The following is a 55,172-nucleotide window of genomic DNA, read 5'->3' on the forward strand; positions in this document are numbered from 1 at the left end:
GGAAGAACACCTGGGGCGGCACAATGCAGAGCGGCGTCTCCACCAGTATCACCAGACGCGACTACATACCCTATGCGCTGGCCGACTGCGCATCCTCCAAGAGCCTGTTCCTGTCGGCATCGTCGTCGACAGAGATCACGGCAGGCCTGTCGACGCTCTTCACGCAATATCTCTCTTCCGTGCGGCTGACCCAATGAAGCGCGGGAAACGGTTCGCACCGCTGCGCCGCCTGATCGGCGACCGGAAGGGGGCTGCTGCGATCGAATTTGCGATCCTGGCCCTGCCGCTCTTCATCATATTGTTCGGCATTATCGAAGTGTCGCTGATGTTTTTCGTCAACTCGGCGTTGGACGCTTCGGTGCACAAGGTCTCGCGGATGATCCGCACCGGCGAGGTGGCGTCCTCCAAGATCACATTGGCCGGTTTCAAGGCCAAGATATGCGAAGACATGCTTCTGTCGTTCGGCTGCTCCAGCGGTCTCGTCGTCAAGGTGAACGTGCTTTCCGACATGTCGTCCGCAGCCCACACCGATCCGATCGACAGCAGCGGCAAACTCGCCGTCACCGAGACTTATGATATCGGCAAGGGCAGCGACTACATCCTGGTTCAGGCGTTCATGCCATGGACGGCCGTTGTCAGTTTCTTCAACCTGTCGAGCGCCAAGCTTTCCGACGGCCGCTATCTCCTCGGATCTTCCGCTCTGTTTCGCAACGAGCCTTTCTGACATGAGCATGAAACGGAGCCTGTCCCTTTTCCGCTTCGCGCAGTCCGGCATCCGTCGTCTCGTGCGCGATCGGTCGGCTGCTTCGGGCGTGGAATTCGCGCTCGTGCTGCCGATCCTGCTAATGCTGCTGTTCGGCACGGCCGATCTCGGCCATGCGCTGACGGTCAGCCGCAAGATCGACGAGATCGCCTCATCCACGGGCGACATGATTGCCCAGCAGAGCGCCTGGACGAAGTCCGACGTCGCCAAGCTTCTTTCCGGCGCCAGCTTCATCCTGCAGCCCTACGAGACCACCGAACTGACGATCACGGTCGCGGTCAACGACGTCAATACGAGCGGCAGCGCGACCGTCAACTGGTCTGCCGCGCTCAACACCTCGGCGGTGAATTCCGGCACGGCGAGCGCCGTCGCAATCCCCTCCAAAATCCAGGAAAAAGGCGTGCAGGTGGTGCTGACCCGGGTGCAATACACATTGACGACACCGGTCTCGGCGTTCTTCTCAAATTTCACCGGCCAGAACGGCTACAGTTTCGACCGCTATTTCTTCAACCGCCCGCGCGTGAGTGACACGATCACTTACAAGTAAGCCGAACGCCCGCCCGCCGGATCGTCAAACCAACGCCCCATACGCTCGGGCCGGTTGTCGCCGGACCGACAAAGATTCATTGCTGCGGCCGATGATAGTGAAGGATCAGGAAATGACAGCAAGAAGGGTTCGCGGCGGCATGGGACGGCTGCCGGTCATGGCGGCGATCGTTCTGGCGGCCGCGCTCTATTCGGATGGCCCAGCCGGTGCCGCGCCGGGGGAACGGCAATGGTCGCAGGATCCGGGCAGCCACTGCAAATTCGTCACGCCGGCCTCCCTGACCAGCGGCCCCACTTTCTGGATCGGCGGCTGCGTCGATGGGATGGCGTCGGGGGAAGGCATGCTGCGCCGCCGGGACGGCGATCGGGTCGGCCCAGCCTTCTTCGGCCGGATGAAGGAAGGGGTCCCGGAAATCGGCGTCGTCGATCTGACAGACGGATTCAGGGCCGGCCGTTTCAGCGGCGGCGACATCGGCGGGCAAGCCGAGGCCGACCCACAGGACAGGCTTGACTCCTTTCGAATCGCGGCTGAAGCAGCGCGGGCGGTCCGCGCCAAATATGCCGCCGAGAAGAATGCGGGATCGGCCCTCCACTATAAAGAGCTTGCCGACACATTGGAGCAACAGACGGATTGAAGCGGCTTTCAATGCCCCTGGGGCAGGGAATCCCGCGAAAGCCTCGGCGCGAGGTTGGCCCTCTCAGCCACCGAGCCTGACGATGCCGTAAGGATTGAACTTGAACTCGCCCACTTCATAAGTGGAATTGAAGGAGAGACTTGCCCGCCGATCCTTCAGCGTCGGCTCCAGTCCCCGCTCGGCGATCTCGTCGGCAACCGCATCCATGATGGCGACGATCTGCCTCTCGCTGCCGGCCGTGTCAGGCACATAGACATCCGGCAGTCCGACGAGATGAAAGCCAACGCTTTCGAGATATCCCCGTGCCGAAAGCGGCCGCTTCGCAAAGGCCAGCCGGCCAATCCGCTGCTGGGCCAGCATATCGGCGGCCTTCTGTGCCTCGGCGCCCTGCCGGATCAGCTCTCGCCAGCGATCGAGGCCGTGGGCGATACCGGCGCTTTCACCCTTCACTGCAACCGCTCCCGCGCCGATCAAATGTTCGACAAGGCGGAGCGCCAGCATCGAAACCTTCACCGTCTCCGCCTGCGCCATGCTCGGTCCGAGGATGTAAAGGACCGACTGATGATCGGCGACGGCTTTCTCGTCTGCCTGATCCCACACATCCGGTTCAACCCGATCCCAGCAGACATCGAAGGACCGGCTCATACGATCATCCGGCTCGGCCTGCGAATAATCCTCGTCGATGCTGAATCCGGCGGCGAAGTCGGTAATCGCCTGCAATGCCGCCTCGGACAGATGGCTCAGGTCGCGATCCCGCCCCAGAAAACAGAGGACATGCCTTGGAGTCACCGACGATGCCTCGGCCTCGGTCTGCATCTTTTCTTCACCGGAAGCCGGACCGGGTTCCTTGGCAGAAGACGGCCCCCATCCAAGGATGGCCCATAGGGTCCCCAACAGCGCGCGACGCATGAGATTCACGATCGATGCCTTTCGTCCCGTCGAATGTTTTGAGCTCCCTCAGCTTGTAAACATCCGAAATCCGAAACGAAAGACATCGTCATCGCCAAAGGCGATGCTCAGGCCCAGATGTCACCTGGGGTGAAACCTTCGGTGAAGGGATCGTCATTGTCGAGGACCAGGGTATTCAGGCCTGAGATCCAGCTGGTGCCGGTCAGCGTCGGGACAACGGCGGATTGGTCGCCGATCCTGGCTTCCTCGACCAGCCTGCCGGTATAGATATTGCCGAGAATCCCCTGATGCCGGAAGTCCTGATGGAGCGGTAATTCGCCCTTCGCATGCAGAACGGCCATCTTCGCGCAGGTGCCGGTGCCGCAGGGGCAGCGATCGAGCGCACCCGTCCAGGTGGCTGGCTCGTCCCAGGAAAGATCGCCTGTCGCCATCGTCACCGTGTTCTTCCAATCGGCGTTCGGATCGTCCGTCGGTCCCGACAGCTGTGAGATCGTGATGCCGACGCCCGGATAATGCGGATGGGCAACCGGCAATTGTTCGATGGCGGCCTGGCGGATCATCGCGGAAACGCGCGCGATCTCCCGCCCGTGTGCCGGGATTAGTTGAAGGCCTTTGAACTGCCTGACATCGGCAATGACATAGAACATCCCGCCCCATCCGACATCGACTTTCACCTTTCCAAGATGCGGCACATCGATGACGGCATCGAGATGGGCGGCAAATGCCGGGACGTTCTTGAAGGTCACGTTCTTGACCTTGCCGTTGCTGCATTCCGCCTTGACGCGGATCAGGCCGGCAGGCGCCTCGAGCACCAGCTCGGTGACCGGCTCTTTCATCGGAAGCATGCCCATTTCCAAAAGCACCGTCACCACCGAAATGGTATTGCCGCCGGACATCATCGGATATTCGACCTGCTCGAGGATGATATAGCCGGCATCGGCTTCCGGGTGACAGGGCGGCACGATGATGTTGCAGCAATAGGCGGGATAGCCGCGCGGCTCGCGCAGCATCAGCTTGCGCAGCTGGTCGTCGTTGCTCTCCAGCCATTTCATCTTCTCATAGACGGAATTGCCGGGAATATGCGGAATGCCACCCGTGACCACGCGCATCGGGGTGCCCGCATGGGTGTCGACTGCGTGAATCGTTCTTTTGAATCCCATAGTTTCTCCTCCACTGTGCCGTTTGCGAAACTGCCGTCTCCGTCGGACCACAGCCCACATGTCGGCCCTTGCTTTGTAATATCGTATACGATCTCTTTTATTCAAAGTCACAGCGCTGTCAATCACCAAAGTCATGTTTATTGACACAGATGTACATTTTCCCTTTCGGCGTCTCGGCGCTGTTGCTAAGGAATTCCATGGGCCGGAAGTTATCGGCCGAGAAACGGGCCGTGTCGGATGCTTCAAAGCATCGGCAGTCGAGGAAACACAGGGACGGAGATTTCAGATGTCGGATGAGGTCGTGCTCAATCAGGCGGAAGCCGAGGCCCTGGCAATGCGGGCCTGCCTGGCAGCCGGCGCAACGGAAGCCACCGCCCGATCCCTCGTGGACGCCACCTTGTCCGCCGCGCTCTACGGACCTTCGACACTCGGCTTTCCGCATATGGTCGATTACCTCGACAGCTTTCGCGAGGGCCGCATCAACTGCAATCCCTCGCCGGCATGCGAGCGTCCCTATCCCGCCTTCTTCGTCGCGGATGCCGATCGGGGCATCGCCCAGCTCGGTCTCGATCGCGTCTTCGACGATCTCGTCGCGGCCACGCGCAATTTCGGGGTCGCCGTCTTTACGCAGAGGAACAGCTATACGGCGGGGGAACTGGGCTATTATGTGCGCAGGCTTGCCGGCGAAGGAATCGTCGGCATCGCCGCGACCAACGCCAATGCCATGGTGGTTGCGAAGGCCGGCGGCCCAGCCGTTTACAGCACGAACCCGATGGCCTTCGGCTTTCCGCTGGGAGAAGGATCGCTGCCTCTCATCATCGACCAGGCTTCCAGCGCCACCGCTTATGTCAATATCGTCGCAGCCGCAGCCGAGGGGCGCGCCATCCCGGCCGGATGGGCCGTCGACGAAGCGGGTAACGACACCCAGGATGCGGCAAGAGCGCTTGGCGGAGCGCTGCTTCCTTTCGGCGGACGCAAGGGCGCCAATGTGGCGCTGATGGTGGAAATGCTGTCGGCGGGCCTCTCCGGCGGCCCGTGGTCACTGGACACGCCGTCTTTCAGAGAAGGGAACGACAGCCCTGCCGTGGGATTGACCGTCGTGGCGATGATGCCGGGGCGCAGCGGTGATAGTCTTGTTGAACGCGCACGACGGCAGGCTGACCGCCTTCAGGAACACGGCGTATTCGTGCCCGGTGTCGACGGCATCGAATATCCCCGATCGCCGTCGCAAGGATTGAAACTGCCGCGCGCAGTCTTCGAGGCCATCGTGAAGATCGCGGGCGCCTGACAGCCCGGCATCGATTGGGGAAGGCCGCTCATCCAGGCTTTTTTGCCGGAAGATGTTCGAGGAGCGATCGGCAGGCGCTCATGATGTGCGCATAGACGAGGCTTGCCGCTTTTTCCTCATCCCGCTTCCGGCACGCTTCGATGATTTGCCGATGCTCGCGATCGGCCGTCTCCTGGCCATGCGACAGCGTCAGTTGCACCCGGAGATATCGCTCCAGCCGGTCGTTCACCGAACGGATCGTGTTGACGAGGAATGGCCGCTCAGCGTCCTCGTAAAGACAGCTATGGAAGCGCCAGTTCAATTCCGACCAGCGCGCCACATCCGTTTCCTTGGCGAAGGCGTCGCAATAGGCCAGAGCCGTTTCAAAGGTCTTTTCGGTCATGTGCGGGATCGAGAGCTTGATGGCGTTCGATTCCAGAATCGCCCTAACCTCGAAGATCTGGGCGATCTCCGGCTCCGAGACGCTGGTGACGGTCGCGCCCTTGTTCCGGTGGAATTCCACCAGGCCTTCGGCCTCCAGACGTTTCAGCGCCTCCCGGACAGGGATCTTGCTGACATTGAACAGCCGCGCCACATCGTCCTGCCGGATCGGCTCGCCTTCATCAAGCGAGCCGTCCGCGATCGAATCCCGGATGAATTTCAAGATCACGTCCGAGGCCGTGGGCGCCTTTCCGAGATTGGTCACCTGAGCGGTGTTGAAAGGCATTCCCGGAGCTCCTCGTTTCGCACCCGACGCATATCCCCATTGGGATATCGTAGACGATCCCGATGCTCAAGGCCGATCGGCGCTTTCACGCCACGGCCTGCGCTCCAGTGATTTCCACCAGCGAGCCGCACATGAAAGCCGCTTCATCAGATGCCAGGAAGGCAACGAGCGCCGCCACCTCCTCCGGCCTGCCGATCCGGCCATAGGGAACGAGTTTGTCGAGATCGGCGATCGTCCGACCGACGTCGGCTTCGAACATCGGGACGTTCCTCTTTTTCTGTGCGCGAAGCGTGCGATCCCACTCGTCGCCTCTAGCCGATTCTACTGTTTTCTTGTTGGCTGCGTGTCGACAAAATCAAGCGGAAAAATTACATTGCTGGCACGCTACGCGAGAACTACACGACGCGCTGGGACCGCTGCGGGCTGCGGAGTAACAGTGATGATCAACAGCATTGGATTCGTCGGCACCGGCGCGATCACCGAAGCGATGGTTCGCGGGCTTCTGGCCGCACCGGCCTATGCCTCCGAGATCCACGTTTCGCCGCGGAGCGCGCACATTGCCGCCACGCTGGCAGCCGAATTCGCCTCCGTCAGGATTGCCGGGGACAACCAAACTGTCGTCGATCGCAGCGATATGGTCTTCCTGGCGATAAGGCCGCAGATCGCCGAGGAAGTCGTGCGCACGCTGTCGTTCAGGACCGGCCAGACGGTGGTCAGCCTTGTCGCGGCCACGGAGCGCCAGGCCCTGCTCGATTGGATTGGCGCCGATATCGATCTCGTCCAGGCCATTCCCCTGCCCTTCGTCGCACAGCGGCAAGGCGTCACTGCCATCTATCCCGCCAATGCCACCATCGCGGCGCTGTTCGACACGCTTGGAACGGCCGTCCAGTGTCAGTCGAGGAAGGAATACGATCTCCTCGCAGCCGCAAGCGCTGTCATGTCGACTTATTTCGGCGTCATGGAGTCGATCACCGGCTGGCTGGAAAAAAGCGGCCTTGAAAGGGCAAAGGGCCAAGCCTACATCGCCCCGCTTTTTGCAAGCCTGGCGCAGAAAGCCAACAGCCCCGGCACCGAGCCGTTCAGCGCGCTGAGCCGCGAATTCGCCACCAAGGGCGGACTGAACGAGCAGGTCCTTTCGGAATTCGACAAGCAAGGCGGTCTTGACGCACTCAACGGCGCCCTCGATGGCGTGCTTGCCCGCATCGAGGGCCGCAGGAGCTGAGGCGCATGGCATCGGCACGGATGCGAACAGCTCTCGGCGCCGTCCTTGCAGCCGCCTCGGCCCTTCTCGGCGGAAGCGTCTTGGCACATGCCGAGGCGGCAAAACCACCGGCCGCTTCCACCGTCATTCTCTCGCTCTCACCACGGACCGTTCGTTGGGCCACCGTCTACAAGGTTCCCGACCCCGCCGGTCATGATCCCTATTACCATGTCGAGGTGATCGAGAAGGAGCGGCATACGCCGCCGTGGCAGTTCAAACGGCTTGCCGCACATATCGTCGTCACGTCAGAGGCTTTGGAGAGGAGCCTTCTCGAACAGAAAGCAAAGACCTATTTTTACAAGGACATCGAGTTCCGGATCGCCTACCAGGCCTGGCGTGAACTATCTCAGGCGCAAAGGGACGCCGTGGTTTGCCGCACGGCAATTCTCGAATGCATCGGCAAATCGGATTCGATGTGACGTGCTTTAGAAGGTCGGCGGCGTGCAGGCGCTGATGACTTCGCAAGGCACCGGTCCGACGCAGCGGAACCGGTGCGGTCGCCGGCTTTCGAAATAATAGGCATCCCCCGGCCCGAGGATACGCCGCTCGTCATCGACGGTCACCTCAAGCCTTCCCGACAGCACGATCCCGCCCTCCTCCCCCTCGTGAACGAGCGGAATCTTTCCGGTGTCGGCGCCCGGCTGGTAACATTCCTTCAGTATTTGCAGGCTGCGCCCGAACAGGTTTTCCCCGACCTGCCTGTAGGAGATGGCGCCCTTGCCGATCTCCACCAACTCCTCCGCCGCATAGAAGGCTTTCCGCGGACGCTCGGGTTCAAAGGCGAAGAACTCCGCCAGACCGATCGGGATACCGTCCAGAATCCGCTTCAGGGCCCCGACCGAGGGGTTGGAGGCGTTCGATTCGATCAGCGAAATCGTCGAGTTGGGCACACCGGTGCGCTTGGCGAGTTCGCGCTGGGAAAGCTTATGGGCGATGCGTAGATGGCGAAGGCGGCTGCCGATATCGACTGACATGATGCGGTCCGTTTGTGTTGTTCAGAATATCGAAAAACATATCGGCTCATCCATTCAGTTTCAATGACTTGCACCGCAGAAGAAAAAGACTTGTTTGACAGGGAGAAATTGCCATTCTCGCCGCCAACCATAGGAGGCCAGCATGGACCAGATCAGCAAACCGAACGCGCCCGTACTCGAAAATTTCTGGATGCCGTTCACCGCCAACCGGCAGTTCAAGGCCACGCCGCGCCTCCTGGCCGCCGCGGAGGGCATGTATTACACCGATGTCGACGGAAACCGGGTGCTTGACGGCACCGCCGGGCTCTGGTGCTGCAATGCCGGCCATGGCCGCAGGAGGATCGCCCAGGCGGTCGAGCGGCAGCTTTCGACCTTGGATTATGCCCCGACCTTCCAGATGGGCCATCCGATCGCCTTCGACTTCGCCGCGAAGCTGGCCGCGAACGCGCCGGGCGGGCCCGACGCCAAGCTCGACCGGGTCTTCTTCACCGGGTCGGGCTCGGAATCGGTCGATACGGCGCTGAAGATCGCCATCGCCTATCAGCGTGCGATCGGCCAGGGCACCCGCACGCGCATCATCGGCCGTGAAAAGGGTTATCACGGCGTCGGCTTCGGCGGCATTTCCGTCGGCGGCCTTGTCAACAACCGGCGGGTCTTCCCTCAGATACCGGCCGATCACATGCGCCATACGCTCGACGTCGAGCGCAATGCCTTTTCGAAGGGCCTTCCCGCCCACGGCGTGGAACTGGCCGACGACCTGGAACGCCTCGTACAGCTGCATGGCGCCGAAACCATTGCCGCCGTCATCGTCGAACCGATGTCGGGGTCGGCGGGCGTGGTCCTGCCGCCGAAGGGCTATCTGGAAAAACTGCGCGCCACCGCCGACAAGCACGGCATCCTGCTGATCTTCGACGAGGTCATCACCGGCTTCGGCCGCCTCGGCACGCCTTTCGCAGTCGATTATTTCGGCGTCGTGCCCGATCTCGTCACCACGGCAAAGGGGCTGACCAACGGCGCGATCCCCATGGGCGCGGTCTTTGCCAGCCGCAAGGTCTATGACGGCCTGATGGTCGGCCCGGAAAATGCGATCGAACTCTTCCACGGCTATACCTATTCCGGCCATCCGGTCGCCTGCGCCGCCGGGCTCGCCACCCTCGAAATCTACGAGGAGGAAGGGCTGCTGACCCGCGCAGCCGAGCTGGCCGACCACTGGCAGCAGGCCCTGCATTCGCTGAAAGACCTGCCCAATGTCGTCGACATCCGCAACCTCGGCCTGGTCGGCGCGGTGGAACTGGCGCCCCGTAATGGCGCACCGGGAACCCGCGCCTACGACGTCTTCGTCGACTGCTTCAACAAGGGCCTGCTGATCCGCGTGACCGGCGACATCATCGCGCTCTCGCCGCCGCTCATTGTCGAGAAGGGCCAGATCGACACGATCGTCTCGATGATCGCCGACGCGCTGAAGCGCGCCGCATAGACCTGTCGACGGGAAGTATCGACGCGACGACCTCGGGCGGCGGCACACGCCCGAGGGACGGAAGACTGGATCATGCCAGGCACTCAAGGTCGAACGTAAAGATTTATTAACCCCGAGACCCCAGAGTCGGGGTTAATCGTTAACCAGCCGCGATTCGGGGGACCGATGGGGTGCGCCTCAATTGAAAGCCTTTGCCATTTCAGGGATCTTTCCGAGGTTCCCGCTCACCGGCAATTGCGCAACAGCGATCTGCTGGAACAATTGAGGAAGGCCGTCGATTTCCGTTATATCGCCGTCGGCGGACTGGATCTCGAAGGATATCGGATAGGGCGGGGCCGCTCCATCGACACCGATATGCCTCCCGCCTATATCGACACCTATTTCGGAGAAAAGCTCGGCCTGTCCGATCCGCTTGTCGTTCAGTCGCTCGAACGGTCGACGCCGCTGACGGAAGAAGAAGCCTTCGATATCCTGGCGCCGACCCAACGCCTCCGATATTTGCTGCGATCCTATGAGATCGGGCGGCGAATACAGATTCCGCTATCGAGGAACGGCATTATCTACGGAGGGGTCTGCTTCACGCGAGAAAAGCCGTTCACCGCAAGCGAACAGGAACTGCTTGTCTTCTTTGCCGAGCCGTTGCATCGGGCGATCACCAAGCCGCTGATGGACCGTTTTGCCGCCGGCGTCCTTCGCCTGACCAGCGGCGAACTCCGCTGCCTCGAACTCGCGGGTAAGGGGCTCACCAGCGAGGAAATTTCCGGTGCGTCGGACTATCAAACGGAAACCATCAACAGCTATCTGAAGAGCGCGACGAAGAAGCTGGGGGCGGCCAATCGCGCCCATGCGATTGCCGAAGCGATCCGCCGGCAACTCATTAGCTGACTTTTCGGACGTCCGAATTATGACACGGCTCCGAAAACGGGCCGTTTTTTGCCGTTCGAGTGCAGGTGAAAATCAGATTGCTCGAAATTCCATCGTGCAAAAAGCGCAAAAAGTATCCAGATAACGAAGCTATTTGACGAAATGCATTTCCTGGCTCGGCTTGGTTAACCGCAATTAAACCAACTATCCCAAATTTGGGGTCATCAATCAGGCGGGTGGACGCCGGTTCCGACATGATGGCGGGTTTCGATGTGATTGAGGCACGTGCCCAATTACGGTTTCAGCCAGTCTTCGTCGAGGTCGGGAATGTCGAGTCAATTTCATAAGCATGCCAGCAGCAATTCGGTCCAGGCTCACAACGGCGGCGCCGGCGTTGATCACGCGAAGAGCAAAAGCCAGAGTGTCGAACGCCGCCTCGACTTCATGCAGCTCGACCAACAGGGCCGTGCCGGCATCCGATCTTTAAAGACGCTGATCGAACGCGAACTGCCGCATGGACTCGATAAGTTCTACGCGCAGCTTCGCAAGAGCCCGGAGGTCAGCCGCTTCTTCTCGACGGAGGAAAATATCGCCCGCGCCAAGGGTGCGCAGGTGGGCCATTGGGCCAATATCGCAGACGGCAATTTCAACGAGGAATATGTCGGCAAGGTCAAAACGATCGGAACCGTCCATGCCCGCATCGGCCTGGAGCCGCAATGGTATATCGGCGGCTACGCGATCATTGTCGATCATCTGATCAACCGCGCCGTCGAGGAAATGGTCCCGAAGGGCGGTGTATTCTCGAAAAAAACGATGAAGCCGGCGGAGTTCGGCAAGGCGTTGGCAAGCCTCGTCAAGGCTGTGATGCTGGATATGGATCTCGCCATCTCGGTCTATATCGACGAGGCCGAGATCGCCAAGCAGAAGGCCCAGGCCGATGCGATCGAGGCGGAGCGCCAGCTCGTCGGCTCCACTTTCGGCAAGGCCATGTCGGCGATTGCCGCCAAGGATGTCAGCTACCGGATCAGCGATGATCTGCCGGAAGCCTATCACGCCCTGCGCGACGACTTCAACAATGCGCTGGAACAGCTGTCGACGACGATCGAGCAGATCAGCGGCTCTGCCACGCAGATCAATGCGGGGTCCCAGGAGATCCGGTCCGCCGCGGACGATCTTGCCAAGCGAACCGAGCAGCAGGCCGCCTCCATCGAGGAAACGGCAGCCGCGCTCGAGGAGATCACCACCACGGTGAAGGACTCCAGCCGGCGCGCGGAAGAGGCGGGGCAACTGGTTGCAAAGGCCCGCATCGGCGCCGAGAAATCGGGCCAGATCGTCCAGCAGGCCGTCGCCGCGATGGGGGCGATCGACAGTTCGTCGCGGGAAATCTCCAACATCATCGGCGTCATCGATGAAATCGCCTTCCAGACCAACCTTCTGGCGCTGAATGCCGGCGTCGAAGCGGCGCGCGCGGGAGAGGCCGGCAAGGGCTTCGCCGTCGTCGCCCAGGAGGTTCGCGAACTGGCGCAGCGTTCCGCCAAGGCCGCAAAAGAGATCAAGGGATTGATCAACAACTCGGGCGAACAGGTAAGGGCGGGCGTGTCCCTGGTCGGCCAAACCGGCGAGACGCTGACGGTGATCGTCGACGAAGTCCAGGAAATCGACCGGCACATCGGCGCCATCGTCAGGGCGTCGAGCGAGCAAGCAACGGCGCTGCACGAGATCAACACGGCCGTCAACGCGATGGATCAGGGCACTCAGCAAAACGCCGCCATGGTCGAGCAGTCGACCGCGGCAAGCCACGCCCTGGTCCAACAGGTCGGCCATATCACTCAGATGCTCAGCGAATTCCACATTGGCAAATCAGCGGCATCCCAGATGCGACCGGCCCGGCAAGCAAACGCCCCCTCGACAGCTGCTTCGCCGGCGCGCGCGTTGCGGGCAAAACTCGGCGCGGCTTATCCGAACCATGGCAACGCCGCCATTGCAAGCAATGAGTGGGAAGAGTTCTGACGCCGCCGGCCGGTCTCGACCCGGCTAAAGATCATCGCCGCCCGACAGACACGGAGCCCAGATCCTGCTCATGCCCATCCGCAGAAGATGCGGCCGGTCATGAGCAGCCCTGTCACGATCAGGCCTTCAAAGTCTGCGACGGCAGTCGACCGAAACGCTTCCGGTACTCGGCTGAAAATCGCCCGAGATGGGTAAACCCCCATCTGAGCGCAATGTCGGCGACGGCCGGCCGCGTGCCGGATTCGAGCAGATCGCGATGGGCGGCAAGCATCCGCAGTTCATGCAGGTAAGCCATCGGCGTGGTATTCCTGAACTGCCGGAAACCCTGTTGCAAGGTGCGGATGCTGACCTTGGCCGCAGTGGCGATGTCGCTCAGCGAAATCGGCTCGGCCATATGCTCCCGCATGAAGTCGATCGCCCATTTCACATGGCGAGGAGCCGGGGGCGGAGCAGGCAGCGCAAGCGCCTCCGAATAGCGATGGGGACAGGTCTCCAGAAGCAGGTAGATCATCGCGTCGCAGAGCGCACTCAGCGCCAGCGGCGACTGCTGCAGCGGCCCGTCGCCGCTAAGCCCGCGGTAGAGGCTCACGGCGAGCTGCTGCAGGACGAGCCCCGAACCGGTCGTCAGATCGATGGTCGGATGGAAATCGGTGTCACCGATAATCGTCCGCTCGAACATATGCGTGAGCTGCCTGTTGATCCTCGCCTGCTCGACGAACAGGCCGAGATGACGGCGCGGGCCGACCAGGCAGGAACCCGAGGCGCGGCCCGCCCCGAGAATGGCGCCGCGACCGGGAATCGAATGGATCTGCTCCTTCCCGGCATCGAAGACGGCATTCCCCTCCATCGGCAGGAATATGATTACCTTGCCGTTGGGTGCCTCGCGCCTAACCGAGATCGTGCCCTCGTAGGCGCAGTCGGCGATGGTCAGCTCTTCCGTCGAGACGAAATTGCAGCGATAGGCGATGGGCGCGCCGGCTTGCGCCGCAGCCTTGATCGGCGAGTTCGGCGTCGACAATATTTCCGAGAGTGCGTCCGGGTCCGTGCCGCTGAAGGCCGTCTCCCAAAGCGACGGGCTCTGCCTCGCCGGATCGTGGAGGGAGCTGCTATGGGCGGGCATATTAGAAATATGGGACATGCGCGACCTCGAAAGACAATGATCGCGAGTGATAGTTGATTTCCGCAATCATATGTTTTCTTTTTTCGTTCCCCGGCATATTTCAGTGATACCGGTTAATTGCCAGATCCTTCGCGTCGATTTCCGGATTGGCGCCGCCGACCAGATCGCTGATCAGCCGCGCCGAACCGGTGCTCATCGTCCAGCCGAGCGTGCCGTGGCCGGTATTGAGGAAGAGGCCGATGATCTTTGTCGGACCGATGACCGGTGTACCATCCGGCGTCATCGGGCGCAGGCCGGACCAAAAGGACGCCTGGGAAACGTCGCCGCCGGGGAACAGATCGGTAACCGAATGTTCCAGCGTGCTGCGTCGGGCGAATCCGAGATCGTTGGTATAGCCCGAAATTTCAGCCATGCCGCCGACGCGGATGCGGTCGCCGAGCCGGGTGATTGCGATCTTGTAGGTTTCGTCCATGACGGTCGATTCCGGTGCGCGCGACGCATCGATGATCGGGATGGTGAGCGAATAGCCCTTCACAGGATAGACCGGCAATCTGATGCCGAAGGGCTTGAGCAGCAGCGGCGAATAACTGCCGAGCGCAACCACCACCGCATCCGCACTCATCCGCTCGCGCTCGCGATCGGGATCGCCATCGCGATGGCGAGTGGTGATGACGCCGCGCACGCGGCCCGCCTCGACATCCAGCGCCTTGATCGTCGTGCCATAGGCAAAGCGCACGCCGAGCGCCTCGGCTTTGGCGGCCAGCGCATTGGTGAATTTGAAGCAGTCGCCGGTTTCGTCCTTCGGCGTCAGCAGGCCGCCGACGATCTTGTCGCGCACGTGCTTCAATGCCGGTTCGAAGCGGATGCAGCCGTCCCGGTCCAGCACCTCATAGGGAATGCCGTCGGCCGCCAGCGCCTTGACGTCCTTTGCCGAGGCGTCGAGCTGCTGCTGCGTGCGGAACAGCTGCAGGGTTCCCTGCATGCGTTCGTCATAGGCGATGCCAGTCTCGGCGCGAAGGTCGGCCAGCGCGATGCGGCTGTAATCGGCAAGCCGCAGCATGCGGCTCTTGTTGATCGCGTAGCGCTCGGAGGTGCAGTTCGACAGCATCCGCGCCATCCAGGAGAGCATGGCCATGTCGAGCTTCGGGCGCAGGATGAGGGGCGCATGTTTCATGAACAGCCACTTCATCGCTTTCGCCGGAATGCCGGGCGCTGCCCATGGCGAGCAATAGCCGAAGGAGACTTCGCCGGCATTGGCAAAGCTCGTTTCCAGCGCCGGGCCTTTCTGCCGGTCGACGACCGTGACCTCATGACCTGATTTCGCCAACTGATAAGCGGATGTGACGCCGACGATACCGGCACCCAGAACAATGACTTTCATGATCTTCCCAATAATGGAGCCGCCGGGCTCTCAGCGATATTGCCTGTCGTAACGATCGCCCAGACCGGTTAGGATTTCGTAAGATATCGTGCCGGCATCGCCGGCAATGTCCTCGAGCGTCTGGTTCGGGCCGAGCACTTCGACCAGACTGCCCAGTGTCAGGGTGCCTTCGGGCAGTACCGAGACGTCGACGGTCACGCTGTCCATCGAGACGCGGCCGACGATCGGCAGGCGGATGCCGTTGACATAGACGGCGCCGCGGTCGCCGAGCGACCTGGGCAGACCATCGGCATAACCGGCGGCGATGGTGGCGAGACGCATTTCCCGCTCAGCGACATGCGCGCCGCCATAGCCGATCTTGGTGCCTGCCGGCACGGTGCGGGTCTGCACGACGGCGACGTCGAGGCTGACGACCGGCTCCATCGGGTTCGTCGCGCCGGAGTTGGGCGCGCCGCCGTAAAGCGCGATGCCGGGGCGGGCGAGCACGCCGTGATAGGCATCGCCGAGGAAGACCCCGCCGGAATTGGCGAAGGACATGTCGAAGCCGGGAAATTCGTCGGCAATGCGGGACATCTCGGCCCATTGCTCGCCGTTCTGATCGCTCTCCATATCATCGGCCGAAGCCAGATGGCTCATGATGAACAGGATTTCGACATTGCTGCCGTCGCGAAGCGCGGCCGCCAGTTCGGCTCGTTCTTGCCGGGGAAAGCCGAGCCGCGACATTCCGGTGTCGAATTGCAGCACGGCAGGCAGGCAGCGTTTCAGCATGCGCGCTGTCTCCGACCATTGCCGCCACTGGGCGAGAGAGTTGAGAACCGGGACGATGCCCATCTCGGCGCAGGCGATCTCGTTGCCCGGCTGCAAGCCGTTCAGCACGAAAATCTGGGCGTTGCGCGCAAGCGTCGGCCGCAGCCTCACCGCCTCGACGAACTGAGCGACGAAGAAATGCCGGCAGCCTGCGCCGTAGAGCGCTCTCGCGACCCGCTCGGCGCCAAGGCCGTAGGCGTCGGCCTTGACGACGGCTCCGGCGCGGACCGGCGCCAGCATCGATACCAGCTTGCGGTAGTTGCGGCCGAGCGCGGCAAGATCGATCGTCAGATAACCCGTGGCTCCCTGTGCGGTCGTCGTGCTGCGTGTGCGGGAAACCAAAATATCGCTATCCATGTCCATCCCTCCCCATCTCAGGCAAGCTTATGAAACAATGCGCGAAATTGCCTGGCATTCAGCAGTCGATTACGGCATGATTTGCCTATTATCCGCATAATAGACGAAATTTTGGAACAATCCATCATGTCCGCCCTCGACTCGATCGATCGCAATATCCTGAGACTGCTGCGCCTCGATGCGCGCATGAGTAATGCCAAGCTCGCCGCCGAGATCGGCCTGTCGCCATCGGCCTGCCTCAGGCGCATCAAGATCATGGAAAAATCAGGGGTGATCCGCGGCTATACGGCGCTGGTGGACACCGGCAATGCCGACGAGATGATCGCCGTGATCATCAACATCACGCTCGAGCGGCAGACCGAGGACCATCTCGACCGTTTCGAGGCGGCGGTCCGCCGGCATCCCGAGATCCGCGAATGTTTTCTGATGACGGGCGGTTCCGATTATCTGCTGCGCGTCGAGGTCGCCAGCCCGGGCGAGTTCGAGCGCATCCACAAGGAGATCCTGTCGACCCTGCCGGGCGTTCTCAGGATTCATTCCAGCTTCTCGATCCGCAATGTCCTTGCGACGCGCACCAGAGGCAGGCGGTGAAGCGCGATCGCCAGATTTATATCAACTCCAGCGCCGTCGCCTTGGCGACCGCTTCGCTCGTCGTGGCAACGGTCAGCTTTCGGCGCGCCGAGGCGAGATAGAGCTGCACCGCGCTCACCGAAATGCACAACCGGGCGCAAATCTGCTTTGCCAGAAGGCCGTTGGCGGTCATCTGCAAACATTGCAGCTCGCGGCGCGACAATTGAGGAAAATCCGCGGTTTTTCTCATCCCCGACAGAACCATGGCTCTGTCGTGAAGATGGTGAGCGAGAAACTGCAGGTCGCGCATACTGTCCATGCGGAACTGTCGCCAGTAGGAATCGGCGTGAGTGGATGTGACCGTAAACAGCGCACGCTCGCCTTGCGGTCCCCGCACCGGCAGAGTGACGCCCTGCCGGCCGATGCCGAAGGCCATCGCCTCCTTGAAGAAACCGCAGGCGCGGCCTGAATCCCATTTCGATGCGGACCACTCCACCGGCAGAAAGCCGCGTCGGCCGAGACGCACGACGGGATCGATGCTGAAATAATCCCGGGCAATATATTGTTTCACCCACTCCGGCGGGTAGGTCAGCATCAGCAGGGGATTGTCGGCTGCCGTCGCCGAACGGGTCACATGCAGAACCATATGCGATATCGCATAGATGTGGCGGACTTCATCCAGCGTTGTTTCCAGATCCTGCAATGTCGGTGAGGCGGAGATCCGGTCCAGGCAGTCGAAAAAACGAGAACTGCTCAGCATGAGTTGGACTCGTGGTTGTGCGATTCATTTTCTACTCGCATCGGTATCATTTAGCGACTGCTGATAATAGCCTGTTTCCGGCATGACGTGAAAAATGCGTTAAGGCGCGGCGCGGCATATCCCGCGGCCGAGGGCCCCCCGCATCCGTCCTCAGACCGCCGGGGCAGCGATCGGGCTGGCGCTGCGTTCACCGCATGCCGCCGCGTCCTTCGCCGATTACCGTTGCCGCGGGAGAGAGGGAACCCGTCTCCAGAAGTCGGGACAGATTGGCTTGAAGTGTCCTGCTATTGTCTGCGGTCACGTCCCATAAACCGACATACAGGTTGCCGATCTCGGGCCTCGACCGGGCAAGCGGCGTCGGCCTCCAGCCGATCCGGCGATAGACGCCGATCATCGCGGCATCGTAAACGCCGACGATGCTTTCGATGCCGGTGTCGAGCGCGAGATCGCAAAGCCCCGAGAGCAGTTCGGTCGCCACCGTGCGCGACGAATTCTGATCGGCGTCGCCGGCCAGCGGATGAACGCAAAAGCGGGTGCATTCCCAGCATGTCGGGCTATCGACATCAATGGGCTGATCAAAGAAATCCCGGAACTCGCTTGTGAGCATCGTCGCCCCCGTGGTCGGCAGCAGGCGCAGCGAACCCGTCAGTGTGCCAGAAGGCCATTGCGTCACGAGATAAACGGGATCCTCCGCCGCGTCGTATCGGTCCCTTTCCCATTGGTCCTTGACGTCGACCTGCCATCCCAACCGGTCGCGAAAGACGGCGGCGCGCGCCCGAAACATTTCATCGAAAGCACGCCGTTCGGCCTCGAACATGTCCTTGGTGAGTATCCGCAACATATCCGTCCCTCCTGATGCGCTGATGTTTCACAACAGGCGGCCGATCCCCGGCAATCTGGATATTTCATCAGATTGACCGGCGCTTCGATTTGCCCTTCATTTTCATAAGAAGCTGCTGATATGCGACCGAGCCAAAGCTCTCCGCGACTGCCGATTTCGACATATGAGGGGAGGATTCTGATGACGCATGACCTGGCACGCGGCAAACGCATTCGCGAGGCGATATCCCGCGGAAAAATTCGGAAAGTTCACGCGCTCGCCGCCGAACTGAACGTCTCCGTCGCAGCCGTCTCGCGCTGGCAGAATGGCGGCCACACCTCGCTCGAAAGCGCCTGTGCCCTCGCCCATCTCCTGGATGTCTCGCTCGATTGGCTGCTGCTCGGGCGGGGCACCATGGACTGGCATCGGAACAGCCCGATCTCGACCAACGAGTTGCAATTGGTTCTGGCACTGCGCGACCGGCCCGCGGCAACCCGGTCCAATCTCTTAGGGCTGGTCGAATCCATCCCCCCGGAGCACCCGTAACGCCAGGCGCAATTTGCGCAGTTTTTTCAAGCAGCGCTCAACACGTTTAGGTTGCTATTACGCCGGCCATCGAAGATCTTTCTCGTTAGGGTTTTGTCAACGGCATCAGCGGCACGGCTCATCCGCCTGCCTTCGCCGCCCCGGAAACCCTTGTTTCACTCTCAACCGAGAAGGGTCGTGACCATGTCTACTCTGCTGACCATCAACGTGAAAAACTACGAGCCCCAGGCGCAGGGCTTCTACTTCTTCCAGCAGCCCGCTGTTTATACCGGCGGCGGCCAAGTCTATTCGAACAGCCTTTTCTCGCAATCGCTGGCCAACTACGACGCCGGGGGCTCAATCCTGACTTTCCAGGTCAACCTGCAATATTACGCCGGTATCCAGCAGGCAAATACGCCGCCGTCGATCGGCTCCGCTTCAGGCTACGCATCGGCGAGCCGCGCCATCGATCTCGCTCCAAGCGCAGGCGGCAGCGGTAAGCCGAACGACTGGACGACGGCGGCCGTCAGCCCGCTCGCCCTTACCGCACCGGTCTACGGGGAAGGCGTGCAGCCTGGCGCCTTCCGCATCACCACGCCGAGCTTTACCTCACCGCCCTATTTCAACGTCGGCTCGGCGGTCGACGTCAATGGCGGCATCGTGCTTTCCAACTTCGTGCAGGCAAACCCGCTCAGCAATACCGATTGCCAGCCGATTCTGAAATATTATGTCCAGACCGGCTCCTTTACACCGGGCAGTGTCATGGACTTCACACAGTCGAGCGTGAATGCGGCGATCGCCGACTTCACCGGCGGCTACACCGTCTGCAACGTCACCCTCAACGCCAACGGCACCTGGAGCGTGCAGCGCCAGTAAGTCTCGGCAGGCATGCGGGTGAAGACCGTCCCCTCTTCACCCGCATGCGCACCATCCGCGCGATTGACACCGTCCGCTGAAGCGACGGGTAGGCTGGGTATCAGACGGGAGTCTCGCACGCCATGGCCAGTTCGTCCTACCAGATCATCGTTCGGAACCTGTCTTCGGTCACGCAATACTTTTATCTCTTCCAGAAACAGGCCAGCTTTCCGTCTTTGGTCAGCCCTTCGGTTCTCGCGAGCAGCCTCGGCTGCCAAAGCGTCGGCAACTACACGAGCTCAGGAGCCCAGATCAATTTCGGTCTGGACAGTCAGATCTACGCAGGTGCGCTTAGCACTATGGCAGCGGTGCCGCCTTCGCAGTTGATCTCACTGATTTCTCTCGATGCCACGCGATCGATCATCGCCAGCACCACCGCGCACCGCGCCATCACGCTCACCACGTCAGACGGTTCGCCGAACAATTCCACAAGCTTGACGCTCGATCCGCTGGGGCTTTCCGCGCCCGCTTATCAATCAGGCGTTCCGGTAGGAGCCTTCGCCATGAACGTGCCCAGCTATACGCCGTCACCAGTGCCGGAGCTTTATTGCGGCGTCGCCGCGCTCAACAACGATCAGGCGATCATCCTGTCGAGCTTTATCGCCCCCGCACCCAACGCGGTCATGAGTTGCATACCGGAGCAGGTCTTTTTCGTAAAGACGGGCTACCAGCCGCTCGGAAGCGCCGTGTCCTATGACGAGACCAACACGGCCCGCTGCGATTTTACGACGGGCTATGCAAGCTTCACCGTGACCTACAACGCCAACGGAACCTTTTCGGCGACGGGAGGGCCATAGATCCAGAAATCCTTCCGAACCGACGCCACAGCAAGCCATCAACCCCTCGAACGAAAGGAATATAGCAATGTTGCGCACCACGTTGAATTTCGCCGGCCAAACAGCACGCGGTAAGATCGCCGGCGGGCTTGTCGTCACCACCCTCTCTCTCCTCGCAACCGCGCTGCCTGCCGCCGCACAGCTCGCCTTTTCGCCCGATTGCCGGAACCATCAGCCGATCGCCGTCGCACCGCCGCAGGATGCGATCCTGTTCACCAAGCAGCCGGCGCCCCATTCGAATGGGACGGCCTCCATCTTCGCGATCAACGGACTGGACACCTACGTCATACCGCAAGGGGCCAATTCCTGCGTCGTCGCAGCGCCTCATGCGAATGACGAGTATTGCTTCATTGCCCGCAACGACAACACGATCGACGGCGTCGGTTTTGCCGCCATTCGAAATCCGGGCGGCCTGACCGCCTGCCAATAAGGGCTGAGTTCCGGCCCAGAACATTTCCCTCTCCGCCTTGTCTAAAGGTGTAAGGCGGGGAGCGTCTGATCAGCGCGGCCGCGCGCCGCCGACAAGGCCTCTATCGATTTTCAGCGCCGCAGCCTTGCGCACCGCCCGTCAACGGCGGATTGTGGGCTGCGGTCCCGACCAGAGCCCGATCCTCTGCGGAACAATCGGCAGCGTTCAGCGGTTTGGTAGAGCCGGTTAACCGGGGAGGCTTTCATGCGTGCTGCTCTGATTGCTGCTATGTTCTCGCTGTCCTGCCTGCCTCACACAGCAAAGGCGTCGGAGGCGGGATTTTTGCGATCCTTGGCGGGCGATTGGCGCGGGACCGGGATGGTACTCACCAGGATCGGCGGCACAAACTTCAATGTTTCCTGCACCCTCAAATCAGACGCGAGTGAATCCGCGGTCTCGATGAACGGGAAATGTCGCGGCCTTGCGGTCTTCACAAGAGCTTTCTCGGCCAATGTCAAAGCATTGGGACAACGCTACACCGGCAACTACATCGGACCATCGGGACAGCCATCCAAACTGGTCGGCAGCAGACAGGGCGAGGCGCTCAATCTTCGCGTGACCTGGGCGCGCGTGGTCAATGGCGATCGCAACGCGACGTTGATGATCGAGAAATTGGGGCAGGACAGGCTTCGGCTTCAGACGGTCGATCAGGACCCGGCCTCAGGCAAATCCGTGGTGACGAGCCGCATCGATCTGCAGCGTCCGCCTGCCGGGAAATAGACAGGTCCATCCGCTAGGGGAGTGCCGGTACAATGCCTCTATTCGGCCTTCGCTGCGGGGTCTCCGGTCAGGAAGACAACTTCGAAGACGAGCCCTTCGGGCCTGTAGTCCGACCTGGAGCGCGCCTGCGCCCTGGAGGAAAAGGCCCGCTCGATCAGGACCGAGCCGAAGCCTCTTTTCGTCGGCGTCGACACCGGCGGCCCGCCGGCCTCCGTCCAGACGAGCAGGACGCGCCCGTCCTCGTGCTGCCACTCGATGGCGACGGTTCCATGCTCGCTTCCAAGACTTCCGTACTTCGTCGCGTTGGTCGCCAGTTCGTGAAGCACGAGGGAAAGCGGCAGGGCGATATCGGCGGGAAGAACCACGTCGGGGCCATCGAGACGAATGCGTTCCTCCGAGGCGATATGCGCCCGCAAGGCGGCGGAGATGATCTCCCGGATGGGCGCGGCCGACCCCTCCCGCGACAGAATGAGATCATATGTGCCGGCAAGTGCGGCGAGCCTTTCGGCAAAGGCGCTGTAGCTTTCCGGATTGGCGCGCGAGAAGGTCTGCCGGGCGATCGCCTGAACGAGGGCGAAGCCGTTCTTGACCCGGTGCGCCATTTCACGGACGAGCAGGGTCCGCTCTTCCTCTGCCTGCTCGTTTCGGCGTCTGCGCTCGTCGAGTTCATCGAGCAGCCGATCGAAGGTGGCGCCGACGACCTCCAGTTCGTCCGCTCCCGTCATGCCGGTACGCGCCGTCGTCTGGCCGCTGCGCCACTTCTCCATCACTTCGGCGATCCGGGAGATCGGCACGAGGATGAAGCGGTTGCCGATGAAGATCGCGGCAAGAAAGGCGAAAAGCGCACCGCCGGTGATGGCGAGCGTATTCATCAGCGTCGCCCGGTTGATCGGCGCGAAGGCTTCCAGCTTCGAGAAGCCGGCGCTGACATAGAGCGGGCTGGCAGGCAGCGCGATCGGCCGATAGCCGAGAACGCTCGTTGTTCCATCCTTGCCTGCGATCTCGACAACGTCGGGCTGCTCGGCATGGACCAGGCGCTGGTATTCCTCGGATAGGACAGTGCCGACGAAGCGCTCCGGAAGGGGAACGTGCGCGACGACGGTTCCCTTGCCGTCGGCTATCGTCACCTCATTGCCGGGCGCGACGCCACGCTCGGTGATGCGGTTCTGCAGCCAATCCACCCGGATTCCGCTGACGATGACGGCCTTGACGGCGTCGCCCTCCATCAGGGGCATGGCGAGCGGCAGGACGGGTCTGTCGACGAGGCGGCTCTGCGTATAGGTGCCGACGGCGAACCCCTTGGTGTCGAGGACCTGCTGAAAATAGTCTCGATCGGAGAAGATCACGCCATCGGGAAAAGCCATGCTGCCGCAGACCGGCTGTCCGTCGAGCCCGACGACGAAGATGGTGCGGATGTTCGGAACGTTTTCCGCGACCGATTTGAGGGCTTCATTGCAGCCTTGGACCTCAAGGTGCCGCACGGATGGCATGGCGGAGACGGACACGAGAAGAGCGTGCAGCCCCTCCACGATCCGTTCGACTTCCGACGACGCTTGTCTGGCCGCCTGCGCCGCGGATGCGCGTACCTCCTCGTTGCGCTGGTGGCGGAGCGCGACTTCGTTGTATGCGAGCATCGCGACCACCGGCGCCAGCGCCGCGACCGCAACTGCAACCAGCTTGAGTCTCATCCTGTTCCCTCTCGGACGAGGGTTCGTAGCATGATCGGGACGATCTGGCCCAGATCACGCAGGCAATCTTGTTTACAAAATATCAACATAGGAATCAGGACATCCAGGCGCAAACCTTGCCGAGCGTGCGATCGCGGCTAGATAATCCAAGGATGAATGATGCCAAAAGCACCTCCTCCGAAGGTTCTGCCGCCGGGTCTTTCTCGCCGCGGCCACTAAATGGCGCCATGGCGGATGAGGTCGAACGTCTATTATCGGGCCGTACCCGCGACATCCGCCTGACGGGGGATCTGCGCCGCAGATATGATGAGAGGTCATGGCGGCAGACGGCGAAGGTCATCCGGTCCTGGATGATATGGGTGGCATTTGTCGATATCCTGACGCTGGCGCTGAACGCTATCCTGCTTCCCCACCAAATCGTCCTGCCGATGGTCGCTCCCGCCTGCCTTTTGCCGCCGGCGGCAATTTTCACAGCGGTCGTCTGGAGCAAGCCGCGCCCGGCGGCGGTTCAGCGCGCATCGCTGGTCGGGGGAATGTTCATCATTCTGCTGTCGGTCGCACTCGTCGGCGTCTTTGCCGGAGGGGAGTTTTACGAGCGGCATCTGACCATCATGCTGTTCGTCGCAACGAGCGCAATCACCATCTTCAGCGCCCCGCTGGCGTGGACGATCGCCATCGCCTGTTATGCACTCTGCCTCTATTTCATCCTGCAGTGGTACAACCCGCTTGCGGAAACCGGCAGCGTCATTGCCGGGACCCTGTTCTTCTCCTGCGGTATCATCGCAACCGTCGTTGCCCGGCGGACGATGAACATCCTGGCGCAGAAGACCTTTCTCCTGGACTGCAGGGATCAGCGCCGGGTGGCGGAACTGGCCGATGCGAACGCCCGGCTGGAGCGGCTGGCCAGAACCGATCCGCTGACGGGGATCGCCAACCGCCGTTGGATGATGGAAACGCTCGAGGGCCTGTGGCGCAATGGCGGTGAGACAGGCGTCGTCACAGCCATGCTCATGTGCGATATCGATCACTTCAAGGCGCTGAACGACAAGCTCGGTCATGGCGAGGGCGACCGCTGCCTCGTCAAGGTTGCCGGCATCATCCAGAGCTGCGTGCGGGCCGATCGCGACCTCGTCTCGCGCCATGGCGGCGAGGAATTCCTGATCGTGCTTCCAGATGTCGACGAAGACGAGGCCGTCGCGGTGGCAAAACGAATACGCGAAAGCGTGGAAGCCGCAGCCCTGCCGAACCCTTCCTCCGGTGTCGGCCCTTCCGTCACTCTGAGCGTCGGAGTAGCCTTGAAATCGGCGCTCGACTCCGACATCTCACTGGCCAATCTCCAGCACGAGGCCGACATGGCTCTCTACCGTGCCAAGGAAGCTGGCCGCAACCAGGTCTGCGTCTTCCGTCGTCCGCACCAGGCTGCACCCTCCGCCGCGGAACATATCGCCGCCCGGCGCTAGAACGGGGACATTCCGATCTGCCACCCGCCTGATCGACGTCAGCGGATCACCAGGATCGCAACCATGGCGACTGCCGAGACGAGGCCGCCGGCGTTGAGCCCGAAGATCAGATATTCTGCCGCCTTTTGCCGGGAATGACCGAGCTCCACATTTCCAAAGACGGCCGTCAGCCCGCCTGCGATCCAGCTCGCCAGCGTCAGAGCGCCGAGAAGAAGAGCCCATTGCGTTGCTGTATCCATGTCCTGCTCCAATACGGATGCACGCCCGGCCGAGAAAATTCCCGTGCGGGTTTACCGGTAACAAGCCAAGCCCGCTTTTGTTTCCACGTCGATAGCGCACTTTGAGGTGAGCAGTCTGTCGGCGGACGTGAGGCGGCGGGGCAGCCTTCTGCTGTGGCTCACCATCGGGAAATCACTGAAGCCTTGACGTCCGCGTTATGTCTACATAATGTCTTCAAAAGAAATTATTTAGACGAGCTGCAATATGAATAGCGAAATTGCCACGCCCGATCGCAAGTCCAGCCTCGAACTCGCACTACGCAGGCGCATCCTGACGATGGAACTGCCTCCAGGTGCGGTGCTCGATGAAGTGGCTTTGAGCGAAGAATTCGGGCTTTCACGACCGCCGGTGCGCGAGCTGATGCGGCAGATGGCTGGCGAGGGTTATATCGAGCTCGAGACGAACCGCGCCGCTCGCGTCAGCTCCATGAGCTACAACTCGCTGCGCGACTTCTTCCTGCTCGCGCCGATGATCTACATTACCGCCAACAAGCTCGCCGCCGAGAACCGGACGAAAGCGGAACTCGAGGTTCTCAAGCAGATCCAGCGCGCCTTCCGCAAGGCGGTCGATGATTGCGACGTCGAGGGCCGGGTCTTCTACAACGACCAATTCCACCGCCAGATCGGCGACATGGCTCATAATGTCTACGTCGTTCCAAGCCTGCGCCGCCTGCAGATCGACCATGCGAGGATCGGCAAGATCTTCTACCAGCACCCGAACACGCCGCGCATGCAGGAAGAACTCGAGCTGGCATCGGATCAGCACGACGAGATGATCGAGGTCATCGAGCGGCGTGACGCCGATGCCTCCGGCGAGCTGGCGCGGCTGCATATTGAACTCTCCCGGCGGAACATGGCGATGTACGCCGCCCCAGAGGGACTACAGACGCCGACCCTCTAGGTCAGGCAATCATAGACGCAGCTCAAGACATCCGGCTCGACCTTCGGCCTAACGCAACGGGATTTCCATCGATGACCGCCTTTCCCTTTCCAGGACTCAATCTCGCAATCACCACCCCGTTCGATGATGCCGGCCGCATCGATTACGGACGGCTTGAAGTCAACGTCGAACGCTATCTCGCCGCAGGCGTCCGCAGCTTCCTGTTCAGCTCGGGAACCGGCATGCACGTCTATCTCTCCAAGCAGGAGTCCGAGGAACTGGTCCGCAGGGGCGCGAAGATCGTCAATGGCCGTGCCAAGGTGATTGCCCAGGCCTCGGCCTTGCTGGTGGAAGACGTGGTGGAGCGGACCGCTCGCGCCCGCGACGCCGGCGCCGAAGGCGTGATGGTGCTTCCGCCCTTCTTCGAAGGGCCGACCGACGACGAGGGCATTCTCGATTTCTACGCCGAGGTCGCCAGATCTGGCCTTCCCGTCATCGGCTATAACGTGCCCCAGGCGGTCGGTGTCGCCATTACGCCGGAGCTCCTCGACAGACTGAACGACATTTCGGGCTTTTGTGCCGTCAAGGACAGCAGCGGGGATTTGGGAAAACAGGCAGCCCTCATCCGCAGCGGCCGTTTCGTCATGAACGGCGCCGACCCTCTCGTTCCCTATGCGCTCTATGCCGGGTGCGACGGCCTGATCTGGGGTGGCGCAAACTTCGCGCCGAAAACCTCTGTCGCCCTCGTCGAGGCGGCGGCTCAGCGCAAATGGGACGAGGTCCGCGAACTCTGGAAAATCCTGGAGCCGGCGATGGGTCTGATCTGGGAAGGTGACTACGTGCAGTCCGTCTATGCAGCCGCCGAGCTGATCGGTTACGGCGCCGGCGCCCCGAGAAAGCCGCTGCGCGCTCTTGCCCCGGAAAAGCTTCCCGCTCTGCGGCGCGCGCTCGAACCGCTCATCGAGCGGGAAGCGATTTGACCATGACCCGGGCGGCACAGAACGTCTTCGTCGCATCCAGGCTTCCCAAACGCGCCGGTGTGTCGGGCTGGGTGGCGACGCTTGCGCCGCGCATGCCGCGCCCGGCCCTGAATGAAGCGATCTGCGTCGACGTCGCGATCATCGGCGGCGGCTTTGCCGGCCTGTCGGCGGCCCACCGGATTTCGCGGCTCGATCCGACCGTCCGGGTCGCCGTTCTCGAAGCCGGCATCGTCGCTGAAGGCCCGGCCGGGGCCAACTCCGGCTTCATCATCGATTTGCCGCACGAGGTTTCCTCGGACGATTTCAGCGGCGAGTCGGAAGCCAGGTTCCGCGACTCCGTGCTCCTGCAGCGTTCGGCGATTGCGCTGGCGAGCGAACTCGCCGCTGAGAACGGCTGGGGAAAAGATCTGTTTGATGCCTGCGGCCGCTACAGCGTCGCAATGAGTGCTGAAGGCGACAAGCATCTCGAGGCCTATTCGCAGCAGCTTTCGAAGATGGGCGAAGCGCACCGCCTGCTCAAAGGCCCGGAAGTCGAGGCGGTGACCGGATCGAAGGCCTTCACTTCGGGGCTTTTCTCACCCGGCACGATCATCATTCAGCCGGCCGCCTATATCCGCGGCGTGGCCGACTGCCTGAAGCAGCCGGTGCGGCTGTTCGAGCAGACGCCGGCCCTCTCCTTCGAGCGCTCCGGCGACGGCTGGCTGGTGAAGACGCCGAAGGGATCGGTGCAGGCGGGCAAGATCATCCTCGCCAATAACGGCCATGCGGAGAGCTTCGGTTTCTTTCGCGGGCGTCTCCTGCATGTCTTTACCTATGCCTCCCTGACGGAGGCCTTCGATCCGGCAAGGCTCGGCGGCGAAAGGAAGTGGGCGGCGACCCCGGCGCTGCCGATGGGAACGACGGTGCGGCGCATCAACACCGGCGGCGGCGACCGCATCCTGGTGCGATCGCGCTACAGCTACAATCCGGGCATCGAGATCAGCGATGCCGCCATTCGCAGCGCCGGCCGTCTGCATGACGGCAAATTCACCCATCGTTTCCCTGGTCTCGCCGGTGTCGGCATGCAGTATCGCTGGGGAGGCGCGATGGCGTTGACGCGCAACCATGTGCCGGCCTTCGGAGAAATCGAACGCGGGGTCTTCGCCGCCTGCGGCTGCAACGGCCTCGGCGCATCGAACTCCACCGCCGCCGGCATCGCCGCGGCCGAACGCGTGCTCGGGCACGATTCCGAACTCGGCCGCATCTACGACCGCCTGGCGGCGCCGGTTCTGCTGCCGCCGCAGCCGCTGACGACGATCGGGGCGAAAATCCATCTTGCCTATCGCGAATGGCGTGCCGGGACGGAGTGAGACGGCGCCGAGCGCGCCGCCCTAGAACGTAAGCTGCACCTTACAGGCGGCAGTGCGGTCGCCGGCAAGGGTGAAAGCGGCGGTCGCTTGTTCGAGCGGCAGGCTGTGGCTGATGATCGGCCGCACGTCGATCTGACGACTGGAGATCAACGCGACGGCGGTGGCGAATTCCTCGTGGAAGCGCTGCGTTCCGTGGATGTGAAGCTCCTTGCCGACGATTGCGTTGAGAGCGATCGGGATCTCTCCGGTGACGCCGACCTGCACGATCGTGCCGCGCGGCCGGATGGCGGCGATCGCGCTGCGGATCGCGGGTGCGGCGGCCGAGCATTCGAAGACGAGATCGAAATAGCCCTTCCCCGCCTCGAATTCGCCAAGCGCTGCCGCATCCCGGGCAACATTGATCGTGCGGCTGGCGCCCATCGCCTTGGCCCTCTCCAGCGCCGCATCCGCCAGATCGGTCACCACGATCTCGGCCGCACCGTGATAAGCGGCAACCGCAACCATCAGCGCGCCGATCGGCCCGGCGCCGGTGATGAGGACACGTTTGCCGGTGATAGCGCCGGCCCGTGATGCGGCGTGCAGGCAGACCGACAATGGCTCGCTGCAGGCCGCTTCGGCAGGCGTTGTCGCAGCCCCGACTTCGAAGCACTGCCTGGCCGGCACCACCAGCCATTCCCGGAACATGCCCTGTTCGTGCGGCAGGCGCATGGCGCTGCCCATGAAGCGCATCTCCAGGCAATGGATCGGCATGCCTTTCTCACAATATTCGCAATGTCCGCAGGGCTGGCTCGGATTGACCGCTACCAGCGCGCCGGCTTTGAGATCGGCGCCCTCGCCCGCCTGGCTCACGCTTCCCGCGGCTTCGTGGCCCGGGATGATCGGCTCGCGAACCCTGACCGGGCCGAAGCCGCCATCCTGATAATAATGCAGATCTGAGCCGCAGATGCCCGCGGCCGCCATTTTGAGCAGCACCTCGCCTGGGCCGAGAGCCGGAACGGTGTCGGTTTCGACCCTGAGATCGCCCTTCTGGTAGAGCCGTGCCAGACGTGTCCGCATCATGGCCATCCTATCTCAACAATCCGAGCTGCTGCGGCAGCCAGAGCGAGACGGCGGGCACGAAAGTGATCAGGATCAGCGCCAGGAACAGCGGCACAAGCCATGGCAGGATCGCCATGGTGGTGCGCTCGACCGAGAGTTTCGCGACCCTCGACAGCACGAAAAGCACCATGCCGAGCGGCGGATGCAGCAGGCCGATCATCAGGTTCAGCGTCATGATCAGTCCGAACTGAACCGGATCGATGCCGAACTTGGCGACGATCGGCAGCAGGATCGGCACGAGGATGGTGATCGCCGCGATCGTATCCAGGAAGCAGCCGACAAAAAGCATCAGGAGGTTCACCAGGATCAGGAACACCCATTTATTGTCGGTGATCGACAGGATCGCATCCGAAAGCAGCTGCGCCGCCTGACTGACCGTCAGCAGCCAGGCGAAGACCGAGGCCGCGGTGACGATGAAGAGAACCGATGCCGTCGTCTCGATCGTATCGAAGCTGGCTTTGGCGAGTGTCGAAAAGGTCATGGTGCGGTAGCGCACCAGGCCGAGGAACAACGACCAGAGCACGGCGGCTACGGCGGCCTCCGTCGGCGTGAACCAGCCCATCGTCATGCCGCCGATCAGGATCACCGGGGTCATCAGCGCCATCACGGCGGAAAAGCCGAAATACCAGTCGAGCGCCAGAAGGGCGAGAAGTGCGATGCCGGCCGCGGCATTCATCGACATGCCGGCCTGCATCATCAGATAGATCGCCACGGGTACCAGCAGGACGACGACGATTTCCATGCCGGCCGACAGCAGCTGCCTGATATCGAAGGGCGCGTCGGAACCCCAGCGCTTCTTATAGGCGAAGGCGGCGACGGTGATCATCATCAACAGCGTCATGACGACGCCAGGCAGGATGCCGGCCATGAACAGAGCGCCGATCGAAACATTCGCCATCATGCCGTAGATCACGAAGGGCAGCGACGGCGGGAAGATCGGGCCGAGCGTGGCAGACGCCGCCGTCACGCCGACGGCGGCCTCGACGGGATAGCCGTGATCCTTCATCGCCTTGATCTCGATCGTGCCGATGCCGGCGGCATCGGCAAGTGCGGTGCCGGACATCCCGGAGAAGATGACGGAGCCGATGATATTGACCTGCGCCAGCCCGCCCTTCATCCAGCCGACCAGCGCCACCGCGAAGGAATAGATGCGGCCGGTCACACCCGCCGAGTTCATCAGATTGCCCGCCAGGATGAAGAAGGGAACGGCGAGCAGCGGAAAGCTTTCGACGCCGGCAATCATGCGCTGGGCGACGATGATATCGGGCGCCACGCCGTAAAGGACGATATACAGCACGGATGCGACGGCCATCGAAATGGCGACCGGCACCCCGATCAGCATCAGCACCAGAAACGAACCAAGAAGCAGCAGCATCGGATCAACCCTCGACAGTCTGGAATTCTTCCGGGCGCTCCAGGACGGAGTAGCCGCGGCGCATATTGGCGATGGAGACGATGACCGCGCGGATCAACATCAGCACGAAGGCGACGAGCACGGAGTAGAAGACGATGTTGCGCGGCAGCTCGACGGTGACCATCTGCTCGTCGGCGACGATGTCGACATAACGCCACATCAGATGGCAGCCATAGGCGAAGAAGCCGATGCGGACGATGTCGACGAAGGTCGCGAGCACTCGCGCCAGCCCTGCCGGCATATAGTGATAGAACACATCCACCTGAATATGCCGTGACATGCGCACGCACATGGCCGAGCCGAGAAAGACGACACCGATCAGGCAATTGATCGCGATCTCCTCGGTCCAGGCATAACTGTCGTTCAGCACATAACGGGTGAAGAACTGCAGAAACACACAGCCCGCCATCAGCCAGAAGACGATCAGCGTGATCCAGTCCTCGATGGCGTAATCCGCGACGTTGGCGGTCGGCGCGTGGCCTTCGAACTCGTGGCCGATTTCCTCGGCCGTGATTGGCGTGTGAATTTCTTGCGACATGATCGGCCTTGTTCCGGTTGGGGAAGGAGGGCGCGGCGCGTAGGCGCGACCTGAGTTTACTGACAAGCCTTGCTGCTTACTGGGCGTGGCCCCTCATCCGCCTGCCGGCACCGACCGGCGTCGAGCCACGGGTCTCGACCCGTCCTCCGGACCCCCGTAAACGGGCGAAGGGGATATGCGGCAACGTCTCCGTCCCCCGCCGACGTCTCGTGGGGCACGTCCCCTCTCCCCGTCAAAACGGGGAGAGGGTTAGGGTGAGGGGCATCTATCGCTGACGAGCTTTTACTGAATCGCCCGGATCGCTTCCCAATCGGCCTTCTCGTAGCCGAAGTCCTCGAACTTCACCTTTTCCATCACGCTCTTTTCGAAGTCCGATTTGTCGACTTCGGCAACGTTCAGGCCCTTCTCCTTGAAGGTCGCAACCAGGCTGGCCTCCTTGCCGGCGATCGTCTTGCTGGTGCGCTCGGCCGCCTCCTGCATGACCTCGCCGAAGATCTTCTTGTCCTCGTCGGACAGGCTCGCCCACCGCGTCTTCGAGATCACGGTGTTGAGGTGATCGACGATGTGGCCGGTCAGGATGATGTTCTTCTGGACTTCGTAGAACTTCTTCGCCTCGATCGTCGTCAGCGGGTTTTCCTGCGCCTCGACGGTGCCGTTCTGCAGAGCGAGATAGACTTCGGCAAAGGCGATCGGCGTGGTGTTGGCGCCGCAGGCGCGCGGCATGGCGAGATAGGCCGGAACGTCAGGCACGCGGATCTTCAGGCCCTGCATATCGGCGCATTTGGCGATCGGCTTGTTCGAGGTCGTGTGGCGCGTGCCGTAATAGCTGACGGCGGCGATGTGGTTGCCGGTCTTGTCCTCATAGCCTTTGGCGAGGCGCTTGAAGACATCGCTCCTGGTGTAGGCGATCAGGTGATCGGGGCTGCGGAAAATATAGGGAAAGTAGGTGACGCCGATCGGCTTGTAGTCGCGTGCGGCAAAGCTCGATCCGGAGATGATGATGTCGACCGTGCCGAGTTTGAGACCCTGGTTGATATCGGCTTCCTTGCCGAGCTGCGAGGCCGGATAGACCTCGATCTTGTAGCGCCCGTCGGTGCGCTTGGCGATCTCTTCGGCGGCCCAGACAGAATCGGTGTGGAAGGGTTCCGAGGTCTCATAGACATGCGCCCATTTCAGTACCGTCTGGGCGTGCGCGACCGCCGTCGTCGCCATGATCGCGGCTGCGGTGCAAAGTATCGTTGCAAGTCTGCTCTTCATCGCTCTCTCCTCCCGAGCTCGGGTTAAATCTTGTCCATTCCTTTCGCGGGCCGCCTATTGCGGCCACGCTCCTCCTCTCCCGAAAACTCCTCCCCGAAGCTTTCGGAAAACCGCTTCTGCGACAGTGTGAGATGGGCGCGCATCGCCGCCTTGGCGCCCGCGCCATCGCCGGCGGCGATCGCGTCGCGAATAGCGCGATGCTCGTCCACGGCGCTGCGCCATGTTCCCGGCCCCTCGAAGTGGCTGGCGAGCTTGGCGAAATAAGGCGTCATGCGCATGTCGAACATCTCGCCCGTCACCCGCATCAGCGTCGCATTGCCGACGATCGCGGCAATGCCGGTGTGAAAGGCGCGATCGGCGGCAAGCACCGTGCTCGCATCATTGACGCCGCCGCTCATGCGCATCAGCGCTTCGTCGAGCAGCGCGATGCCTTCCGGCTTGGCGCAGCCCGCCGCTTCCTCGGCAATGGCGCATTCAATGATGGCGCGCGCCTGCAACAGCTCGAAAGGCCCCTCCACCGGTTCTCGCTCGGCTCCCGCCGCAGCCGCGGCGTGCTGGCGCACCACGTAGATGCCGGATCCCATGCGGATATTGACGAGGCCTTCGACCTCCAGGACGATCAGCGCCTCGCGCACCGTCGGGCGCGACACCGACAGTTGCTCGGCCAGATCGCGCTCGGCCGGCAGCCGCTGGCCAACGGCAAGTTCGCCGCTCGATATCATCAAACGAATCTGGTCCGCCACCTGCCGATAGAGGCGGCGCGATTCCACAGGTGAAAACATTCTGGCCTCCCTGGCGGCTTCTCCTCAAGCGCGCATCTGGTCAACTGGCCTGACCAATCCCCAGAGTGATATCAGCTCACTGGTTGTGCGTCAATCCGCCGCATAAACGTTAAACGCGCTCTATCCCCTTCGCCAGAAACCGATCAATGGCAAATGATATCGGCTTCGGTCCGCAGACGCACCATTGTCGCCCGAAGCTGGAAGAGTTCCCGGATGATATCTTCCCAACAGTCGTCATCGGCTCCGGCGATCGATATCATCGACGCGCGGATCGTATGAAGCAGACGAAGGAGGATCGGGCGTGGATCGGGCGCGCCGTCGCAGAGTTCCTGAAGTTCATCGACGATCTGTCTGAGGGCGATCTGCCGTTCCGGAAAGCTCAGACCGGAGGAACAGACCGAGATGGAGGCGCGCCGAGTTCTATCCATCCTGACACTTTGACTGGCCGGTTTTTACGGCTGGACGCGAGGCCGTTTGCCCATCCAGGTGCATGTGGCGCATCAGGCCAGCGAGTTTATGCGGATTGCGAATGCCGCATTCGAACCAGGAGACGAGTTCCCGCGCAATATGCTGCGCCGCCGGACTGCCGATCCCGCATGATTTTTCCCGACACCACTGCGTAAGCACCGCATGCAACATGGTTATGTCTTCAGGCTGCAGCGCCGGCTTCGTAATTCCCGAATGCTGGGTCATCCGAGTTCCTCCCCCGTATGTAAGACGATCCTAATCTTCGGATTTTCGATTTCAACCGCGAGTACGAAAGCGTACCGATGCCGGTTTCCGTTCGATCCTTCCGCCGAAATGGTGAGCAATACACCGTGCACGTGCGCGGCGGCTCCCGCCAAGAATATCCACCGACGCGCCGTCGTGATCTGCGGCTTCAGCTGGGCATGGGCGAACTCAGCTAAAGAGCTTTGCGAACAGGCGGATCGGAGCCTGCCCGCAACTCATATGCCGGCATACCATTCGTAGCCGCGATCCTCCCAGAAGCCGCCATTGCCGCCATAAAGTTGACCGAGATCGGCCACCGCTTCGATGCGCGTCAGATATTTCGCCTGCTTGTAACCGAGCTGCCGCTCGACCCTGAGCCTCAGCGGCGCTCCATGCGCCACTTCCAGGTCGCGGCCGTTCATCGAATAGGCAAGGATCGTCTGCGGATGAAGCGCATCGACCAGATCGATGCTCTCATAATACCAGCCGCTGCCATCCAGCGTCTTTTCGTATTCGTCGGCGCAATGAAATACGATATAACGCGCCTCGGGCTTCAGCCCGACCGATTGCAGCAGGGCGCCGAGCGGCAGGCCGGTCCATTTGCCGATCGCGCTCCAGCCTTCGACGCAGTCGTGGCGGGTGATCTGGGTGCGCGACGGCATCGCCTTCAGCTGCGCCAGCGAGAACTGCGACGGCTTTTCGACGAGACCGCCGACATCCAGTCTCCAGGTCGAGAACTGCCGGCTGATCCAGTCGAGATATTGCGGGTTATCGGGCATGCTGGTGCCGTTGGAGCGAAAGACCGGGGAGAGGTCCGCCTCGCTGAATTCGCGGGCCAGCGCGTCATCACCGAGCAGCAAGCGCTGCGTCTTCATGCTGAAACCTTCGGCGATCTTCAGCACCGACTTCGTCCGCTCGCTCTCGACCAATGCGTCGCAGCCGCTCAATCCCAGCGCGGAGGCGGTGAGCGTCGAGCCGATCAGGAAGCGGCGGCGGGTGATCAGGCGGCTCATCATTCGTCTCCCTGTTCGATGGCGTAGTAGCCGGTGATCATCGAGCGCAGATTGTTGAAGACACCCGACAGGATCACCATCCCGACATGCACCACGACGAAGGCGACGAGCGAGAAGGCGGTGAGGAAATGCAGGGTGCGGGCCGATTGCCTGCCGCCGAAGACATCGAGCAGCCAAGGCGCCACCGCATTGAAGCCCGGCGACATGGTGAGACCCGTCGCAACCATCAGCGGCAGCAGCAAAAAGATCACCGCAAGATAGGTCAGCTTCTGCAAAGTGTTGTAGTGGCGTGCCTCGGCTCCTTTCGGAAAACGCAGCCGGGCATGGTTGGCGACCTCGTGGCCGAGATGGGCGACCGTCAGCTCCTTGCCTTCAGGGGCGAGATCCCGGCGGAAATGCCGGCTGATCAGCCCATGGAGAAGATAGACGGAGCCGTTGAGAACGAAGAGCCAGGCGAAGAAGAAATGCCAGCGCCGGCCAGCCGATAGATCCTGGTAGCTTGGTAGCGTGAGCCAGCTTGGAAACCCCCTCGCTGTCGCCTCGCCGTCGACATTCGAAAGACCGAGCACGCCTGTCGTATCGAAGGTGAACGAACCGACATGCGTCAGCCCCTTCGCCCGGTCGCCGTCCTCGACGGCTTCCATGGCGATGAAGGACGGATCGTTGTCGGCGCCGTACTGGCCCCAATAAAGCGCCGGATGCGCATTGAATATCTGCAGACCACTGAACAGCAGCACGGTGAGGCAGAGCACATTCAGCCAATGCGACAGGCGCACGGCAAGGCTGTGGCGGTAGATAAGCGTGCGGCCGGTTTTCGTGCCGGCATCGATCGTCGCCATGATCGTTCTCCGAAAGTCAGACGTTTCGAAAAGAGGGGACGCGGCCGCAGCAACCAAAAGTGCTACAGCGTCCTTTGCGCGTCTAAAAAGACGCGCGGCGCTGTAGAAAAGTTTCAGCGGCCGCGCAGATAGAAACGGCTATTTCATCGCGTCGCAGGCCTTCATCATGTCGGTCTTTTTCATCGCGTCCTTTTCCATGCCGGCCTTGTGCATGCAGTCGGTCTTGGTGCCTGATGTCTTCATGGCATCCTTCGACATGGCGCTGCTCTGCATCGTGTCCTTCTTCATCGTGTCCTTTTTCATCGTGTCGGACTTCATGGCGTCTTCAGCCGAAGCGGCGCCGGCGAGCGAAAGACCGACGATGAAGGTGCAGGCTGCAAGGCTGGAAAAAAGCTTGGTCATGGAACTCTCCCGAAATGGATTTTCGTGTCCGCCGGCGGCCTGCCGATGGCTCACATCCGATTATTCGAGGGAGTGCCGGGATGCGTTACAGCTTCACGCGCATGTGATAGGACTGTGATACCGACATTGTTTTGATCTTCCTGTAACCGATTGGCCGTTTCTGCGAATGAAGTCTTTGACAGCATGACAACCGCCCAATCGGAAGACGCCCTGAAAGCATTGATGCTTCTGTCCCTTGACGGGGACGAGGCTGCCTATCGGCATTTGCTGACGGGCTTGCGCGTGCTGCTTATCGGTTACTACAGCCGCAGGATGGCTGCGGCGGCGAAAGCGGATATGGAAGATCTGGTCCAGGAGACATTGCTGGCGCTGCATTCCCGCCGGTCCACCTATGACCGGGAAAGACCGTTTACGGCCTGGTTCTTCTCGATCGCCCGCTACAAGCTGATCGACCATCATCGCGGCCGCGGCGGCCGCAGGCTGGCCGAGACCCAGCTTGGCGAGGAGATCGAAAGCGACTTCAGCGAGGATATGCTGACGGCGCGCATGGATGTCGAGCGGTTGCTCGACGGCTTGCCGCTGAGACAGCGGGAACTGATCCGCCAGGTGAAATTGGAAGGCCAGTCCGTCGCCGACACCGCAAACCGCACCGGCCAGTCCGAATCGGCGGTGAAGGTCGGCATCCACCGGGCGCTCCGGGCGCTGGCAGAGAAAATGCGAGGCGCATCGTGACAAAGACGGACGACATCATCGAACGCCTGGCAAGCGACCTGAAGCCGGTGCCGCGCAACGCATTGTGGCGCCGCCTGGCGCTCGGCATAGTGCCGGCGCTCGGGCTGTCGCTGCTATCGATGCTGGTCATTCTCGGTCCGCGGGTCGATATATCTGACGTGCTGATGCTGCCGGTCTTCTGGATCAAATCGGCCTACAACGCCCTGATTGCCGTGGCGGCTTTCATCGCCGTCTATCGCCTTTCCCGCCCCGACGGCTCGGAAGGCCGCTTTTTCGGTCTGCTTGCCTTGATCTTCGCCGCCATGGCGGCGGTCGCGGCCATCCAACTGATGATCGCTCCGGTCGAAACTTACCCGGTGCTGATCCTCGGCTCCTCGGCGCTCCATTGCCCGCTGCTGATTCTCGGCTTCGCAGTGCCGGTTTATGCCGGCGCCGTCTGGGCGCTACGCCAGACGGCCCCCACGGAGCTTCGCCTGACCGGCTTCGTCGCCGGCATTGCCGCAGGCGCAGCCGGCGCCTGGGTCTATTCGTGGTTCTGCACCGAGAACGGCATGCCCTTCGTGCTGATCTGGTATTCGCTGGGCATCTTGCTCACCGGCGCGCTCGGCGCCGTCACCGGCCCTCGCCTGCTCCGCTGGTAGATCCTTGGTAGGCGACCAGGCTTCAACAAGCCTTGCGTCGGGCGGAACCTCGTGCGTCGATCAGGCGTCTTGTCGCGCGTTAGCGCGTCATTGCGCCGCCAGCGGCTTCATCTTTGCATCGCGCGCCGCAGAGCGACCAGCCGGATGGGTGCGTCGCCGTCGGAGCCCCGGCTGCCGTGTTCCATGCCTGCCGTACTTCTGTCGCCGTCCAACTGAAATTGATTGACCAGATTCCGCAGGCGGCCCGCCTCGGAGGACAGAGAGGCGGCGGCGGCCGTCGACTGTTCGACCATTGCCGCATTTTGCTGGGTCGCCTGGTCCATATGATTGACGGCGGTGTTGATCTCGGCAAGTCCGGTCGATTGCTCGCGCGCCGAGGTGGCAATCGCATCCATGAGCTGGTTGATCTGTACGACGTGCTCGCCAATCGCTTTCAGTGACGTGCCGGTTTCGAGCACCAGTTTGACGCCATTTTTGACGTCCGTCGACGACTTCTGGATGAAGCCTTTGATCTCCTTGGCTGCGTGAGCAGCGCGCTGGGCAAGCTCACGGACTTCTTGTGCAACCACGGCAAAACCCTTGCCCGCCTCCCCCGCACGGGCAGCTTCAACGCCGGCGTTCAGCGCCAGAAGGTTGGTCTGGAAGGCGATTTCATCGATTGCACCGATGATGTTGGAAATCTGTTCCGAACTATCCTCGATGCGTCGCATGGCCTGTTCCGCCTCCGCAACGACAGTTGCCGACCGCTGAGCGCTGATATCGGCCTCGAGGGCCACATTGCGTGCCTCGTCGGTGCGTTTGGACGCCATCGTCACATTCGACGTGATCTCGTCCAGGGCTGCGGCCGTCTCCTCGAGAGAGGCTGCTTGCTGTTCGGTACGTTTAGAAAGGTCTTGCGCAGCCGATGCGATCTCGCCGCTACCGCTATCTATGCTGTGTACCGTCTGGAGCACGGCCCCGATCGTCGTGCCCAATTGCCGGAGCGAAGCGTTGAAGTCTTCGCGCAAGGTCTCGTATTCGGCGGCAAATTGATCGGAAAGCTGGAAGGATATGTCGCCGGCTGCAAGCCGCCGAAGGCCTCCACCCAAGCTCGTGGTTGCGAAGCGCAATTGTTCGGCCTCACGTTCGGCGCGCTGCTGGGCTGCCGCGCGCACTGCCTCACTCTCGCTGCGGGAGAGAGCAGCTTCCTTCTCGAGCCTGACGACACTGAGAGCATTCTGGCGGAAAACTTCGACGGCGCCGGCCATTTCGCCAACTTCGTCGGCGCGGCCGGCACCAGGTATGTCGCTATCGAGGTCACCGTCCGACAGACGCCTCATGGCGGAGGCGATGCTTCGGATCGGATTGGCGATGCCGAATATTGCAAACGCGATGCCTGCCATGGCGATCAGCACGGCCAGCGCTGCGATTGCGGCCGTCAACATGAAGGCGGACGCCGCGGAACCATCGCTGGCGGCCACAAAACCTTCGGCCTGGCTGAGAATGAACGCAACCAGATCGCCCACACCCTTGTCCACCAACTCGGATTGCGGCTCCATATCTTGCTTGAAGAAACGAACCGCGTCGGCTGCCTTGCCGTTATTTTGCAGCGCAATCATCTGCTCTGCCAACCCGCGATACTTGCTCAGTTCAGGCTTGATCTGATTGATCAGTTCGCGCCCGCGCTCGGTGCGGACGCCCTTTTCATATTCGGTGACGACCTTCTCGACCGCGGCGCCGGCGGCATCGATTTTTTGTTGCCCGACGGTGCGCTCCTCCGCTGTATCCTCCAGAAGATACTGGGCGTAGACCAGTCTCAGATCGAGGAAGTTACCCTTGATCTCCCGCGCGGTCACAAGCCGCTGCATCCAGAAGGTCCCGATCTGCTCAGTATTGGCACGAAGTGTCGAAATCGTGCTCAGCGAGACATAGGACAGGCCAACCATGAACAGGCTGATGATCGACAGCTTCACGATCAGGGCTTGCTTGATACTGGGGCGCTTCATGCGGGTCTCCTCGAAGATAACTGGGACGACCGGCTTGCCGGTTGATGCAAGATCTCACACCGGATTCAATAATTTAGTATTAACTAAACAATGGATTCGCTGGGTTTTAGAAAATCTTCTGCGCCGATCGATACTTCCGCGATTACTTAACCGCGCCACGACCCCAAGTTACTGGAAAATTTGCGAAAAAATCAGCTATAGCGAGCGAACATTGGATCGTCTCAACCTGGAGATTCCTCAAATATGGCCCGGCCGACCAAGACCTCAGCGCCCACTGTAAACGATTGACCGACTGCGCGCTTGCCGTGCGGTGTCGAGCAGCCATACTGGATCTATGCAGCAATCAGATACTCAACCCGCCGCTATCGAAATCACTCTGTGGCAATATTCCAGGAACGACCGCGACTGGAACCGCTGGATGCGGTCGCTTTCACAGGATGAACGAGATCGGGCGGCGACCTATCGCTTCGAAGGAGATCGCGCCTCATTCATGGCCGGCCGCTATCTGTTGCGGCGGCTGTTGAGCGGCCATCTCGGAACGGTGCCGGGTGCCGTCGTTTTTGTTGCAGACAAGCAGGGTAAGCCGAGGCTCGAGGGTTGCGATGCGCCGCAATTCAGCCTCGCCAATGCCGATGGGCTGGTGGCGGTCGCTGTCGCGTCAGGATGTGACCACGTCGGAATAGACTGCGAACGCGCCGACGTGGAGATCGAAGCGGCGGCAGTCGAGAGCTATTGCAGTGGGGACGAGCGACGCTGGCTTGCGGAATTGCCCGCCGGCGAACGGGCGCAAACGGCTGTCGCACTCTGGACGCTGAAGGAGAGCCACCTGAAGGCGCTCGGCGTCGGGCTGCGCGAGGATCCTCGCAATGTCGCTTTCGCCTGGAAAGACGGCATCCCTGTGATAATCGATGGCGGCGATCGCGATCGGCGATGGCATCATCGTCTGGTCGAAAGCGGCAGCCGGCACGTCGTGGCGCTGGCTGCCTGCTCGCAATCCGGGCTCCCCGGCATTTCTATACGGATATTTCAGGACGACAGCATGCCGTCCGAATAGCCGGCTCTGAGCTGATGCGGCATTGCGGACGCCGTCTCCGTCGCCCAGGCGAGTTGCGCATTGTCCGGTTCCGCGTCGAAATGCTGCCGGCCGAGCAGCGTGTTGACGATCGTCGCGCTGCGCCAGGCCATCAGACTCAGCTGAGAATCGGCGATGCCATGGGAATATCGACCGGCATTCTGCGCCAGCAGCCGGTTTGCCCGCGGGCCTGTCCATTGCATCGTGTAATCGTCGTTGAGCATGGGATAGCCGTTTCTGTCGAGCGTTATCCGTTCACCCAGCGAGGCGAGCGCATCCGGCAATCGGAACCGGTAGCCGGTCGCCAGCACCACCGCATCCGCATGCAGCACCTCGATCCCGCCGTCGAATTGATTTCTGACGATGAGCCGATAGGCCTTGCCGTTCCGTTCCATCTGGATCACGTCGCGGCTCGGCGACAGAGATGCGTTCAGCGCGCTCGGCTCGAGATAGCGCAGCGCATAGAGGCGGCGGTAGATCGAATGAATCGTCGAAATCGACAGGCCGTCGCTGGTCAGGATCGAGTTCTTCAAGGCTGCCTGCTTCTGCTCGCCGCTGAGCTTCAGATAGGCCTGCACATACTCAGGCGAGAAGACCTGGTTTGAAAACGGCGTGTCGTTGATCGGTTCGAAATTGTGTCGTCGGCTGATCCATGTCAGCTCCTTCATCGAGCCGGGATCGGCAAGCAAGGCTTCGACAACCTCGCCGCCGCTCTGGCCGCCGCCAACGACGACGACGCGGCCGGCACGAAGATCGGTGATACGCGTTTTCGCCTCGCTGTTATGGAAGCAATCGGCACCCAGGAAGGGTTTTGCCCAGTCGGGCACGAAGGGCGAAGATCCCGTGCCGATCACCAGGTTCTTCGCTTCTTCCTGGCCGTTGTCGAAGCGCAGGACGAAGCGGTCGTCGCGGTGCTCGACGTCGCGAATGTCCGTTCCGAAACGCAAACCCTCCACGCCTTTGGCGACCCAGGCGAGATAACGTGCGAATTCCTGCCGCGGAACGGCGTCATAGTTGGCGTTGAGGAAGGCGTAGAGCCTCTTGTGCGCCACCAGATAGGAGACGAACGACCAGCGGCTGGTCGGCAGGACCGGGGTGACGAGGTCTTTCAGGAAGGACGACTGCAGCTCGACGCCGGGCATCATCATGCCCGGATGCCAGTCGAACGAGTCTCGCCGCTCGAAGAAGCGGCTGCGGAGCTCGGGCACCGATTCCAGCAGGCAGGCGAGGCTCAGATTGGAGGGGCCGATACCGATGCCGGCAAGATCGAACGGCTCGTTGAGGGCGTCCCTGCGGGTAAAAGCGACGGTCATGCGAAGTCCTTCTCTGTTTCCTTGAGACGCAGGGCCAGCCTTGCGTGGAAGGCGGGAGACCCGATCATATGCAGATGGTTGGTGCCGGTGATGATTTCGGCAGCCCGCGCCCGCGGCGACAGGCGGCGCCAGTCGATCAGGTTGAGGCCGCGGTTGAGGCTGTCGTCGGCCGCCCAGGGATAGATCGGCACATCGTGGGGAAGGAGCCGATGCTTGCGGAAGATCAGGGCGTTGTCGATCAGCACCCAGAACGTATGCTCGCGGCTGCTGATATCCGGCCCGTCTGTGGGAAGCGGGTCCTTCTCATCGCCGACGAAGCGCAGGAACTGGTCATAGGTGTCCGCGTCCATCGTCGACAGCAGCCGGTCCCATTCGGGGCGCATCGCCGTCTTCTGAAGCCATGCCTCGACGTCCCGGTGCAGCGCGTCACGCTCGCCCGGCCGGAATCTCGGTTTAGCGCCGATTGCAAATTCCGATCCGAGATCGCAAACGTCGACCATCGCCATCATCCTGACGTCGACCTCGTTGCCGAGGGCGCGGGCAGCCTCATAGGCGAGAAGCCCACCCCAGGACCAGCCGAGGAAAGTGCAGGGCGCGCCTCTGCTATGGGTCCTGATATAGTCGACATAGCTCTCGATGATGTCTTCGATCGGCGCGCCGACTTCCTTCTTTTCGGACAGCGAATGGCAAATGAAGCCGGTCGCCGGCTGATCGGCGCCGAGATAATCGACGAGCTTCACATATTCGCGGGTGCTGACGAGAAGCCCCGGAAAGCAATAGAGCCGCGGCTTGGTACCGGAGGCGCGCAGCACGATCACCTCCGACAGATCGCGTTCGGCCCCCTGCTCCATCACGCCGGCAAAGGCGCGGATGGTAGGGTTGTTGAAGATATCGGCGACGGTGAGCGGCGTTTTCGGCCGGCGTTGCCGGAGCTGCGAAAGGATGCGGATCGCGCCGAGCGAATTGCCGCCGATCGCGAAGAAATTATCCTCGACGCTGATCGCTTCCAGCTTCAGAACCTGGCGCCAGACGTCCAGCACCTCCTCTTCGAGCGCGGTTGCCGGCTCGACGATATGGCGCTTGACCGGCTGCGGCGCCGGCAGCGCGAAACGGTCGAGCTTGCTGTTCGGATTGGTCGGCATCTTTTCCAGTTCGACCACCGCCGCCGGCACCATGTAGGAGGGCAGGCTGCGTTCGAGGCCGGCGCGGACGGTCTCGACGTTCAACGCCTCGTCCTTCTTGGAAACGACATAGGCGACCAGCGCCTTCTCGCCGGCATCGTCATCGCGCAGCACGACCAGCGCTTCGCCGACGCCGGGCTGCTGGAGGAGCGCGGCCTCGATCTCGCCGAGTTCGATGCGGTAGCCACGAAGTTTCACCTGATGGTCGACGCGGCCGACGAATTCGACGGTTCCGTCCTCACGCCAGCGCGTCAGATCGCCGGAGCGATAAAGCCGGCCGCCCTCCTTGGAAAAGGGATCGGGAATGAAGCGGTCCGCCGTCGTATCCGGCTTGCCGAGATAGCCGCGGGCGATGCCCTCGCCGCCGATATAGAGTTCGCCGGTCACGCCGATCGGGCACGGATTGAGGTCGGGGTCGAGCACATAGACGCGCCGCAGCCCGACGGCACGGCCGAGTGGCGCATAGACGCCCTGGAACGTCGTGCCGGCCCTCACCTTCCAGACCATCGGCGTCATGATGGTTTCGGTGGGACCGTAACCATTGATCAGCCATTCCGATTTCAACGCCCGCGACAGGAGATCGAAGGTCGGTTGCGCCAGCCCCTCGCCGCCGAAGGAATAGAGCCGCATCGGCGGTGCGCCGTCGGTAATGTCAGCCCATTCCGCCAGCTGCTGCAGATAGGTTGTGGGGATGCTAGCATTGTTGGCGCCATGTTTGCGCATCGCCGTCAGCGTCTCCTCAGGCGTCCACAGCGGCTGATCGGGAAGAATGATGCTGCCGCCCTCCATCAGCGGGTTCATCCACCGCTCATGGCCACCATCCGAACTGAAGGGCAGGAACGGCAGCTCGCGGGATTCCGAACTCATGCCGTAAACGCGCGAGGTGTTTTGCAGATGGTGCGTCAGCGGGCCGTGTTCGACGGCGACACCCTTCGGCAATCCCGTCGATCCCGAGGTGTACATGACATAGGCGAGCTGATCCTTGTGGGTGGGAATATAGAGCGGCGTATCCGGCTCGCCGTCGAGATCGATCTTGTCGAGCTCGAGGACGATCGTGTCGAGTTCTTCCGGCAGGCGATGGCGCAGCCAGCTGTGGGTGAGCACGATCTTGACGCCGCCGTCGCGCAGGATGTGATGGTTGCGCGCCGGCGGATGATCGGGCTCGACCGGAATATAGGCGCCGCCGGCCTTCAGCGTCGCGAGGATGCCGACGACGGCCTCCGGCGAGCGCTTGATGAAGATGGCGACCGTGACTTCGGCGCGGACGCCGAGCTGCCGCAGCCGATGTCCGAGGCGATTGGTGCTCGCCTCCAGCCAGCCATGGCTCCACTCCTCGTCGCCATAGACGATCGCGGTCTTCTCAGGCGTCCGGCGCGAATGGGCGGCGATCAATTCATGCACCGGCCTGTCGTCGTTGACGACATCATCCTCGTAAGGCGCCGACAACCAGTCGAGCTCGTCAGCCCCCACCAGTTCGATATCCTTGATGCGCACATTCGGCTGCGCGACCATCTGCTCGAGCACGCCGCCGAAATGCCGGGCGATGCGGGCAACCAGAGCGCCGTCATAGAGATCCTGCGCGTAGTCGATCAGCCCGAATGCACCATCCGAATGCGCCTCGACCACCAGGGAAAGCTCGCTGTCGGCGCGGGCGCCCGGCGGCTCCAGATTTGTGGCATGGCTCGGTACCGCATAGGGTCCGCGGAATTCGAACAGTGCCTTGACCACGGCTTCCTGGGCGGCGGCTTCGTCGACCACCAGTTCCTGGGTGATGCGCTCCAGCGGCACGAGTCGGCGTTGCCCCTCCTCGCCTGCCGACGAGATCGCCGCGATGACATCGCCGAGAGAATATCTAGAGGTCAGTGACAGGATGAGCGGCAGCACCTGCTCGGCACGGCCGCGGCTGGCAAAATGCTGCGTTTCGGGCCGCGCGACCAGCAGGCCGGTCAGCAAAGCGTAGTTGCCGCTATAGCGCGCGAGCAGCGCACAAAAGGCGGCGTGCAGCACGCGCTCGACATGAACGCCCTTAGCCCCGGCATGCCGTTCGAGTTTGCTCCAGAGGTCGGGCTCGATCGAAAATCGATGCTGGGCGCGCGCCACGCCGGCCAGCCCGCCGCTGTTGAAGCGGGTCGGGAAGGTCGAGGCGGCATAGTCGAGACCGATCGCATCGCGCCAATAGGCAAGGGCTTCCCGCGCCTCGTCCGTCTCCAGCCAATCGGCCTCGCGCGTCCCGGCCGAGATTTCCAGCGGATGCATGTCGCCAACGGGCTCGCCATCGAGAAGGCGTGCCAGCGACCCGGCGAGAACGGATTTTTCGTGGTCGTCGCAGACGATCGGATGCAGCACGATCGTCAGCAGCGACTGCCCCTGGGCAAGCCGGATGATCTGGATGCGCGCACCCGGCCCCTCCAGGAGATCGAAGCGCTTGTCGCGGAAGGCTTTCCTTGCCGCCGACGCATCCGGCTCGGAGGGGGCCGCGCCGTCTTTGCCGAGGATCTCGATCGGCACCGCGTTCGATGCGCCGCGATATTGCTCGATGCGGCCGCCCGCCAGCCGGCGGAAGCGCAAGGCAAGCGACGGATTCTGCGCCACGAGCGCCCGGCAGGCGCCGGCAATCGTCTCGATGTCGGCTGCCGGGCTCAATCGCAGCCCGATGACCTGGTCGGGAAAAACCGTGTAATTGCCGATCTGCTCCAGCGACCAGATGCGCTTCTGTGCGATCGTCAGCGGAAAGCTCTCGAAGACCGCATCCATTGCAGCATCGGTCGGGGAAGCATCGGCGAAATTGGTGATTTGCTTGTTCATCTTGGGGATCCGGACGTTATTCAGAGACGCGCATCGCCTGACATTGCCGAGCGCAGCGAGAGGGGACGCGGGTCGGTCCAGACGTCGCGGATATGGGCCAGGCATTCCTGACGTGAACCGGCAAAGCCGGTCCGCTCCCAGCCGGTGGGAATCCGCTTGTCCTGCGGCCAGACCGAGTGGTGGTGCTCGGTGTCGATGACGACGATCCAGAGATCGTCGCGAGGCTCAAAACTATCCATCGAAAGCTCCTGCGGTGATTGATGTCATGCGCAAATGACGGATCCCGACGGCTGCGGTTTAGAAAATTGCTGAGAATTTTTTTCTTCGCCTACCCCTAAATCCGCCGGAAGATGGATCGTCATTCTACCAAATCGGCACAAGAGCGCGCTTCATGCTCGCCGCATCAAAAGCCCTGCCGGTCAAGGAGAACATCATGGATTTCGACGCCGCCAAACAAAGGCGGGCTCTGCAGTCGCGGAGCTACATCAGGCTCGCCCCCAATATCGTCCACCTGAAGACCGCGCACGGGCACCACGAAGCCGCTTTCGAGGTCGAGGCCGGCGTCGCAACGATCACCTTCTACCACGGTGATCCCGCGCGACCGGCCGAGCTTCTGATGGCGGCTGCCGAAGCCGTGACGGCGGAAGATCGCTCAATCAGATCCGTCGTCTTCGAGGGGCATCAGGCGAGCCTCCCGCCGCATATTTCCGGCGCCGGCGGCAGGCTGGATTCAGAGATCCTCTGGCAATGGCCGTCGCTCTGGCTGCCGCAGCTCAGCTACCCGCTGCCGCCGGTGCAGGAAATGACCGCCGGCCGCTATCATCCGCGCCGGCCGGCAAAGCCGAAGGGCACGATCTACCGGCGCTTCATTCCCTGGCTGGAGCGGGACATCAGCTTCCGGGTGGCCGATCCCGAGACCGATCTTGCCGCGTTCCACCGCTGGATGAACGACGAGCAGGTCAACACGATCTGGGAGGATGCCGGCTCGCTCGACAAACACCGGGAGATCCTGGAGGAGCGGATCGCCGATCCGCATGTGCTGCCGCTGATCGGCAGTTTCGCCGACATCCCCTTCGGCTATTTCGAGGTCTACTGGGCCAAGGAAAACCGGCTCGGCCCCTTCTACGATGCCGACGACTATGATCGCGGCTGGCATGTCGCGATCGGCGAACCCGATTATCGCGGCAAGAAATGGATCAGCGCCTGGCTTCCGTCGCTGATGCATTTCATCTTCCTCGACGACCCGCGCACCAGGCGCATCGTCGGCGAGCCGCGCGCCAGTCATGAACAGCAGATCCGTAACCTCGATCGTTCGGGTTTCGCCAAGGTCAAGCATTTCAATTTTCCGCATAAGCGGGCGCTGCTGGTGATGCTGACCCGCGAGCGTTTCTTCGGCGACCATCTCTGGGTGCCTGCATCATGAACGACATGAGCGAGATGAGCGGCAGCCTCCGCAAACGGCGCCTCGCCCCGGAGGATCTTGCCAGTCCTCAGCTTCTCAGGCTGCTGTTGCGGCTTGGACTGCCGGCCATGTTCGGCCTGTCGATCAATGCCGCCCATCACACGATCAACATGGTTTTCGTCGGCATGATCGGCGAAGACCAGATCGCCGCGATCATGATCGTCCTGCCGATCCTGATGCTGATCGCCGCCTTCGGCGAAGGCATCGGCGTCGGTGTCGCAACCGAGGTCGGACGGATGCTCGGCGCCGGCAACCGCTCGCGGGCCGGCGCCATTGCGTCGATCAGCCTTGCTGCCGGCGTCGCCTTCGGCGCGGCCAGTGCGATCGCAATCGTCGCCTTTCCGGATCTGCTGCTGTTCGGCGCCACATCAGCGATCGAGCCGCTTGCGCAACATTACCTGATGATCATCGCGATCTCGATACCGCTGACGATGGCGCAGATCATTCTGGATTTTCTGGCGATCGCCGAGGGTAACGCCCGCTTCAGCATGTGGACGCTGGTCGCCTGCTTTGCCTTGAACATGATCCTCGACCCGATCATGATCTTCGGATTCGGCCTCGGCCTGCAGGGCGTGGCAATCGCCACCATTCTGTCCCAGATCGTCGCGCTTTCCATCTATGGCGCCTACCACTTCAGGCGGCTTGGGACGGTCCGGCTGAGCCTTGACTGGCGGCTGGCAGATATCCGCACTCTCTGGTCCGTCCTTGCCGTCGGGGCCCCGACGACGCTGACCAGCCTGACGACGGCAGGCGCGATCGCGATCATGGTGTCGCTCGCCGCCACCTATCACGGAGAATCCGGCATTGCCGGCGTCGGGATTGCTTTGCGGCTGCTTGCCGTCGGAACCCTTCCCGTTATCGGCATCTCGCTTGGGGCCCAGTCCATCCTAAGCTTTGCCTGGGGTCGCGGCGATATGGCAAGGGCGCTGGCGGCAACCCGCATCCTGACAGCGGTCACCAGTGCGGTGAGTGGCGCCTACGGGCTGACCGCGCTGGTCTTCTCCCAAGCGCTTGCCTCGTTCTTCACCGACGATGCGGTAGCGATCGGGATCGCCGGACAGGCAATCGTCGCAACCCATCTTCCCCTTCTGCTGTTCGGCCTGCGACAGACGGTGCTGATCCTGTTCCAGGCGCAGGGAAGACCCAAGGCGGCGGTCGCCATCGGCCTGGCGCAAAACGGCTATCTGCTCTTTCCGCTGCTTGCGCTCCTGCCGCCCTTCTTCGGCTTTTCAGGCGTGCTGGCCGCCATGTTCCTGGCCTCAGCCCTCACCGGCCTGCTGTCGGCCGTCTGCCTAGTGAGGTCGCTCAGCGCACTCCGGCAGCGCTCCGCCGGCCCTCTGACCTCCATCCGTCCCACTCCCAGCTTTTGTCCATGAGAGGATGACCATGAACCAGTCGATCAATCCGCACGACCTCGGCGCCCATGCGGTCGCCGACGATCTCTTCACGCCGGTCGATCCGGCGGCATTCAACGCCGTGTCGCCGCCGATCTTCCAGACCTCGCTCTTCACCTATGACAGTTACGAGGCGATGGAAGATGTTTTCGCCGGCCGCACGCGCAACTACATCTATTCGCGCGGCGACAATCCGACCGTCCGCGAATTCGAGCTTCTGGTCGCCCGCCTCGAGGGCGCAGAGGATGGGCGCGCCTTTTCGAGCGGAACGGCCGCCATCACCTCGACAATTCTGAGCCTGGTGCAGGCCGGCGACCGGGTCGTTGCCGTCCGCCACCTCTATAATGATGTCTACCGTCTTCTAGTCAAACTGCTCGACCGGCTCGGCGTCGCCGTCGATTTCGTCGATCCCGCCGACCACGACGAGGTGCGCAAGGCGCTCTCCGGCGCCAAGCTGCTCTATCTCGAAAACCCGACATCCTTCGTCTTCGAGCTGCAGGACATTGCGGCGCTGTCTGCCATGGCGAAGGAGGCGGGCGTTACCACCGTCATCGACAATTCCTGGGCAACGCCGCTGTTTCAGAAGCCGATCCAGCACGGCGTCGATATCGTCATCCACGCCGCCTCGAAATATCTCGGCGGCCACAGCGATACGGTCGCCGGCGTCGTCGTCGGCTCGAAGGAGGCGATCGCGCGGATCAATTCGACCTCCTATCCCTATGTCGGCGCCAAGCTCTCGCCCTTCGAGGCCTGGCTCTTGTTGCGCGGCATGCGCACCCTGCGTGTCCGCCTCAAGGAACATGAGCGCAGCGGGCTTCTGCTGGCCGATCGGCTGAAGCAGCATTCGGCCATCGCCCGCGTCCGTCACCCGGCCCTCCAGGATCATCCCGGTCGGGCGACGCTGTCGGGTTATGCCGGGCTGTTCGCCTTCGACCTCAATCCCGATATCGACGTCGCCCGTTTTGTGAACAGTCTGCGCGACATCCGCCTCGGCGTCAGTTGGGGGGGACCCGAAACACTGGTGGTCCCCGCCAAGGTGGCGCTGCAGATCCCCGACCGGATGACTTCCTTCATCCGGTTCGGCGTGAGCGAGCAGACGGTTCGTTTCGCCGTTGGCCTGGAAGAGCCGGAACTGCTGTGGAACGATTTGCAGCAGGCGCTGCACGCCGCGAAGCGGTAATATCCCGCGCGCGTTCGTCATCAAGGCGGGCAGGCTCGTTCATTGCCAGATGGCAATGTTCCTCCGCCGCCTTGATCATGAAGTTGACGAGGGTCCGTGAAACGCCGAGTTCGGCGGCAATATCCTTCTGCGGCACGCCGTTGAGGCGGTGCCGTATGAAGGCATCGTTGGTGCGCTTCGGCAGGGCCTTGAGCGAGGCAAGCACATCGCGCAGCGTCTCGGCAGCGACAAGCTGGTCGAGTACGGTGGGGATGGGAGCCGTGATCTCCTGAACCTGGTCTATCGACCTATAGTTGTTCATCTGCTGACGGCGGCGGCGGCTTTCATCGAGTGCAAGGTTATAGACCATCCGGAAGGCGTAACCGATCGGGCAACGAATACCATCGGTTTTGACCCCGTAAGCTTTAATCACGCCATCCTGAAAGATATCCTCGGAATATGACCTTGATTTGACAACGCTTTCAATCGTCTTAAGGAGCTTATCCTTGTTTTCGATCATGGCGTTGACAACGGCATTTCCATTCACATCGCGATGCAATGCTTGCATTGTCCTGTACCCTTTTTACAAATGGAAAATCAGGCTCAGTCGTTACTGGTCGACGCGGTCGTGGCGCTCCTTTTTGGAGGGAAAGTACACGATTTGATTGCAGTGTCTATTTTAAGGTGATAACAGGAGTCAAGTTTAAATCGACGGAGTGAAAGCGAGAAAAAATGGGAAGGACAGTTGAGATCCTGACGGGCAAGGCGGAGCTCTGCCGATCGATCATGGGGGCTTTGCCCGACTGGTTTTCCGAACCGGAGGTCATCGAGGCGAGTGTCCAGGCGATCGAAGATCTGCCGGTGTTCGGCTATATCGAAGCCGATGTCGTCACCGCGCTGATTGCCTTGAAGCCGCACCTGCCCGGCGCCGTCGAAATCGCGCTGATCGCGACCCGACCCGAACATCACGGCCGCGGCGCCGGACGTCAGCTCATCGACGAAGCCGAACGTTTCAGCCATGAAGCGGGTGCCCGGTTGCTGACGGTCAAGACGCTCGCCCCGCGCCGCCGCGAGGAACCGCAATTCGAGGCGACGCGGCGCTTCTACGACCGGAACGGCTTCATCAGGGCGGAGGTCTTTGCAGAGTTATGGGACGAGGACCACCCATGCCTGTTCATGGTCAAGCCGCTCGCCGGCGTCCAGGCAGATGAGACGACGCTTTGAAACGACGAGACTTTCTGCTTGGCACGCTGGCAATGACCGGCGCACCCGCAACCGTGCGCGCCGGCGATGGCGGCGTCGTTTCGCTCGATTACGGACTGGCATCCACGATGCTGGCGCTCGGCCAGACGCCGCGCGCCGTCGTTTCCCTGAGAAACTGGGGGGAATGGGTGGTCGAACCGACGATGCCGGCCGATGTCGTCGATCTCGGCACCAGCTCGGAGATCAATCTCGAGGTTCTCACCAGTATCCGGCCGTCGCTCATTCTCAGCACCCCTTTCCTTGCGGCACTGGACGAAAAACTGTCGCGGATCGCGCCGGTGGAGCGGTTCACCATTTATGCCGAGCACAACGAGGCACTGGCCCGTTCCTACGTCGAAACACTGCGGCTCGGCACGATGATCGGGCGGGCAGAGCAGGCAAAGGCGTTTCTGTCCGATGCCGATGCCAGTTTCGATCGGTTGCGCGAGCGGACAAAAAACCTGTCTGCTCCCCCGGTTGCCGTCATCAACTTCATCGACAACAGGCATGCGCGCATCTACGGCGGCCCCGGGCTTTTCAGCGGCGCCATGAAGCGCATCGGCCTTGAGAATGCCTGGAAGGGCGAGGCCAGTTACTGGGGATTTCAGACGATCGGCCTGGAACAGCTCGCCGAACTCGGCGAAGACGCGCATCTGATCATCGTTTCGCCGCTGCTTCCACCCGACGTCCTGACCCAGCTTTCCGAAAGCCCGCTCTGGACCAGCCTTCCCTTCGTCAAGCGGCAGCGGCTCTCGGTCATTCCAGGCGTTCTGATGTTTGGAATGATTGAGGAGGCGCTGCGGTTTTCGACCCTGGTCGTCGATACGCTGGAGACTTCAGCCCGATGAAGGCCAGATTGTCTCACTTCGGCGCGCCCGCACTTGCGGGCCTCCTGCTCTTTTCCGGATTGGCCCTTGCCGTAAGGGAGGTTTGGGCGGCACTGCCCCATCTCGAGGCGGCGTCCGGCGGTTATGATGCCGAGCGCCTTCTCCTCCTCTATTCGACGCTGCCGCGCATGGCGACAGCCCTGATCGCCGGTGCAGCACTCGCGCTCTCCGGCACGATCCTGCAGCAGGTGCTGCGCAATCCGCTGGCCTCGCCGACGACGCTCGGCATTTCCACCGGCGCCAATCTGGCGCTGGTTTCCGTGATGCTCGCCGTTCCGTCACTCGCGGGATGGGGCCGGGACGCGGTCGCGCTTGCCGGCAGTGCCGCTGCCGCCTTGGCCATCTTCTCGATCAGCGCCCGCCATGGCTTCTCGCCCTTTTCCCTCATCCTGTCGGGCATGATCGTCGGTCTCTGGTGCGGGGCGACGGCGGCCATCCTGGTGCTGATGAACGATCAATATCTCTCGGGGATTTTCATCTGGGGCGCCGGGTCGCTGTCGCAGCAGAGCTGGGCGATCCCGGCGTCGCTGCTGCCGAAGGTGGCGCTGCTGGCGGCGCTTGCTTTTCTGGCCACGAGACCGCTGACGTTGAGCCAGATCGGCGATGCCGGCGCAACGAGCCTCGGCCTGCCGATCAAATGGGCCCGCGGTTTCATGCTGGCGATTGCCATCGCGCTCAGCGCCTTCGTTACCAGCGCCGTCGGCGTCATCGGCTTCATCGGGCTGGTCGCCCCGCAGATCGTGCGGCTTGCGGGCGCCAGGCGGATTCTCAGCCAATTGATCTGGTCGCCCATTGCAGGCGCCGGCCTTCTGCTGCTGACGGACCAGGCGATCAAGCTTGCCGCTCCAGGCGATTTCGTGCCGACCGGGGCGGTGACGGCGCTGCTCGGCGGCCCGATCCTGATTGCTCTTCTCCCCCGCCTCGCCACGGCCTCGCGCGCGCTGCCCGGCGTGGCGTCGCCCCAACATGCAATCGACAACAGAACGGCATCCTTTGCTGCTCTGCTCGTCCTGGTCGTCATCTTGGCGATTGCCGCAATCTTCTTCGGCCGCGCACCCGACGGTGCATGGGCCTGGCTGCCGGCCGCCTCTTGGGACGAAATCCTTCCCCTGCGGCTGCCGCGGGTCGCCGCCGCATTCGGCGCCGGAACCGTGCTCGGCGTGACCGGGCTGATCCTGCAGCGGCTGACCGGAAACGAAATGGCAAGCCCCGAGGTGCTCGGCGTATCGGCAGGAGCAACGCTCGGCGTTGCGGCCGCCATGTTTGTCTTTGCGGCGCCAGGCCTGACGATCCAGCTTGCCTTTGCCGGCGGCGGCGCTCTTGTGGTGCTGACGCTGATCTTCCTCCTGAGCGCGCGTTCCGGCTTCGGCCCGAACCGTGTGCTGCTCGCCGGCATCGCCCTCGGCGCGATACTCGACGCCGGGATCGGCGTCCTTGCCGCGAGCGGCGATCCGCGCGGCCTGGCGCTCATCCGCTGGATGGCGGGCTCGACCTATTTCGTCGACAATGCGGTGGCCGCAAGCGCCCTTCTGATTGCGCTCGGCTGTCTGGCCGCCGCCTTTCTCGCCAGCCGCTGGCTTGCCCTGCTGCAACTTGGAACCGAGACGGCAAGTGAACTCGGCCTCAGAATCGTTCCCGCACGCGCGGTGCTGTTCGGCCTCTCGGCGATCATGACGGCGGCGGCGACGCTCGTCGTCGGCCCCTTGAGCTTCGTCGGCTTGATGGCCCCGCACCTTGCCCATGGGCTCGGTCTTCGCCGGCCCGCTGCCCAGCTCCTCGCCGCCGCCCTCATTGGGGCGGCCCTTCTCGTCATCGCCGACTGGACGGGGCGGATGATCGCTTTCCCCTACCAGATCCCCGCCGGATTGATCTCGGCTCTTGTGGGCGCCCCGATGCTGCTGATCGTTCTGCGCCGGCGAGCGTGAAAAGTGGTCGGCAATCGACGTCTCAGGCGGGCTTATATTCGGCCGTTTGACTCGTGCCGATGGCTGCCCCTCACCCTAACCCAACCGGGGTCGAGACCGGTGGCTCAACCCCGGTCGGTGGCGGCAGCCAAATGAGGGGCAAACCGAGGTCGGGAAGATCAATGGCGCCGTCCTTCAGCGGGCAGGCTCCGCCGCGACCGCCGACGCTCAGCCTATCGGTCTCCAACGGCAGCCCGATCCGGTGCATGAATATCTGCGGGCTGGGGCAATCGACAGGATGCTGAAATAGTAGAGGGTCCACATCGAGACGACCGCACTGCGGTCGCTGCCTGGAAATTTTTGCGCATATCGGGCGATGAGCCCGTCAAAGAATGCGACGTCGCTGAGATCCCTGAAAGCAAGAACGATGCCCGTCTGCGGTGGGGCACCGAGCAGCTTGCCGCGGCCAATAGGAGAACGCGCCATCGCCCACCACGCCGTCAACGGCCTGGTGGGCGACAGGATAATTGGCGATCGAAGTCGGGCGCCGAGACGCCCTACTCCGTCTTTGCCGCCATGCCTTACCACCGATACTTCAGCGTCCCGGTCATGTTGCGGCCCTGGCCGAGATAGCAGAAGCCTTCGTTGCAGACGGTGTCGCGCTCGTCGGCAATGTTGCGGATATTGAAGGCGGCCGTCAGACCTTCGTATTTCTTGTCGACCGCACCGAAATCATATGATGCGGATGCGTCGATGTAGAAGCTCGTCGGGTTCTTCGACGTATTGGCGGTATCCGTCCAGTTCTCGCTGACATAACGGACACCTGCGCCGAC

Annotated in this window: 56 protein-coding genes and 2 pseudogenes (2 of these 58 only partly in view); 29 read left to right on the forward strand and 29 right to left on the reverse strand. The window is 62.1% G+C overall.

Features of this window, described 5'->3' with window-relative positions; genetic code table 11:
* The 4 genes from AMK05_RS32535 to AMK05_RS32550 all read left to right on the forward strand — a co-directional run.
* Window positions 1–197: the final stretch of a TadE/TadG family type IV pilus assembly protein gene (locus AMK05_RS32535; protein WP_082935810.1), read on the forward strand. It extends 1,180 nt beyond the left edge of the window; the window shows 197 of its 1,377 coding nt (coding positions 1,181–1,377); the start codon falls outside the window, past its left edge; it ends in the stop codon at window positions 195–197.
* Window positions 194–724 carry a TadE/TadG family type IV pilus assembly protein gene (locus AMK05_RS32540; protein WP_064844787.1) on the forward strand — a complete coding sequence of 177 codons (531 nt, stop codon included), beginning with the start codon at window positions 194–196 and terminating at the stop codon, window positions 722–724. Before AMK05_RS32535 ends, AMK05_RS32540 begins: the two co-directional genes overlap by 4 nt.
* Before the next feature lies 1 nt (window position 725).
* The gene (locus tag AMK05_RS32545) at window positions 726–1,310 is read left to right on the forward strand and encodes a TadE/TadG family type IV pilus assembly protein (RefSeq protein WP_064844789.1); all 585 of its coding nucleotides are present in this window, start codon (window positions 726–728) and stop codon (window positions 1,308–1,310) included.
* Between the two features lie 112 nt (window positions 1,311–1,422).
* Window positions 1,423–1,944: a hypothetical protein gene (locus tag AMK05_RS32550; protein ID WP_064844791.1), complete on the forward strand. Its 522-nt coding sequence runs from the start codon at window positions 1,423–1,425 to the stop codon at window positions 1,942–1,944.
* A gap of 63 nt (window positions 1,945–2,007) precedes the next feature.
* On the opposite strand, the gene AMK05_RS32555 is transcribed toward AMK05_RS32550, so the two are convergent.
* Window positions 2,008–2,862, reverse strand: a complete 855-nt coding sequence (locus AMK05_RS32555; RefSeq protein WP_064844793.1) for a hypothetical protein — start codon at window positions 2,860–2,862, stop codon at window positions 2,008–2,010.
* A gap of 98 nt (window positions 2,863–2,960) precedes the next feature.
* Window positions 2,961–4,013, reverse strand: coding sequence for a proline racemase family protein (locus AMK05_RS32560; RefSeq protein WP_064844795.1), 1,053 nt, complete (start codon window positions 4,011–4,013; stop codon window positions 2,961–2,963).
* 286 nt (window positions 4,014–4,299) lie between these two features.
* Between AMK05_RS32560 and AMK05_RS32565 the strand changes: the two genes are divergently transcribed.
* The gene (locus AMK05_RS32565; RefSeq protein WP_064844797.1) at window positions 4,300–5,301 is read left to right on the forward strand and encodes an Ldh family oxidoreductase; all 1,002 of its coding nucleotides are present in this window, start codon (window positions 4,300–4,302) and stop codon (window positions 5,299–5,301) included.
* Window positions 5,302–5,329: 28 nt separating this feature from the next.
* On the opposite strand, the gene AMK05_RS32570 is transcribed toward AMK05_RS32565, so the two are convergent.
* Both AMK05_RS32570 and AMK05_RS34245 read right to left on the reverse strand, forming a co-directional pair.
* Window positions 5,330–6,007: a GntR family transcriptional regulator gene (locus AMK05_RS32570; protein WP_064844799.1), complete on the reverse strand. Its 678-nt coding sequence runs from the start codon at window positions 6,005–6,007 to the stop codon at window positions 5,330–5,332.
* 85 nt (window positions 6,008–6,092) lie between these two features.
* Window positions 6,093–6,275: pseudogene (locus AMK05_RS34245) on the reverse strand (SDR family oxidoreductase); the annotation flags it as partial.
* 171 nt (window positions 6,276–6,446) lie between these two features.
* Here AMK05_RS34245 and AMK05_RS32575 point away from each other — a divergent pair.
* Entirely contained in the window at window positions 6,447–7,229 is a 783-nt protein-coding gene (locus AMK05_RS32575; protein ID WP_064844801.1) for a pyrroline-5-carboxylate reductase, read from the forward strand.
* Between the two features lie 5 nt (window positions 7,230–7,234).
* The gene (locus tag AMK05_RS32580; RefSeq protein WP_064844803.1) at window positions 7,235–7,687 is read left to right on the forward strand and encodes a DUF5086 family protein; all 453 of its coding nucleotides are present in this window, start codon (window positions 7,235–7,237) and stop codon (window positions 7,685–7,687) included.
* Window positions 7,688–7,693: 6 nt separating this feature from the next.
* On the opposite strand, the gene AMK05_RS32585 is transcribed toward AMK05_RS32580, so the two are convergent.
* Window positions 7,694–8,242, reverse strand: a complete 549-nt coding sequence (locus AMK05_RS32585; protein ID WP_064844805.1) for a cupin domain-containing protein — start codon at window positions 8,240–8,242, stop codon at window positions 7,694–7,696.
* 142 nt (window positions 8,243–8,384) lie between these two features.
* Between AMK05_RS32585 and AMK05_RS32590 the strand changes: the two genes are divergently transcribed.
* The 3 genes from AMK05_RS32590 to AMK05_RS32600 all read left to right on the forward strand — a co-directional run bounded on the left by AMK05_RS32590 (window position 8,385) and on the right by AMK05_RS32600 (window position 12,593).
* The gene (locus tag AMK05_RS32590) at window positions 8,385–9,719 is read left to right on the forward strand and encodes an aspartate aminotransferase family protein (RefSeq protein WP_064844807.1); all 1,335 of its coding nucleotides are present in this window, start codon (window positions 8,385–8,387) and stop codon (window positions 9,717–9,719) included.
* Window positions 9,720–9,884: 165 nt separating this feature from the next.
* Window positions 9,885–10,604, forward strand: coding sequence for a helix-turn-helix transcriptional regulator (locus tag AMK05_RS32595; protein ID WP_064844809.1), 720 nt, complete (start codon window positions 9,885–9,887; stop codon window positions 10,602–10,604).
* Window positions 10,605–10,910: 306 nt separating this feature from the next.
* A complete protein-coding gene (locus AMK05_RS32600) occupies window positions 10,911–12,593 on the forward strand; it encodes a globin-coupled sensor protein (RefSeq protein WP_082935811.1) in 1,683 nt (560 codons plus the stop codon).
* 118 nt (window positions 12,594–12,711) lie between these two features.
* Here the strand turns inward: AMK05_RS32600 and AMK05_RS32605 are convergent, their stop codons facing one another.
* From AMK05_RS32605 to alr, 3 genes are all read right to left on the reverse strand, one after another.
* Window positions 12,712–13,731 carry an AraC family transcriptional regulator gene (locus tag AMK05_RS32605; protein WP_064844811.1) on the reverse strand — a complete coding sequence of 340 codons (1,020 nt, stop codon included), beginning with the start codon at window positions 13,729–13,731 and terminating at the stop codon, window positions 12,712–12,714.
* A gap of 82 nt (window positions 13,732–13,813) precedes the next feature.
* Window positions 13,814–15,094, reverse strand: a complete 1,281-nt coding sequence (locus tag AMK05_RS32610; RefSeq protein WP_064844813.1) for a D-amino acid dehydrogenase — start codon at window positions 15,092–15,094, stop codon at window positions 13,814–13,816.
* 30 nt (window positions 15,095–15,124) lie between these two features.
* Window positions 15,125–16,258 (reverse strand): alanine racemase, encoded by a 1,134-nt coding sequence (alr, locus tag AMK05_RS32615; RefSeq protein ID WP_064845037.1) that lies wholly within the window; start codon window positions 16,256–16,258, stop codon window positions 15,125–15,127.
* Between the two features lie 126 nt (window positions 16,259–16,384).
* Between alr and AMK05_RS32620 the strand changes: the two genes are divergently transcribed.
* Complete coding sequence (locus AMK05_RS32620; protein WP_064844815.1) at window positions 16,385–16,849, forward strand: Lrp/AsnC family transcriptional regulator; 465 nt, start codon at window positions 16,385–16,387, stop codon at window positions 16,847–16,849.
* Between the two features lie 16 nt (window positions 16,850–16,865).
* Here the strand turns inward: AMK05_RS32620 and AMK05_RS32625 are convergent, their stop codons facing one another.
* Entirely contained in the window at window positions 16,866–17,588 is a 723-nt protein-coding gene (locus tag AMK05_RS32625; protein ID WP_064844817.1) for a helix-turn-helix transcriptional regulator, read from the reverse strand.
* 187 nt (window positions 17,589–17,775) lie between these two features.
* Entirely contained in the window at window positions 17,776–18,429 is a 654-nt protein-coding gene (locus AMK05_RS32630) for an acyl-homoserine-lactone synthase (RefSeq protein WP_064844819.1), read from the reverse strand.
* 180 nt (window positions 18,430–18,609) lie between these two features.
* On the opposite strand from AMK05_RS32630, the gene AMK05_RS32635 reads away from it, so the two are divergent.
* The 5 genes from AMK05_RS32635 (at window position 18,610) to AMK05_RS32655 (ending at window position 21,873) form a co-directional block, all read left to right on the forward strand.
* On the forward strand, window positions 18,610–18,954 hold the full coding sequence (locus tag AMK05_RS32635) for a helix-turn-helix domain-containing protein (protein WP_064844821.1): 345 nt from the start codon (window positions 18,610–18,612) through the stop codon (window positions 18,952–18,954).
* A 183-nt stretch (window positions 18,955–19,137) separates the two neighbouring features.
* The gene (locus tag AMK05_RS32640) at window positions 19,138–19,809 is read left to right on the forward strand and encodes a hypothetical protein (RefSeq protein ID WP_064844823.1); all 672 of its coding nucleotides are present in this window, start codon (window positions 19,138–19,140) and stop codon (window positions 19,807–19,809) included.
* A gap of 122 nt (window positions 19,810–19,931) precedes the next feature.
* Complete coding sequence (locus AMK05_RS32645) at window positions 19,932–20,645, forward strand: hypothetical protein (RefSeq protein WP_064844825.1); 714 nt, start codon at window positions 19,932–19,934, stop codon at window positions 20,643–20,645.
* A 67-nt stretch (window positions 20,646–20,712) separates the two neighbouring features.
* Window positions 20,713–21,114, forward strand: coding sequence for a hypothetical protein (locus AMK05_RS32650; RefSeq protein WP_064844827.1), 402 nt, complete (start codon window positions 20,713–20,715; stop codon window positions 21,112–21,114).
* Between the two features lie 243 nt (window positions 21,115–21,357).
* The gene (locus AMK05_RS32655; RefSeq protein WP_064844829.1) at window positions 21,358–21,873 is read left to right on the forward strand and encodes a hypothetical protein; all 516 of its coding nucleotides are present in this window, start codon (window positions 21,358–21,360) and stop codon (window positions 21,871–21,873) included.
* 38 nt (window positions 21,874–21,911) lie between these two features.
* Here AMK05_RS32655 and AMK05_RS32660 read toward each other — a convergent pair whose 3' ends face one another.
* Window positions 21,912–23,561: a sensor histidine kinase gene (locus AMK05_RS32660; protein ID WP_064844831.1), complete on the reverse strand. Its 1,650-nt coding sequence runs from the start codon at window positions 23,559–23,561 to the stop codon at window positions 21,912–21,914.
* Between the two features lie 152 nt (window positions 23,562–23,713).
* Here AMK05_RS32660 and AMK05_RS32665 point away from each other — a divergent pair, with 152 nt between their 5' ends.
* On the forward strand, window positions 23,714–25,021 hold the full coding sequence (locus AMK05_RS32665) for a GGDEF domain-containing protein (RefSeq protein ID WP_064844833.1): 1,308 nt from the start codon (window positions 23,714–23,716) through the stop codon (window positions 25,019–25,021).
* A 38-nt stretch (window positions 25,022–25,059) separates the two neighbouring features.
* Here the strand turns inward: AMK05_RS32665 and AMK05_RS32670 are convergent, their stop codons facing one another.
* Window positions 25,060–25,260 carry a hypothetical protein gene (locus tag AMK05_RS32670; RefSeq protein WP_064844835.1) on the reverse strand — a complete coding sequence of 67 codons (201 nt, stop codon included), beginning with the start codon at window positions 25,258–25,260 and terminating at the stop codon, window positions 25,060–25,062.
* A gap of 244 nt (window positions 25,261–25,504) precedes the next feature.
* Between AMK05_RS32670 and AMK05_RS32675 the strand changes: the two genes are divergently transcribed.
* The 3 genes from AMK05_RS32675 to AMK05_RS32685 all read left to right on the forward strand — a co-directional run bounded on the left by AMK05_RS32675 (window position 25,505) and on the right by AMK05_RS32685 (window position 28,508).
* Entirely contained in the window at window positions 25,505–26,200 is a 696-nt protein-coding gene (locus AMK05_RS32675) for a GntR family transcriptional regulator (protein WP_064844837.1), read from the forward strand.
* A 71-nt stretch (window positions 26,201–26,271) separates the two neighbouring features.
* Entirely contained in the window at window positions 26,272–27,159 is an 888-nt protein-coding gene (locus tag AMK05_RS32680) for a dihydrodipicolinate synthase family protein (RefSeq protein ID WP_064844839.1), read from the forward strand.
* Between the two features lie 2 nt (window positions 27,160–27,161).
* Window positions 27,162–28,508 carry an NAD(P)/FAD-dependent oxidoreductase gene (locus AMK05_RS32685; RefSeq protein ID WP_064844841.1) on the forward strand — a complete coding sequence of 449 codons (1,347 nt, stop codon included), beginning with the start codon at window positions 27,162–27,164 and terminating at the stop codon, window positions 28,506–28,508.
* A gap of 21 nt (window positions 28,509–28,529) precedes the next feature.
* On the opposite strand, the gene AMK05_RS32690 is transcribed toward AMK05_RS32685, so the two are convergent.
* The 10 genes from AMK05_RS32690 to AMK05_RS32735 form a co-directional block, all read right to left on the reverse strand.
* A complete protein-coding gene (locus tag AMK05_RS32690; RefSeq protein ID WP_064845039.1) occupies window positions 28,530–29,564 on the reverse strand; it encodes an L-idonate 5-dehydrogenase in 1,035 nt (344 codons plus the stop codon).
* A gap of 10 nt (window positions 29,565–29,574) precedes the next feature.
* The gene (locus AMK05_RS32695) at window positions 29,575–30,981 is read right to left on the reverse strand and encodes a TRAP transporter large permease (RefSeq protein ID WP_064844843.1); all 1,407 of its coding nucleotides are present in this window, start codon (window positions 30,979–30,981) and stop codon (window positions 29,575–29,577) included.
* 4 nt (window positions 30,982–30,985) lie between these two features.
* Entirely contained in the window at window positions 30,986–31,558 is a 573-nt protein-coding gene (locus AMK05_RS32700; protein ID WP_064844845.1) for a TRAP transporter small permease, read from the reverse strand.
* Between the two features lie 282 nt (window positions 31,559–31,840).
* A complete protein-coding gene (locus AMK05_RS32705) occupies window positions 31,841–32,815 on the reverse strand; it encodes a sialic acid TRAP transporter substrate-binding protein SiaP (RefSeq protein WP_064844847.1) in 975 nt (324 codons plus the stop codon).
* 23 nt (window positions 32,816–32,838) lie between these two features.
* A complete protein-coding gene (locus AMK05_RS32710) occupies window positions 32,839–33,597 on the reverse strand; it encodes a FadR/GntR family transcriptional regulator (RefSeq protein ID WP_064844849.1) in 759 nt (252 codons plus the stop codon).
* Window positions 33,598–33,740: 143 nt separating this feature from the next.
* Window positions 33,741–34,025, reverse strand: a complete 285-nt coding sequence (locus tag AMK05_RS32715) for a hypothetical protein (protein ID WP_064844851.1) — start codon at window positions 34,023–34,025, stop codon at window positions 33,741–33,743.
* The gene (locus tag AMK05_RS32720; protein WP_064844853.1) at window positions 34,018–34,290 is read right to left on the reverse strand and encodes a hypothetical protein; all 273 of its coding nucleotides are present in this window, start codon (window positions 34,288–34,290) and stop codon (window positions 34,018–34,020) included. Before AMK05_RS32720 ends, AMK05_RS32715 begins: the two co-directional genes overlap by 8 nt.
* A gap of 254 nt (window positions 34,291–34,544) precedes the next feature.
* A complete protein-coding gene (locus tag AMK05_RS32725) occupies window positions 34,545–35,321 on the reverse strand; it encodes a molybdopterin-binding protein (protein ID WP_064844855.1) in 777 nt (258 codons plus the stop codon).
* Window positions 35,321–36,160 carry a cytochrome b/b6 domain-containing protein gene (locus AMK05_RS32730; RefSeq protein WP_064844857.1) on the reverse strand — a complete coding sequence of 280 codons (840 nt, stop codon included), beginning with the start codon at window positions 36,158–36,160 and terminating at the stop codon, window positions 35,321–35,323. The genes AMK05_RS32725 and AMK05_RS32730 overlap by 1 nt, the downstream gene beginning before the upstream one ends.
* A gap of 138 nt (window positions 36,161–36,298) precedes the next feature.
* Window positions 36,299–36,562 carry a pentapeptide MXKDX repeat protein gene (locus tag AMK05_RS32735; protein WP_064844859.1) on the reverse strand — a complete coding sequence of 88 codons (264 nt, stop codon included), beginning with the start codon at window positions 36,560–36,562 and terminating at the stop codon, window positions 36,299–36,301.
* Window positions 36,563–36,745: 183 nt separating this feature from the next.
* On the opposite strand from AMK05_RS32735, the gene AMK05_RS32740 reads away from it, so the two are divergent.
* Window positions 36,746–37,294 carry a sigma-70 family RNA polymerase sigma factor gene (locus AMK05_RS32740; protein ID WP_064844861.1) on the forward strand — a complete coding sequence of 183 codons (549 nt, stop codon included), beginning with the start codon at window positions 36,746–36,748 and terminating at the stop codon, window positions 37,292–37,294.
* Window positions 37,291–37,935, forward strand: coding sequence for an NrsF family protein (locus AMK05_RS32745; RefSeq protein ID WP_064844863.1), 645 nt, complete (start codon window positions 37,291–37,293; stop codon window positions 37,933–37,935). Before AMK05_RS32740 ends, AMK05_RS32745 begins: the two co-directional genes overlap by 4 nt.
* Window positions 37,936–38,042: 107 nt before the next feature.
* On the opposite strand, the gene AMK05_RS32750 is transcribed toward AMK05_RS32745, so the two are convergent.
* The gene (locus AMK05_RS32750; protein WP_064844865.1) at window positions 38,043–39,920 is read right to left on the reverse strand and encodes a HAMP domain-containing methyl-accepting chemotaxis protein; all 1,878 of its coding nucleotides are present in this window, start codon (window positions 39,918–39,920) and stop codon (window positions 38,043–38,045) included.
* A gap of 334 nt (window positions 39,921–40,254) precedes the next feature.
* Here AMK05_RS32750 and AMK05_RS32755 point away from each other — a divergent pair, with 334 nt between their 5' ends.
* Window positions 40,255–40,974, forward strand: a complete 720-nt coding sequence (locus tag AMK05_RS32755; RefSeq protein WP_064844867.1) for a 4'-phosphopantetheinyl transferase family protein — start codon at window positions 40,255–40,257, stop codon at window positions 40,972–40,974.
* Here AMK05_RS32755 and AMK05_RS32760 read toward each other — a convergent pair.
* The 3 genes from AMK05_RS32760 to AMK05_RS32770 are packed head-to-tail and all read right to left on the reverse strand — an operon-like array spanning window position 40,947 to window position 46,530.
* Window positions 40,947–42,305 (reverse strand): lysine N(6)-hydroxylase/L-ornithine N(5)-oxygenase family protein, encoded by a 1,359-nt coding sequence (locus tag AMK05_RS32760; RefSeq protein ID WP_064844869.1) that lies wholly within the window; start codon window positions 42,303–42,305, stop codon window positions 40,947–40,949. The two genes, AMK05_RS32755 and AMK05_RS32760, sit on opposite strands and share 28 nt — an antisense overlap.
* Entirely contained in the window at window positions 42,302–46,291 is a 3,990-nt protein-coding gene (locus tag AMK05_RS32765; RefSeq protein WP_064844871.1) for a non-ribosomal peptide synthetase, read from the reverse strand. Before AMK05_RS32765 ends, AMK05_RS32760 begins: the two co-directional genes overlap by 4 nt.
* 20 nt (window positions 46,292–46,311) lie before the next feature.
* Window positions 46,312–46,530 (reverse strand): MbtH family protein, encoded by a 219-nt coding sequence (locus AMK05_RS32770; RefSeq protein ID WP_064844873.1) that lies wholly within the window; start codon window positions 46,528–46,530, stop codon window positions 46,312–46,314.
* A 194-nt stretch (window positions 46,531–46,724) separates the two neighbouring features.
* Between AMK05_RS32770 and AMK05_RS32775 the strand changes: the two genes are divergently transcribed.
* Genes AMK05_RS32775 through AMK05_RS32785 form a run of 3 tightly spaced genes read left to right on the forward strand, consistent with a single transcriptional unit; the run spans window position 46,725 to window position 50,327 of the window.
* Window positions 46,725–47,714, forward strand: a complete 990-nt coding sequence (locus AMK05_RS32775; protein ID WP_171899899.1) for a GNAT family N-acetyltransferase — start codon at window positions 46,725–46,727, stop codon at window positions 47,712–47,714.
* Window positions 47,711–49,129: an MATE family efflux transporter gene (locus AMK05_RS32780; RefSeq protein ID WP_064844877.1), complete on the forward strand. Its 1,419-nt coding sequence runs from the start codon at window positions 47,711–47,713 to the stop codon at window positions 49,127–49,129. The genes AMK05_RS32775 and AMK05_RS32780 overlap by 4 nt, the downstream gene beginning before the upstream one ends.
* 10 nt (window positions 49,130–49,139) lie before the next feature.
* Window positions 49,140–50,327 (forward strand): PLP-dependent transferase, encoded by a 1,188-nt coding sequence (locus tag AMK05_RS32785; RefSeq protein ID WP_064844879.1) that lies wholly within the window; start codon window positions 49,140–49,142, stop codon window positions 50,325–50,327.
* Here the strand turns inward: AMK05_RS32785 and AMK05_RS34250 are convergent.
* Complete coding sequence (locus AMK05_RS34250) at window positions 50,218–50,874, reverse strand: sigma-70 family RNA polymerase sigma factor (protein ID WP_082935812.1); 657 nt, start codon at window positions 50,872–50,874, stop codon at window positions 50,218–50,220. The two genes, AMK05_RS32785 and AMK05_RS34250, sit on opposite strands and share 110 nt — an antisense overlap.
* Window positions 50,875–51,038: 164 nt before the next feature.
* On the opposite strand from AMK05_RS34250, the gene AMK05_RS32795 reads away from it, so the two are divergent.
* Genes AMK05_RS32795 through fhuB form a run of 3 tightly spaced genes read left to right on the forward strand, consistent with a single transcriptional unit; the run spans window position 51,039 to window position 54,360 of the window.
* On the forward strand, window positions 51,039–51,530 hold the full coding sequence (locus AMK05_RS32795) for a GNAT family N-acetyltransferase (protein WP_064844883.1): 492 nt from the start codon (window positions 51,039–51,041) through the stop codon (window positions 51,528–51,530).
* 32 nt (window positions 51,531–51,562) lie between these two features.
* Window positions 51,563–52,396, forward strand: coding sequence for an iron-siderophore ABC transporter substrate-binding protein (locus AMK05_RS32800; RefSeq protein WP_064844885.1), 834 nt, complete (start codon window positions 51,563–51,565; stop codon window positions 52,394–52,396).
* Window positions 52,393–54,360: a Fe(3+)-hydroxamate ABC transporter permease FhuB gene (gene fhuB / locus AMK05_RS32805; protein WP_064844887.1), complete on the forward strand. Its 1,968-nt coding sequence runs from the start codon at window positions 52,393–52,395 to the stop codon at window positions 54,358–54,360. The genes AMK05_RS32800 and fhuB overlap by 4 nt, the downstream gene beginning before the upstream one ends.
* Before the next feature lie 202 nt (window positions 54,361–54,562).
* Here the strand turns inward: fhuB and AMK05_RS35915 are convergent.
* Together AMK05_RS35915 and AMK05_RS32815 are read right to left on the reverse strand one after the other, a co-directional pair.
* Window positions 54,563–54,931 (reverse strand): annotated as a pseudogene (locus AMK05_RS35915) (siderophore-iron reductase FhuF); the annotation flags it as partial.
* A protein-coding gene (locus AMK05_RS32815; RefSeq protein WP_064844891.1) for a TonB-dependent siderophore receptor crosses the window boundary here: on the reverse strand, window positions 54,921–55,172 show its 3' portion. It continues 1,923 nt past the right edge of the window; the window shows 252 of its 2,175 coding nt (coding positions 1,924–2,175); the start codon falls outside the window, past its right edge; it ends in the stop codon at window positions 54,921–54,923. The gene AMK05_RS32815 and the pseudogene AMK05_RS35915, both read right to left, overlap by 11 nt.

This window comes from Rhizobium sp. N324 (assembly GCF_001664485.1).
In the GTDB taxonomy this organism is placed as follows: Bacteria; Pseudomonadota; Alphaproteobacteria; order Rhizobiales; family Rhizobiaceae; genus Rhizobium.

Coding starts and splice junctions, on each gene's coding strand:
- AMK05_RS32665 (WP_064844833.1), top strand. CDS start 23,714: ATGAATGATGCCAAAAGCACCTCCTCCGAAGGTTCTGCCGCCGGGTCT.
- AMK05_RS32780 (WP_064844877.1), top strand. CDS start 47,711: ATGAACGACATGAGCGAGATGAGCGGCAGCCTCCGCAAACGGCGCCTC.
- AMK05_RS32580 (WP_064844803.1), top strand. CDS start 7,235: ATGGCATCGGCACGGATGCGAACAGCTCTCGGCGCCGTCCTTGCAGCC.
- AMK05_RS32760 (WP_064844869.1), bottom strand. CDS start 42,305: ATGACCGTCGCTTTTACCCGCAGGGACGCCCTCAACGAGCCGTTCGAT.
- AMK05_RS32785 (WP_064844879.1), top strand. CDS start 49,140: ATGAACCAGTCGATCAATCCGCACGACCTCGGCGCCCATGCGGTCGCC.
- AMK05_RS32630 (WP_064844819.1), bottom strand. CDS start 18,429: ATGTTGCGGATACTCACCAAGGACATGTTCGAGGCCGAACGGCGTGCT.
- alr (WP_064845037.1), bottom strand. CDS start 16,258: ATGGATAGCGATATTTTGGTTTCCCGCACACGCAGCACGACGACCGCA.
- AMK05_RS32600 (WP_082935811.1), top strand. CDS start 10,911: ATGTCGAGTCAATTTCATAAGCATGCCAGCAGCAATTCGGTCCAGGCT.
- AMK05_RS32570 (WP_064844799.1), bottom strand. CDS start 6,007: ATGCCTTTCAACACCGCTCAGGTGACCAATCTCGGAAAGGCGCCCACG.
- AMK05_RS34250 (WP_082935812.1), bottom strand. CDS start 50,874: ATGCAAGCATTGCATCGCGATGTGAATGGAAATGCCGTTGTCAACGCC.
- AMK05_RS32765 (WP_064844871.1), bottom strand. CDS start 46,291: ATGAACAAGCAAATCACCAATTTCGCCGATGCTTCCCCGACCGATGCT.
- AMK05_RS32625 (WP_064844817.1), bottom strand. CDS start 17,588: ATGCTGAGCAGTTCTCGTTTTTTCGACTGCCTGGACCGGATCTCCGCC.
- AMK05_RS32575 (WP_064844801.1), top strand. CDS start 6,447: ATGATCAACAGCATTGGATTCGTCGGCACCGGCGCGATCACCGAAGCG.
- AMK05_RS32795 (WP_064844883.1), top strand. CDS start 51,039: ATGGGAAGGACAGTTGAGATCCTGACGGGCAAGGCGGAGCTCTGCCGA.
- AMK05_RS32640 (WP_064844823.1), top strand. CDS start 19,138: ATGTCTACTCTGCTGACCATCAACGTGAAAAACTACGAGCCCCAGGCG.
- AMK05_RS32730 (WP_064844857.1), bottom strand. CDS start 36,160: ATGGCGACGATCGATGCCGGCACGAAAACCGGCCGCACGCTTATCTAC.
- AMK05_RS32565 (WP_064844797.1), top strand. CDS start 4,300: ATGTCGGATGAGGTCGTGCTCAATCAGGCGGAAGCCGAGGCCCTGGCA.
- AMK05_RS32770 (WP_064844873.1), bottom strand. CDS start 46,530: ATGGATAGTTTTGAGCCTCGCGACGATCTCTGGATCGTCGTCATCGAC.
- AMK05_RS32700 (WP_064844845.1), bottom strand. CDS start 31,558: ATGTCGCAAGAAATTCACACGCCAATCACGGCCGAGGAAATCGGCCAC.
- AMK05_RS32635 (WP_064844821.1), top strand. CDS start 18,610: ATGACGCATGACCTGGCACGCGGCAAACGCATTCGCGAGGCGATATCC.
- AMK05_RS32595 (WP_064844809.1), top strand. CDS start 9,885: ATGGGGTGCGCCTCAATTGAAAGCCTTTGCCATTTCAGGGATCTTTCC.
- AMK05_RS32590 (WP_064844807.1), top strand. CDS start 8,385: ATGGACCAGATCAGCAAACCGAACGCGCCCGTACTCGAAAATTTCTGG.
- AMK05_RS32670 (WP_064844835.1), bottom strand. CDS start 25,260: ATGGATACAGCAACGCAATGGGCTCTTCTTCTCGGCGCTCTGACGCTG.
- AMK05_RS32775 (WP_171899899.1), top strand. CDS start 46,725: ATGGATTTCGACGCCGCCAAACAAAGGCGGGCTCTGCAGTCGCGGAGC.
- AMK05_RS32755 (WP_064844867.1), top strand. CDS start 40,255: ATGCAGCAATCAGATACTCAACCCGCCGCTATCGAAATCACTCTGTGG.
- AMK05_RS32725 (WP_064844855.1), bottom strand. CDS start 35,321: ATGAGCCGCCTGATCACCCGCCGCCGCTTCCTGATCGGCTCGACGCTC.
- AMK05_RS32675 (WP_064844837.1), top strand. CDS start 25,505: ATGAATAGCGAAATTGCCACGCCCGATCGCAAGTCCAGCCTCGAACTC.
- AMK05_RS32610 (WP_064844813.1), bottom strand. CDS start 15,094: ATGAAAGTCATTGTTCTGGGTGCCGGTATCGTCGGCGTCACATCCGCT.
- AMK05_RS32660 (WP_064844831.1), bottom strand. CDS start 23,561: ATGAGACTCAAGCTGGTTGCAGTTGCGGTCGCGGCGCTGGCGCCGGTG.
- AMK05_RS32680 (WP_064844839.1), top strand. CDS start 26,272: ATGACCGCCTTTCCCTTTCCAGGACTCAATCTCGCAATCACCACCCCG.
- AMK05_RS32735 (WP_064844859.1), bottom strand. CDS start 36,562: ATGACCAAGCTTTTTTCCAGCCTTGCAGCCTGCACCTTCATCGTCGGT.
- AMK05_RS32620 (WP_064844815.1), top strand. CDS start 16,385: ATGTCCGCCCTCGACTCGATCGATCGCAATATCCTGAGACTGCTGCGC.
- AMK05_RS32685 (WP_064844841.1), top strand. CDS start 27,162: ATGACCCGGGCGGCACAGAACGTCTTCGTCGCATCCAGGCTTCCCAAA.
- AMK05_RS32690 (WP_064845039.1), bottom strand. CDS start 29,564: ATGCGGACACGTCTGGCACGGCTCTACCAGAAGGGCGATCTCAGGGTC.
- AMK05_RS32655 (WP_064844829.1), top strand. CDS start 21,358: ATGCGTGCTGCTCTGATTGCTGCTATGTTCTCGCTGTCCTGCCTGCCT.
- AMK05_RS32540 (WP_064844787.1), top strand. CDS start 194: ATGAAGCGCGGGAAACGGTTCGCACCGCTGCGCCGCCTGATCGGCGAC.
- AMK05_RS32650 (WP_064844827.1), top strand. CDS start 20,713: ATGTTGCGCACCACGTTGAATTTCGCCGGCCAAACAGCACGCGGTAAG.
- fhuB (WP_064844887.1), top strand. CDS start 52,393: ATGAAGGCCAGATTGTCTCACTTCGGCGCGCCCGCACTTGCGGGCCTC.
- AMK05_RS32715 (WP_064844851.1), bottom strand. CDS start 34,025: ATGGATAGAACTCGGCGCGCCTCCATCTCGGTCTGTTCCTCCGGTCTG.
- AMK05_RS32545 (WP_064844789.1), top strand. CDS start 726: ATGAGCATGAAACGGAGCCTGTCCCTTTTCCGCTTCGCGCAGTCCGGC.
- AMK05_RS32720 (WP_064844853.1), bottom strand. CDS start 34,290: ATGACCCAGCATTCGGGAATTACGAAGCCGGCGCTGCAGCCTGAAGAC.
- AMK05_RS32645 (WP_064844825.1), top strand. CDS start 19,932: ATGGCCAGTTCGTCCTACCAGATCATCGTTCGGAACCTGTCTTCGGTC.
- AMK05_RS32740 (WP_064844861.1), top strand. CDS start 36,746: ATGACAACCGCCCAATCGGAAGACGCCCTGAAAGCATTGATGCTTCTG.
- AMK05_RS32695 (WP_064844843.1), bottom strand. CDS start 30,981: ATGCTGCTGCTTCTTGGTTCGTTTCTGGTGCTGATGCTGATCGGGGTG.
- AMK05_RS32585 (WP_064844805.1), bottom strand. CDS start 8,242: ATGTCAGTCGATATCGGCAGCCGCCTTCGCCATCTACGCATCGCCCAT.
- AMK05_RS32605 (WP_064844811.1), bottom strand. CDS start 13,731: ATGTCCCATATTTCTAATATGCCCGCCCATAGCAGCTCCCTCCACGAT.
- AMK05_RS32550 (WP_064844791.1), top strand. CDS start 1,423: ATGACAGCAAGAAGGGTTCGCGGCGGCATGGGACGGCTGCCGGTCATG.
- AMK05_RS32800 (WP_064844885.1), top strand. CDS start 51,563: ATGACCGGCGCACCCGCAACCGTGCGCGCCGGCGATGGCGGCGTCGTT.
- AMK05_RS32705 (WP_064844847.1), bottom strand. CDS start 32,815: ATGAAGAGCAGACTTGCAACGATACTTTGCACCGCAGCCGCGATCATG.
- AMK05_RS32750 (WP_064844865.1), bottom strand. CDS start 39,920: ATGAAGCGCCCCAGTATCAAGCAAGCCCTGATCGTGAAGCTGTCGATC.
- AMK05_RS32560 (WP_064844795.1), bottom strand. CDS start 4,013: ATGGGATTCAAAAGAACGATTCACGCAGTCGACACCCATGCGGGCACC.
- AMK05_RS32710 (WP_064844849.1), bottom strand. CDS start 33,597: ATGTTTTCACCTGTGGAATCGCGCCGCCTCTATCGGCAGGTGGCGGAC.